Source organism: Burkholderia sp. 22088 (genome assembly GCF_052045915.1).
Lineage (GTDB): Bacteria > Pseudomonadota > Gammaproteobacteria > Burkholderiales > Burkholderiaceae > Burkholderia > Burkholderia cepacia.
The window spans coordinates 224,373-272,945 of sequence record NZ_JBQEPY010000013.1; the positions used below are offsets into that span (position 1 = coordinate 224,373).

A 48,573-nucleotide genomic window follows, 5' to 3' on the forward strand; every position below is an offset into this window, starting at 1 on the left:
CGGCGCGGCCGCGGCGGGCGCGGCTTCCGCCGGTGCGGCCGGCGCTGCGTCGCCCGACGCCGTCGCCGGCGCGCTGGTGCCGCCCGAACCGCCGCGGAAATCGGTGACATACCAACCCGAACCCTTCAGCTGGAAGCCCGCCGCAGTGACCTGCTTGCGAAATGCGTCCTTCCCGCATTCCGGACACTGCGACAGCGGCGCATCGCTCATCTTCTGGAGCACGTCCTTCGCGAAGCCACACGCTTCGCATCGATAGGCGTAGATCGGCATGATATTTTTCCCGCGGAAACTGGAAACGGCTTGCAAAACCTTGAATTATAGCTGAAACCCCGCCGCGCTCCGGCAATGGCCGCGACACCCGCGCATCAGCGGCGGCGCCACGTCAGCCAACGCTCGTGACCTTCGAACACGGGCAGCGAATCGGTCACGGGCAAATCCTCGATCAGTTCGAAGTGCGGCGTGAGCAGCGCATCGAGTTCGGCACGCTCGATTCCGAACGGCGGCCCCTTCGGTTTCGCCATCAGGAAGAAATAACCTGCCAGCAATCCGCCCACGGGCAGCAGCTCGGCCATGCGTGCCGCGTAGCCGGCGCGCATGGCCGGCGGCAGCGCGCACAGGAACGCGCGCTCGTACACCCACTGCACGTCGAACGGCGCCCGGTACGAAAAGAAATCGGCCTGCTCGACGACTTCCGCATGCGCGCCGAGCTGCGCTTTCGCAACTGCCACTGCCTGCGCGGAGAAATCGATCGCACGCACGGGCCAGCCGGCCTGCGCGAGCCACCCGGCCTCCTGCGCACTGCCGCAGCCTGGAATCAGAACCGCGCACGGCTCGAGCCGATGCGCGAACACGCGAAACCCGTCGGGCACGCCACCGAATTCCCACGGCGTCACGCCACGCGCGAAACGTTCGTCCCAGAACGATGCGTTGCCGGGATCGCTCGTCGTGAAATCGGCGGCCGCCGGTGTAGCCGGTTGCTTCGGATCGGACATCGCCCTGCTCCTTTCGGTCATGTGCCGTACGCGAGCGCGAGCAGCACGCGCGCGACAAGCGCCCCGACGCCGACGGCGAGACCGAAGATCAGCAACGCCTGCAGCAGCCGGTTCGTCCGCTTCTGCTCGACGAGAATCTGGCGCATCAGGTCCTCGCTCGCCGCGCGCGGCGCGTCGTGGCGCGCCGCCATCGCGTGATGGATCAGGCGCGGCAGTTGCGGCAGCGTCTTGCTCCACTGCGGCGCTTCGACCTTGAAGCGCTCGTACCAGCCGCGCAGGCCGATCTGCTCGGTCATCCAGCGCTCGAGGTACGGCTTCGCGGTCTTCCACAGGTCGAGCTCGGGGTCGAGCGAGCGGCCGAGCCCCTCGACGTTCAGCATCGTCTTCTGCAGCAGCACGAGCTGCGGCTGGATCTCGACGTTGAAGCGGCGCGACGTCGAGAACAGGCGCATCAGCACCTGGCCGAGCGAGATGTCCTTCAGCGCGCGATCGAAATACGGCTCGCACACCGCTCGGATCGCGCTTTCGAGCTCCTCGACACGCGTCTCGGGCGGCACCCAGCCGGATTCGAGGTGGAGCGTCGCGACGCGGTGGTAGTCGCGCTTGAAGAACGCGAGGAAGTTCTGCGCGAGGTAGTTCTTGTCGAAATCGGACAGCGCGCCGACGATCCCGAAATCGAGCGCGACGTAGCGGCCGAAGGTGTTCGGATCGAGGCTCACCTGGATGTTGCCCGGGTGCATGTCCGCATGGAAGAAGCCGTCGCGGAACACCTGCGTGAAGAAGATCTCGACGCCTTCGCGCGCAAGCTTCTTGATGTCGACACCGGCCGAACGCAGCGTCTCGACCTGGCTGATCGGCACGCCGGTCATGCGCTCCATCACGAGCACCTGCGACGTCGAGAAATCCCAGAACATCTCGGGCACGAGCAGCAGGTCGAGGCCCGCGAAGTTGCGGCGCAGCTGGCTGCCGTTGGCGGCCTCGCGCATCAGGTCGAGCTCGTCGTGCAGGTACTTGTCGAACTCGGCGACGACCTCGCGCGGCTTCAGGCGCCGGCCGTCGGCCCACATGCGCTCGGTCCAGATCGCGATGTCGCGCATCAGCGCGAGGTCGGAATCGATCACGGACAGCATGTTCGGGCGCAGCACCTTGACCGCGACGGCCTTGCCCGCGTGCTGGCCCTGCTTGAGCTTCGCGAAATGCACCTGCGCGATCGACGCGCTCGCGACCGGTTCGCGCTCGAATTCGTCGAACAGCTCGTCGACCGGCGCACCGAGCGACTTCTCGATGATTCCGATCGCGACCGCCGAATCGAACGGCGGCACCTGGTCCTGCAGCTTCGCGAGTTCGTTCGCGAAATCGACCGACAGCAGGTCGCGGCGCGTCGACAGCACCTGGCCGAACTTGACGAAGATCGGGCCGAGGCTTTCGAGCGCATGGCGCAGCCGCACCGCCGGCGGATCGGAATAACGGCGACCGATCGTCGTGATCCGCAGCAGCAGCTTCACGCGCCGGTCGTCGATCCGGGACAGCATCACTTCGTCGAGACCAAAGCGGATGACGGTGTAGACAATCTTGATGAAACGGAAAATGCGCATGCCCTGCGGCCCTCAGTGCGCGCCGCGCGGGCCGGAACCCGTGCGCGCGCCGATTTTTTGTTCGAGTCGCTCGACCCGCTTTTCGACCCGCGCGAGCGCATCGCGTGCGCGCGCCAGTTCGGCGTCGAAGCCGCCGAGCGATGCGCGCCGGACGACTTGCGGGTTCTCGTCGAGCCAGTATTCGGCAACGGAATCGAGCACGTTGCGGCCGGTACGTCGCGCGCGCACACCGGCGTCGCGCACGACCGTCGCGATCCGGTATGCCGCCGCGTCGCCGACCAGCTTCGCGAGATCTTCTTCAGGTTCCCAGCGCAGGTGCTCGGCCAGCTTCGCGATCTGCGTCGCGAACTCCGCATCGCCCTCGATCTTCACGTGCTTCATCACGGCCGCCTGGCCGCCCTGCAGGAACGCGGCGACCGTGTCGCCCGCGAGCGCGATCGACACGTCGACCTGTTGCGCATCGTGCGCGTCGACGGCCGACAGATAGCCGTCGGGCTGCACCAGCAGCGTGAGCGTAACGGGAGGCACGTCGATCCGGGCAGTCTTGCCCGCATACGGAATCAGGCGGTCGCGCGCCCACGATTCGCGGGCGAGCAGGTGATTGACAGCAGCAGCAAAAGGCTTGGCGGCAAAGGTCATCGGGCTGGGAAAGAAAAAACCCGCGCAGGCCGGGCGCCCACGCGGGTTTCTATTGTAACGTCGGATCGTCGGCAGGCCGTGCCTGACCGCACACCCGGGCGGCAAGCGGTCGCAGTGCGGCGGCCGTTGCCCGGGTGTCCGGCGGCGTGGCCGCCGGACACGCTCAGTGCGTGTTGATCTGCTGGATGCCCGCGAGCAGCCAGCCCTGACTGCCCGACTTCGACAGGTTCCACACCTCGTCGAACGGCGCGGCCGACGCATTCGCCGATTCGCGGATCAGCCCATGGAAACGCACGCTCGCCGACTGCTCGATGCCGCGATCCTCGATCGCGACCAGTTCCGCGTCGAGCTGCACGACGTCGGTCTGGTTCGACTCGTTGCCGCGCGAATCGAGGTCGATCTTGATCTCGGCGAACATTTCGGGCGTCGTGAACTCGCGGATGTCGGCCAGGTTGCCCTGGTCCCACGCGGCCTGCAGGCGCACGAAATAAACCTTCGAGCTGCGCAGGAACGCTTCGGTGTCGAAGCCGGCCGGCACCTGGAGCGGTGCTGCCGCCGCCGCTGCCGCGCCTGCGCCCGCGGCACCGCCGCCGAACACGCCTTGCGCTTCGTTCGCGTAGCTGCTGCCGCTACCCGCATAGTTGCTGCCGGTGCCGCCCTGCTGGAACGACGGGCTCTGCGAGTAGCCGCCCGACGACGACGCCGAGCCGCCGACCGAGTATGCCGGCTCCTGCGGACGACGGCGGTTCATGAACTTGCGGATCAGCCAGATGCCGACCATCGCGAGCAGCGCGATCACGATGACGTTCGCCATCATGCTCGCGAATGCGCCGCCCAGGCCGAAGTGCGACAGCAGCGCCGCGATGCCGAGACCGGCCGCGAGGCCGGCGATCGGCCCGAGCCAGCGCGAGCGGTTGGGCTGCGCGGCCGGCGCGGGCGCGGCCGGGTTCGCACGCTGCGCCTGCGACGGCGCGGCCTGCTGCATCGGCTGCTGCGCAGGCGGCGTGGCCTGACGCTGCGTGACGGTGGAATTCTGGCGGCCGATGCTGCGCCCGCCGCCCATGCGCTTGGCTTCAGCGTCGAGCGATGCGAACGTGCCGGCCGTGAGCAGGCCGACCATCAGCAGTGTGCCGACTCGTCGAGCCCACGGCTTCGACGGCTTGCTACGGTTGAACAACGAACGCGTTTCGGACATCAGCTTCTCCAGATGTAAGACAAATGTATGGAAAGAGCCCCTTAGTACTTGGCTCCCATGTGTAAAGCTACCACGCCACCTGACAAATTGTAATATTTGACGGCATCGAGGCCCGCTTGTTCCATCATCGTCTTCAGCGTGTCCTGATCGGGGTGCATTCGGATAGATTCAGCAAGATACCGGTAACTTTCAGCATCTTTCGCGAACTTGTCGCCAAGCCACGGTAATACTTTGAAAGAATACAGATCGTACGCCTTTTTCAGCGGATCCCAGACTTTCGAGAATTCCAGCACCATCACGCGGCCGCCCGGCTTCGTCACGCGACGCATCTCCGCCAGCGCGGCATCCTTGTGCGTCATGTTGCGCAGCCCGAACGCGACCGTGACCAGATCGAAGTAGTTGTCCGGAAAGGGGATTTTCTCCGCGTCGCACAGCAGCGACGGCGTCACGATGCCCTTGTCGAGCAGCCGGTCGCGACCGACGCGCAGCATCGATTCGTTGATGTCCGTGTGCCAGACCTCGCCCGTCGGCCCGGCTGCCTTCGCGAACGCCTTGGTCAGGTCGCCGGTGCCGGCCGCGATGTCGAGCACCTTGAAGCCGGGACGCACGTTCGCCTGCGCGATCGTGAACGCCTTCCACGCGCGGTGCATGCCCGCCGACATCAGGTCGTTCATCAGATCGTAGTTGCTCGCGACCGAATGGAACACACCCGCCACTTTCTTCGCTTTTTCGTTTTCCTCGACGCTTTCGAAGCCGAAGTGGGTTTTGCTCATCGCGTTGATCCTCAGTAAATGGCAAGACGGCGCCGAGCGGGCGCCGTCGAATTTCAGTGGCAGTGGCCGTGCGACGCGGAGGCCGCCTGCATCGGGGCGTCGCGCTCGACGCCCGCCGCCTTCAGTTTGTCGAAATAGTCGCGCCACAGCGCGTCCTGCTGCGTGGCCAGCTCGTACAGCAGGTCCCACGAGTAGATGCCGGTCGAATGGCCGTCGGAAAACGTCGGCTGCAGCGCGTAGTTGCCGACGCCCTCGAGCGCGGTGATCGTCACCTCGCGCTTGCCGGTCTGCAGCGTCTCCTGGCCGGGCCCGTGGCCGCGCACCTCGGCCGACGGCGAATACACGCGCATCAGCTCGAACGGAATCCGGTAGCTTTCACCGTTCGGGTACTGCAATTCGAGCACGCGCGATACCGCGTGCACGACAACGCCGGACGGAATCGGCGTCGTGGAAGTCAAACCGCTCATGGCTGCCTCGAATCGGTCATGCGTTGAATTTCCTCGCGCACCGCATTGTGCAGCAGCGAGGCCTGCGCCGCGCGCGTGCGCAGCAGCGCCTCGGACACGCTGCGCTGGCGCGGCGCCCAGACGGGCTGCGGGAAGTGGGCGTCGTTGGAAAAGCGCGGGATCACGTGCCAGTGCACGTGCGGCACCATGTTGCCGAGGCTCGCGAGATTCACCTTGTTCGGCTGCATCACGCGGCGCACGGCCCGCTCGACCGCGTAGACCACGCGCATCAGATGGGCCCGCTCGGGCTCGCCGAGATCGGAGAATTCCGCTACGTGCGTGCCCCAGATCACCCGGCAGAAGCCCGGATACTCGTGCTCGCCCGTCGCGAGGACGACGCGCAGCGCATCGTCCTGCCAGAGCACCTCGCCGCCGTCTTCACGGCAAAACACGCATTCCATCGTCGCTCCCATGTGGACGGGCGCCGGCATTGCCGCGCCGGCGCCCGCTCATCCCCAGCCCGGTCGGGCGGTCGTCATGCCCGCATTAGACCAGCACGCGCTCGATCCCGCCATTGTTCGCGCGTGCGACATAATCGGCCATCCAGTTCTCGCCGAGCACCTGGCGCGCGATTTCGACCACGATGTAGTCGGCTTCGAGGTTCGCATCCTCGCCGTAGCGCGACAGGCCCTGCAGGCACGACGGGCAGCTCGTCAGGATCTTCACGTCCGGGCCGTTCGCGGCCGCGGCGGCTGGCGCCGACGCAGCGCCGGCCACCACGGGAATCGCACGCAGCTTCGCGGCGCCCTTGCGGATCTCCTCTTCCTTGCGGAAACGCACCTGCGTGGAGATATCCGGCCGCGTGACCGCCAGCGTGCCCGACTCACCGCAGCAACGATCGTTCTTCTCGATCCTGTAGCCGTCCTTCTCCGAGCCCATCAGCTCGTTGACGAGCTTCACCGGGTCCATCGTCTTGATCGGCGTATGGCACGGGTCGTGATACATGTAGCGCGTGCCCGTCACGCCGTCGAGCTTCATCCCCTTCTCGAGCAGGAACTCGTGGATGTCGATGATCCGGCAGCCCGGGAAGATCTTGTCGAATTCGTAACCGGCGAGCTGGTCGTAGCAGGTGCCGCACGACACGACCACCGTCTTGATATCGAGGTAGTTCAGCGTGTTCGCGACCCGGTGGAACAGCACGCGGTTGTCGGTGACGATCTTCTCGGCCTTGTCGTACTGGCCCGAGCCGCGCTGCGGATAGCCGCAGCACAGGTAGCCCGGCGGCAGCACGGTCTGCACGCCCGCCTCCCACAGCATCGCCTGCGTCGCGAGGCCGACCTGCGAGAACAAACGCTCGGAGCCGCAGCCCGGGAAGTAGAACACCGCTTCCGAATCGACGGTCGTCGACTTCGGGTTGCGGATGATCGGCACGATCTTGTTGTCCTCGATGTCGAGCAGCGCGCGCGCCGTCTTCTTCGGCAGGTTGCCCGGCATCTTCTTGTTGACGAAGTGGATCACCTGCTCGACGACGGGCGGCTTGCCCACCGTCGCCGGCGGGTGCTGCGTCTGCTTCTTCACGACGTTCTTCAGCATGTCGTTCGCGAAGCGCTGCACCTTGTAGCCGACGCCCATCATCACGGTGCGCGCGGCATTGATCGTCTGCGGGTTGGTCGCGTTCAGGAAGAACATGCCCGCCGCATTGCCGGCGTTGAATTTCTTCTTGCCCATCTTGCGCAACAGGTTGCGCATGTTCATCGTGACGTCGCCGAAATCGATCTTCACCGGGCACGGCGTCGCGCACTTGTGGCACACCGTGCAGTGGTCGGCCACGTCGTTGAACTCGTCCCAGTGCTTGATCGACACGCCGCGGCGCGTCTGTTCCTCATACAGGAACGCCTCGACCAGCAGCGACGTCGCGAGGATCTTGTTACGCGGGCTGTACAGCAGGTTCGCGCGCGGCACGTGCGTCGCGCACACCGGCTTGCACTTGCCGCAGCGCAGGCAGTCCTTCACCGAATCGGCGATCGCGCCGATGTCGGACTGCTTCATGATCAGCGACTCGTATCCCATCAGCCCGAAGCTCGGCGTATAGGCGTTGCGCAGATCGGCGCCTTCGAGCAGCTTACCCTTGTTGAAACGGCCGTTCGGGTCGACGCGTTGCTTGTACGCGCGGAATTCGGCGATCTCGTCGTCGGTCAGGAACTCGAGCTTCGTGATGCCGATGCCGTGCTCGCCGGAAATCACGCCGTCGAGCGAACGCGCGAGCGTCATGATGCGCGCGACCGCCGCGTGGGCGTCCTGCAGCATCTCGTAGTTGTCGGAGTTGACCGGCAGGTTGGTGTGGACGTTGCCGTCGCCCGCGTGCATGTGCAGCGCGACGAACACGCGGCCGCGCAGCACCTGCTTGTGGATCGCCTGCGCTTCGTCGAGGATCTGCTTAAACGCGCCGCCGTTGAAGATCGCGCGCAGCTCCGCGCGGATCTCCTGCTTCCACGAGATGCGCACCGTGCGGTCCTGCGTGACGTGGAACACGGTCGCGCCCGGCTGCTCGTCCGCGCGGTCCGCGAACTTCTCGGCCAGCGCCTCGTAACCGAGTTGCACGAGGTAGTGCTGCGCCTCGCGCAGCGGCTGGTCGAGCCGGTCGCGCACGAACTCCCAGCGCGCGCGCACGCGCTTGAGCAGCTCCAGTGCCTGCTGGACGCGATCCTCGAGCAGTTCGGCGCTCGGGATCTCGTTCGCGTCGTCGGTCTTGCCGAGCGGCAGGTTGCCGCCGCGGAAGAACGCTTCCAGCGCGTCGACCAGTTGCAGCTTGTTCTTCAGCGACAGCTCGATGTTGATCCGCTCGATGCCGTCGGTGTACTCGCCCATCCGGTTCAACGGGATGACGACGTCTTCGTTGATCTTGAACGCGTTCGTGTGCTTCGCGATCGCGGCCGTGCGGCTGCGGTCGAGCCAGAAGCGCTTGCGCGCCTCCGCGCTGATCGCGACGAAGCCTTCGCCGCTCTTGCCGTTCGCCATCCGGATCACTTCGGACGTCGCGTGCGCGACCGCGTCGGCGTCATCGCCGACGATGTCGCCGATCAGCACCATCTTGGGAAATGCGTTGCGCTTGCTCTTGGTCGCGTAGCCGACCGCGCGCAGGTAGCGCTCGTCGAGGTGCTCGAGGCCCGCGAGGATCGCGCCGCCCTGCTTCGACGTCTCGAACAGGTAGTCCTTGATCTCGACGATGCTCGGGATCGCCTCGCGCGCCTGGCCGAAGAATTCCAGGCAGACGGTGCGGGTGTGCGCCGGCATCTTGTGCAGCACCCAGCGCGCGGACGTGATGAGCCCGTCGCAGCCTTCCTTCTGCACGCCCGGCAGGCCGGCCAGGAACTTGTCGGTCACGTCCTTGCCGAGGCCTTCCTTGCGGAACCGGCGGCCCTCGATCTCGAGCATCTCGCTCTTCAGCAGCTTCTCGCCCGGCGCATATGCGCCGTCGAACCACTTCAGCTCGAAACGCGCGACCGCGATGTCGTGGATCTTGCCCTGGTTGTGCTCGTGGCGCGTGACTTCGAGCCAGTTGCCGTCCGGGTCGACCATCCGCCACCAGGCCAGGTTGTCGAGCGCGGTGCCCCACAGCACGGCCTTCTTGCCGCCCGCGTTCATCGCGACGTTGCCGCCGATGCACGATGCGTCGAGCGAGGTCGGATCGACCGCGAACACGTAGCCGGCCGCTTCCGCGGCTTCCGTCACGCGGCGTGTGACGACGCCCGCGCCGGAGAAGATCGTCGGCACCTTGTGCGCGACGCCCGGCAGCTCGGTCAGCTCGACCGCGCCGAGCTGTTCGAGCTTCTCGGTGTTGATCACCGCGGAGAACGGCGTGAGCGGCACCGCGCCGCCCGTGTAGCCGGTGCCGCCGCCGCGCGGGATCACGGTCAGGCCGAGCTCGAAGCAGGCCTTGATCAGGCCGGCGATCTCGGCTTCGGTATCGGGGGTGAGCACGACGAACGGATATTCGACCCGCCAGTCGGTCGCGTCGGTCACGTGCGACACGCGCGACAGCCCGTCGAAACGGATGTTGTCCTTCTGCGTGCAGCGGCCGAGCGCCTTGGTCGCGCGGCGGCGCAGGTCGGCCATCTTCTCGAATTCGTCCGCGAACTCGTTGACCGCGCGCTGCGCGGCGGTTTCGAGCATCTCGACGCGCGATGCGCGTTCGCGGCCCGCGTCGTCGCGGTGCTCGGTGAGATCCGCGCTGCGGCGCTTGCCGATTTCGGTCAGCCGGTGGTTCAGCGCCTCGATCAACAGCGCGCGGCGCTTCGGGTTGTCGAGCAGGTCGTCCTGCAGGTACGGGTTGCGGCGCACGACCCAGATGTCGCCGAGCACTTCATACAGCATCCGTGCCGAGCGGCCCGTACGGCGCTCGGCGCGCAGCTCGTCGAGCACCGACCACGCCTCTTCGCCGAGCAGGCGGATCACGATCTCGCGATCCGAGAAGGACGTGTAGTTGTAGGGAATCTCGCGCAACCGGGGCGCGGGGTCGGCGGCGACGGCGGCTGCCGCGCCATGCGGATCGAAAACTTGTGGTGCGTTCATGTTCGGACGACTCGGAGGGCCGATACACCGTGCACGGGCGTCGGCAAGCGCGTGGGCGCAATCTTGGGGAAATCTGTTCTGTTACCAGGCGCGCGGCTGTCCTTCATGGGGCCGGAGCGGGCGGAGATTCGCCCCTCCTGGCCGGCGACAGGGCCTGGCGGCACTCGATCATCAGCACGATCGCGCGCGGCGCGCATGCCGTTCCGCCGCGGGGCTGGCTGCGCGCGGCGTCGGCTTCAACGGTGCGATCCGAGGGTGCCTCTGCATCTTCCGAATCCTTGATTCAAAACGGAATTCTAACCCATGATCGGGCCACGCGTGACACGTCGGACAGGTCGTGGGGCTATCGCCGCGAGCCGCGCCAGGCCTGGCTCGGCGCGATTTCACGCGGTCATTCGCCGTCCGTCCGGTCGGTAACCACGCGGTTAAGCCGGTAAAAAAGGCCGCGCAACGTCGCCGACGCATCGTCCGCACGGCCACGCGGGCGTGCGCCCGGCATGCCGCTTGCGTACAGGCGGACCCTTGGCGCTATCATTGATCCTTTACCGTCTGCTACCGCACTGCACGCGAGCGCCCATGGCATCCCACGATTACCTGAAGAAAATCCTCACCGCGCGCGTCTACGACGTCGCGATCGAGACGGAACTCGAATCCGCCCGCAACCTGTCCGCCCGGCTGCGCAACGCCGTCTACCTCAAGCGCGAGGACAACCAGCCGGTGTTCTCGTTCAAGCTGCGCGGCGCGTACAACAAGATGGCGCACATTCCGGCGGATGCGCTCGCGCGCGGCGTGATTACGGCATCGGCCGGCAACCACGCGCAGGGTGTCGCGTTCTCGGCGGCCCGGATGGGCGTCAAGGCCGTGATCGTCGTGCCCGTCACGACGCCGCAGGTGAAGGTCGATGCGGTGCGCGCGCACGGCGGCCCGAGCGTCGAGGTGATCCAGGCCGGGGAGTCGTACAGCGACGCGTATGCATACGCGGTCAAGGTGCAGGAAGAGCGCGGACTCACGTTCGTCCATCCGTTCGACGATCCGTACGTGATCGCCGGCCAGGGCACGATCGCGATGGAGATCCTGCGCCAGCACCAGGGCCCGATCCACGCGGTCTTCGTGCCGATCGGCGGCGGCGGGCTCGCGTCCGGCGTCGCGGCCTACGTGAAGGCGGTGCGACCGGAGATCAAGGTGATCGGCGTGCAGGCCGAGGATTCGTGCGCGATGGCGCAGTCGCTCGACGCGGGCAAGCGCGTCGAGCTGAGCGAGGTCGGCCTGTTCGCGGACGGTACCGCCGTGAAGCTGGTCGGCGAGGAAACCTTCCGGCTCTGCAGCGAATACCTCGACGGCGTCCTGACGGTGAACACCGACGCGCTGTGCGCGGCGATCAAGGACGTCTTCCAGGACACGCGCAGCGTGCTCGAGCCGTCCGGCGCGCTCGCGGTCGCGGGCGCGAAGCTCTACGCGGAACGCGAAGGCATCGAGAACCAGACGCTCGTCGCGGTCACGTCCGGCGCGAACATGAACTTCGACCGGATGCGCTTCGTCGCCGAGCGCGCGGAAGTGGGTGAGGCGCGCGAAGCCGTGTTCGCGGTCACGATCCCCGAGGAACGCGGCAGCTTCAAGCGGTTCTGCTCGCTCGTCGGCGACCGCAACGTCACCGAGTTCAACTACCGGATCGCCGATGCGCAGGCCGCGCACATCTTCGTCGGCGTGCAGATCAAGCGCCGCGGCGAATCGGCCGAGATCGCCGCGAACTTCGAATCGCACGGCTTCAAGTCCGTCGACCTGACGCACGACGAGCTGTCGAAGGAACACATCCGCTACATGGTGGGCGGCCGTTCGCCGCTCGCGCTCGACGAGCGCCTGTTCCGCTTCGAGTTCCCGGAACGGCCGGGCGCGCTGATGAAGTTCCTGTCGTCGATGGCGCCGGACTGGAACATCAGCCTGTTCCATTACCGCAACCAGGGCGCGGACTACAGCTCGATCCTCGTCGGGCTGCAGGTACCGCAGGCCGATCGCGCCGAATTCGAACGCTTCCTCGCGGCACTCGGCTATCCGTATGTCGAGGAGAGCGCCAATCCGGCTTACCGCCTCTTCCTGTCGTAAAGGCGTCACGCATGAATCCCGAACATTCCCCGCTCGGCAAGGCCACCGTCTACGCGGCCCAGTACGACGCGTCGCTGCTGTTCCCGATCCCGCGCGCCGGCGCGCGCGAGCAGCTCGGCATCGCGTCGGCGCTGCCGTTCTTCGGCACCGACATCTGGAACGCATACGAGCTGTCCTGGCTCAACGCGCGCGGCAAGCCGCAGATTGCGGTTGCGACCTTCTACGTACCGGCCGAATCGCCGAACATCGTCGAATCGAAGTCGTTCAAGCTGTATCTCGGCTCGTTCGCGCAGACGAAATTCGACTCGATCGACGCGGTGCGCGACACGCTGAAGCGCGACGTGTCGGCCGCGTGCGGGGCGAGCGTCGCCGTGCAGCTCGTGTCGCCGCACGATTTCGGCAAGCTCGAAATGGACGAACTCGACGGGCTGTCGCTCGACCGGCTCGACCTCGACACCGACGTGTACGAACCCGATCCGTCGCTGCTGTCGGCGGCCGTCGACGAAGCGCCGGTCGAGGAGACGCTCGTGTCCGACCTGCTGCGCTCGAACTGCCCGGTCACCGGCCAGCCCGACTGGGGCAGCGTGCAGATTCACTACGTCGGGCCGCAGATCGACCACGCGGGCCTGCTGCGCTACATCATCTCGTTCCGCAACCATACGGGCTTTCACGAGCAGTGCGTCGAGCGGATCTTCCTCGACATCCTGCACGCGTGCAAACCGGTGAAGCTCGCGGTGTATGCGCGCTATACGCGCCGCGGCGGGCTCGACATCAACCCGTTCCGCACGAACTACAACCAGCCGATGCCGGACAACGCGCGCAACGCGCGGCAGTGACGGCGGCGGGTGGCCGCCGCAGCTTGCCTTTTGCCGCCGGCGACGCGCGGCCGCCACCCCAAATACAACAGCCCGACCGGAATCAACCGGCCGGGCTGTTTTTCATTGTGCGGGAAGCACGTGAATGCGCCGGGCCCGTTCTGGAGCGGCTCGCCGTTGCGGCGTTACTTCGCCGGCGCCTTGTACGCGATGCAGTCGACCTCGACCTTGCAGTCGATGACCATGCTCGACTGCACGCACGCGCGTGCCGGCGGATGCTCGCCGAAGTACGACACGAACACCTTGTTGAACGACGCGAAATCGCGTGCGTCGTCGAGCCACACGCCGCAGCGCACGACGTGCTCGAGGCCGTAGCCGGCTTCCTTCAGGATCGCGATCACGTTCTCGATCGTCTGCTTCGACTGCGTGACGATCCCGCCTTCGACGACCTCGCCGTTCACCATCGGCGTCTGGCCCGACACGTACAGCCAGCCGTCGGCCTCGACCGCGCGTGCGAACGGCATCACCTGGCCGCCCGTCCCCTTCGCTTCGCCTACGCCATATCGCTTCATCGTTTCACTCCTTGTTTGTCGACCGCCTCGACGCTTCAGCGTCGGCGCCGGTCCCATGCAACGCACGGTTGCGGATGCGCGCACCGACGATGGCGCGCGCGGCAGATCGGAACGACAACCGCGTTCAGAACGCGGCGTCGGCACTCGCCGGCACACGCTCGCCGCGTGCGACGAAGCCGCCGGCGCGCTCGCCGGTCGGCTGGCCGTTTTCGTAGGTCAGCACGCCGTTCACCCACACGGCGTCGATTCCATGCGCGGGCTGCTGCGGCTTCTCGAACGTCGCGGCGTCGATCACGCGCGCCGGGTCGAACAGCACGAGGTCGGCGTGGTAGCCCACATGCACCTCGCCGCGCCGCGCGATGCCGTAGCGGCGCGCGGACAGCGACGTCATCTTGCGGATCGCCTCCTCGAGCGGCAGCAGGTTGGTGTCGCGCACGTAGTGGCCGAGCACGCGCGGAAACGCGCCCCACAGCCGCGGGTGCGGCAGCGGATCGTTCGGCAGGCCGTCGGAGCCCACCATCGTCGCCGGGTGCGACAGGATCCGGCGCACGTCGTCCTCGGACATGTTGTGGTACACGGCGCCCGCCGGGCGGATGCGCTGCGCGGCCTCCTGCTCGGTCACGCCCCAGTCGGCCGCGATCGCCTTCAGCAGCTTGCCCGCCACTTCCGGGTGCGGCTCCGACCAGGTGATCGTGATGTCGATGTCGCCCGTCACCTGCTTCAGGTCGAGCGTCGACGAGCTGCGGCTGTACGGATAGCAGTCGCAGCCGACCGGCTGGTAGCGGCGCGCGCCTTCGAGCGACGCGAGCACTTCGGTGCTGCGCCCCCAGTTCGACGGGCCCGCGCACTTCAGGTGCGAGATCACGACCGGCACGCGCGCATGGCGGCCGACCTGGTACGCCTCTTCCATCGCATCGAGGATCGCGTCGAATTCAGTGCGCATGTGCGTCGTGTACAACGCGCCGGCGTTCGCGAGCGGCTCGGCGAGCGCCATCACCTCTTCGGTCGGCGCCGCGAACGCGGAGCCGTACGCGAGGCCCGACGACAGGCCGAGCGCGCCGTTCGCGAGCGCCTCCTCGAGCTGCGCGCGCATCCCGGCGATCTCGCCGTCGGTCGCCGCGCGGTCGAGGCGGTCCATCTGGTTGTTGCGCAGCGCCGTGTGGCCGACGAGCGCCGCGACGTTCACGGCCGGACGCGCGTCGTTCACGGCCGCGACGTAGTCGGCGAAGGTCGGGTACTGGAACGCGCCGCGCTCGCCGAGCAGGTTCATCGGATCGGGCGGATCGCCCGCGAGCGTCACCGGCGACGCGCTGATCCCGCAGTTGCCGACGATCACGGTCGTCACGCCCTGCGAGATCTTCGGCACCATCTGCGGCGCGCGGATCACGTGCGTGTCGTCGTGCGTGTGCACGTCGACGAAGCCCGGCGCGAGCGCACGGCCGTTCGCATCGACGACGGTCTCGGCGAGCCAGTTCGACAGGTTGCCGATCGCCGCGATCACGCCGTTGCGGATCGCGACGTCGCGCGTGACGGGCGGCGCGCCGGTACCGTCGTAAAGCTGCGCGCCGACGATCAGCGTATCGGCGGCTTCGGGATGCGAATGCATGGTCAGTCTCCTACCGGTTGACGGTCTCCGCCGCCGCGGTGCGCATCGAGCGCGTGCTTGATGCGACGCAGCGATTCCCGGCCCGCATCGCCGAGCCGCAACGCGACTCCGGTGACGAGCACATCGATCGCCATCATCATCGCGTAGCGCGATGTCGACGGCTTGTAAATGAAATCGGTTTCGAACGCGACGACCGGGATCAGGTGGTCGGCCAGCTTCGCGAGCGGCGAGGCCGGCGCGGTGATCGCGATCAGCTTCGCGCCGTAGCGCTTCGCGAGCCGGCAGCTCTCGAGCAGCTCGGGCACGCGCCCGCTCACCGACAGCGCGACGACGACGGTGTCGCGCGACAGCGTCGCGGCCACCATCCGCTGCAGCAGGCTGTCCTGGTAGCTCGCGACCGGCCGGCCGAAGCGCACGAGCCGGAAACGCAGCTCGTCGGCGAGCGCGGTCGAGCCGCCGCCCTGCCCGTACACATAGGTCATCTTCGCGCCGGCGAGCAGGTCGGCCGCTTCCTCGAACGACGTATTGCGCAGCAACTGGTGGTTGTGCGCGAGCGCCACGCGGATCTCGTCGTAGACCATCGACGCGGGGCTCGTATCGTCGGCCGGCGCGTCGTCGGACGGCACGAGAAAGCGCTGGCCGACGGCCGCCGCCTGCGCGACCAGCACCTTCAGTTCGCGCACGTCGCGGCAGCCGACGGCCTTCGCGAAACGCGTGACCGTCGCGACGCTGACCTCCGCGTCGCGCGCGAGCGCGCCGATGCTCGCATGTGCGGCGCGCGCCAGATCGGCGAGGATGAACGCGGCGACCTTGCGCTCGGCTTCGCGCAGCTCGGGCGCGCATTCGGCGATCCGCGCGACGATGTCGAGGACCGGCGGGGCGGCCGGTGGCGGATAGGGCTCGGTCGCGTGCGGAGCGGACGGATTGGCGGGCGTATTCATCTGCTGAAAAGGGTGCGAAGCTCGATGTTACTAAATAACATCACCGCGCAGATGCTACTTTCTGTACCATCTGCGTGTCAACTTCAGTGCAATGCATAGTGATGATGGAGCGGGATGACATGAAAGTTACAAACTATCAGGAAGCGACGATCGATCCGTTCGGCAAGGGCCTAGGCAATCTGCCGAGCGCGAGCGTGCCGCTCGGCGACGCGGGCCGCCTCGAGTGGAACCTGCTCGCGGAAGACGTCAGCCTGCCGGCCGCCGTGCTTTACGAGGATCGCATCGAACACAACCTGAACTGGATGCAGGCATTCGTCCAGAAGTACGGCGTCAAGTTTGCGCCGCACGGCAAGACGACGATGGCGCCGCAACTGTTCCGCCGCCAGCTCGACGCCGGCGCGTGGGGCATCACGCTCGCGACCGCGCACCAGACGCAGGCCGCGTATCACGGCGGCGTGCGGCGCGTGCTGCTCGCGAACCAGCTGGTCGGCCGCCAGAACATGACGATCATCGCGGGGCTGCTGTCCGATCCCGACTTCGAATTCTTCTGCCTCGTCGATTCCGCGGAGAGCGTCGACCAGCTCGGCCGCTTCTTCGGCGCACTGAAGAAGCCGCTGAACGTGCTGCTCGAGCTCGGCGTGCCGGGCGGCCGCGCGGGCGTGCGCGATGCCGCGCAGCGCGAGGCCGTGCTCGCCGCGATCGCACGCTATCCGGACACGCTGAAGCTGGCCGGCATCGAACTCTACGAAGGCGTGCTGAAGGAGGAAGGCGAGATCCGCACGTTCCTGCAGGAAGCGGTCGCGCTCACGCGCGAACTGGCCGAGGCAGGCCGCTTCGCGCGTACGCCGGCGATCCTGTCCGGCGCCGGTTCGGCGTGGTACGACGTGGTCGCGGAAGAATTCGCGAAGGCGTCCGACGCGGGCTTCGCGGAAGTCGTGCTGCGTCCGGGCTGTTACCTGACGCACGATGTCGGCATCTACAAGAAGGCGCAGACCGACGTGTTCGCGCGCAACCCGATCGCACGCACGATGGGCGAAGGGCTGCTGCCCGCGCTGCAGTTGTGGGCCTACGTGCAGTCGGTGCCCGAGGCCGACCGTGCGATCGTCGCGCTCGGCAAGCGCGACGCGGCGTTCGACGCGGGGCTGCCGGAGCCGGCGCGCCACTTCCGCCCGGGCCGCGACACCGCCCCGCGCGACGTCGCCGCCGCCGAAGGCTGGGCCGTCACCGGGATGATGGACCAGCACGCGTACCTGCAGATCCCGCCGGGCGCGGACGTGAAGGTCGGCGACATGGTCGCGTTCGACATCTCGCACCCGTGCCTGACGTTCGACAAGTGGCGCCAGGTGCTCGTGCTCGATCCGCAGTTCCGCGTGACGGAAGTCGTCGAAACCTTCTTCTGACGCAGGTCGCGCGCACCGCCCCGCCGCGCGCGCGGGGCGGCCGTCACGCGCGCTTCAAGCGGCCGGAGTACACTGCGCTTTCGTCCTCGGGGCCCCGGGCGGGCATGGCATTCGTCATCCGCGGCGGGCCCTCAACGCAGCTCCACTGGAGAAAGCCATGGCCGCGAAGAAGATCCTGTTCCTGACCGGCGATTTCGCCGAAGACTACGAAACGATGGTGCCGTTCCAGGCGCTGCAGGCCGTCGGCCACCACGTCGATGCAGTGTGCCCGGGCAAACGCGCGGGCGACAAGATCAAGACCGCGATCCACGATTTCGAAGGCGACCAGACCTACACCGAGAAGCCCGGCCACCAGTTCACGCTGAACGCGGCATTCGACGACGTCGACGCCTCGCGCTACGACGCGCTCGCGATCGCGGGCGGCCGCGCCCCCGAATACCTGCGACTCGATCCGAAGGTGATCTCGCTCGTGCGCGAGTTCGCCGAAGCCGGCAAGCCGATCGCCGCGATCTGCCACGCGGCGCAACTGCTCGCGGCGGCCGACGTGATCCGCGGCAAGCGCATCTCGGCCTACCCGGCCTGCGCGCCCGAGGTGAAGCTCGCGGGCGGCGAATATGCGGACATCCCGGTCGACGCGGCCGTGACCGACGCGCCGTTCGTCACCGCGCCCGCGTGGCCCGCGCATCCGGCCTGGCTCGCGCAGTTCCTCGCGCTGCTGGGCACGCGCATCGAGCTTTGAACCCGCAGGGAATCGAGATGAGATGAAGTGCCGGGGCGGCGCGGCGTATTCACGCCGCCCTGCCCCGTGCTTCAACGCGCGGCCGGCGTCGAGCCGACGTCCGCGATCCGCGACTCCAGCATCGCCAGCGCGCCCGACAGCGCATTCAGCACGTCGTCCGGCAATTGCGCCATCGTCTGTTCGAGAAACGCCTTGCGGCGCGGCAGGCATGCGTCGAACGCGGCGCGGCCGGCGTCCGTCAGCGTCACGTTGGTCACGCGATTGTCGCGTGCGTCGGACTCGCGCTCGATCCAGCCGAGCGCGTCGAGCGATTTCAACTGGCGCGTGAGCGCGCCCGGATCGATGCGCAGCACTTCGACGAGCTTCTTCTGCGACGAATGCCCGCCCATCGTGTGCAACGCGACCATGATGCGCCAGCGCGGCATCGGTTGCCCGACGTGCGTCTCGAATGCGGTCATGAACGCGCGATACGTCCGTCCGAATTGCTGCAAGATCGCGACGCGGTCCTGTTCTTCCATGCGCTCAGTTCTACTCGTTCAATCGTTCAATCGGCCGCGACATGCGGTTCGATCTTGCGCCGCAGCGCGATCGGCGGCACGCGGCGGCACTGCCACACCGACACCACGGCGACGACGGCCGCCATCGCGACACCCACGTGAATCGCGCCGACGAGCGATTCGCGGGCCGCTTCCAGCAGCAGCGCGCCATTATGCCCGGCACGGGTCAGCTCCGCGACAAGGCCGCCCTGCGCGGCGCGATCGATCAGGATCTGCGGATCGGCGAGCTGCGCGTGCCACTGCATCGCGTGATCGGCCGACAGCGCATCGCGCACGCCGCCCGAGTACATCTGGTTGACGAGCGTGCCGGTCAGCGCGGTGCCGATCATCCCGCCGACCATCCGCAGCGACTGCAGCAGCGCCGTGGCGATGCCGAGGTGCTCGCGGCCGGCCGTCTGCTGCGCGAATACGGTGAGGTTCGGCAGCACGAAGCCGAGCCCGATGCCGCCCGCGACCATCAGCGCCATCAGCAGCCATTTCGGCGTCGTGTGGGTCGACACGACGACGCCCGCGCAGGTGATCGCGAACAGCACGAAGCCGACGTGCAGCATCGCATTCGGATTGCGGATGCGCGTGACGACACGGCCGTTCATGATGCTGCCGATCGTGATGAACACGACGAGCGGCGTGATCACGAGCCCCGCCTCCTTCGGCGACATCCCGAAGCCGCCCTGGAACAGCAGCGGCGCGTAGAACAGCAGCGAGAACATCGAGAAGCCGGCGAGGATCGCCAGCACGAAAAGCGCCGACAGCGCGCGGTTGCCGAACATGTCGAACGGCAAGATCGGCTGCGCGCAGCGCTTCTCCCAGTGCCACAGGCCGAAACCGGCCGCGACCGCGACGACTAGCAGCAGCGACGCCCAGCTCGCGACGCCGTACTTCGGCAGCCATTCGACGAACAGTTGCAGCGCGCCGAGCGACAGCGCGATCAGCAGCGCGCCCGGCCAGTCGAGCCGCATCTTGCGATCGTGCTCGACGTGGCGCAGGTGCGGCAGGTAACGCCACACGAACAGCAGCGACAGCAGGCCGATCGGCAGGTTCACGTAAAACACCGAGCGCCAGCCGAACGACTGGGTCAGCACGCCGCCGAGCGACGGGCCGACCGCGTTCGCGATGCCGAACGCGGAGCTCATCAGCACCTGCCAGCGCAACCGCACGACGGAATCGGGGAACAGGTCGGGAATGCACGCGAACGCGGTGCCGACCAGCATTCCGCCGCCGATCCCCTGCAGCCCGCGCGCGAGCACGAGCATCAGCATGTCGTTCGCCATCCCGCACAGCACGGACGCGCCGGTGAACACGACGATCGACACGATGACGAACGGCTTGCGCCCGTAATAGTCGCCGAGCCGGCCGAAGATCGGCACCGTGATCACGGAACTGAGCAGGTACGAGGTCGCGACCCACGCGTACAGGTCGAACCCCCGAAGCTCGGCGACGATGGTCGGCAACGCGGTGCCGACGACGGTCTGGTCGAGCGCGACGAGCATGGTGACGAACGAGATCCCGATCATCGCCAGCAGCGATTCGCGGAACGGCAGGACTTGCCCGCTCGAATGGTGGGCGGCGGTATGGACAGCCATTTTTTGTTGGCGCAACTTTTGACGAGTCAAACAATCTCAAAATTCTAGCATGCGGGAGTAATCTAGGCTGGCGACGGTCAAACCGGCCCAGACCGCCAAGGAGAAAGATGGAACCGATTTCAATTCCCCCCGCCACCATGCTGTCGCAGGACGATCGGGACGCGCTGTGGCGCGCGAAGCAGGTGCTGGAAAGCCCGTCGCTGACGATGAAGCTGACGGGCATGCTGGGCGCACCGGTCGAGAAAATGATCGCCCGGCTGCCGGATTTCGCGACCGGCAAGATCAACGACGCGACGCAGCTCGCGCTGCGCAAGTGCCTGAACATCGCGCTGCGCACGCTCGGCAAGCCGCCCGCGCCGGACGCCGAACCCGACAAGCCGAGCAACCTGCTGCACAAACTCGCGGTCGCGACGACCGGCGCGGCGGGCGGCGCGTTCGGCTTTCTCGCGCTGCCGGTCGAGCTGCCGGTGACGACGACGCTGATCTTCCGCTCCGTGTGCGACATCGCGCGCAGCGAGGGTGAAGACCTGGGCTCGGTCGATACGCAGCTGCAATGCCTGGCCGTGCTCGGCATGGGCGGCAACCCGGACAAGCAGGAAGAGGACGCCGATCTCGGTTATTTCGTGCTGCGCGGCGCGCTCGCGCAGGCGATCTCGAAGGCATCGTCCGACATCACGACGAAGGGCATCGCCGCGCACAGCTCGGCGGCCGTGTTCAAGCTCGTGCAGACGGTGGCGTCGCGTTTCTCGGTGCAGGTGACCGAGCAGATGGCCGCGAAGTCGATTCCGGCGATCGGCGCCGTGCTCGGCGCGACCGTCAATACGCTGTTCATCGACCACTTCCAGCAGATGGCGCACGGCCACTTCACCGTCCGCCGGCTCGAGCGCAAGTACGGCTCGGCGGCCGTCAAGGCCGCCTATCAGGCAATCGACGTCTCGCCGGCGCGCTGAACCGCGCGCTCGACCGCGACGCGGCGCAGGAACGCGGCCGCGCGGTCGAGCGCGTCGCGTGCTTCAGGCATCATCGGCGCGTACAGCTGCCACACGTGCGGCATGTCCGGCCACACCTCGATCTCCACCGCCACCCCGGCGGCCTTCGCCTTCTCGGCGACGCGGCGCGAATCGTCGAGCAGCACCTCGGTGCTGCCGACCTGGATATACAGCGGCGGCAGGCCCGCGAAATCCGCATAGAGCGGCGACGCGTACGGATTCGTCCCCGGCTCGTCGCCGAGGTACAGCTTCGCGGCCTTCGGCAGCGCCGCGCCCGCGAACATCGGATCGGCGCCGTCGTTCGTGCGCAGCGTGGCGCCGGTGGCGGCCAGGTCGGTCCATGGCGAGAACAGGATCGCGCCGGCCGGCAGCGGCTCGCCGCGATCGCGCAGCGCGACGAGCGTCGCGAGCGCGAGGCCGCCGCCCGCCGAATCGCCGCCGAGCACGATCGACTCGGGCGGCGTGCCGAGCGCCAGCAGCTGCCGGTACGCGGCCAGCGCGTCGTCGAGCGCGGCCGGGAAACGGTTTTCGGGCGCAAGCCGGTAGTCGAGCGAGAACGAGCGCACGCCCGCGCGCTTCGTCAGGCCGAACACCAGCGGCCGGTGGGTCTTCGTCGAACAGAAGTAATAGCCGCCGCCATGGAAGTACAGCAGCGTGCGGCCCGGCCCGCGCCCCGCGCCCGCGTCGGTGCGCTCGAGCCATTCGCCGCGCAGCGGCGCGTCGCCCGCGCCGTAGCACTGGCGCAACCGGTAACCCGACGGCACGCGGCGCGGCACCATGATCCGCAGGTCGGTAAAGCGCCGTGCGCGGGCGGGATCGAGCACCTCGCGCGTGGTCTCGGGACGGAACTGCCAGCGCAGCAGCCAGCAGGCGAACTTGCTTTGCCAACTCATCGGACGCACTCCGTATTCGCAGTGTGACGACGGTACGTGCGATCGTTCCCGCACCGCTCGACGGGTGCCGCCATATCAAACGCCGGCGCTCAGTTCGCCGGCATCACCTGGCCGCGGATCTCGCCGGCCGGGTGCTCCTTCGTATGGACGTTGAAATACCACTTGCCGCCCATCAGGTCGGTGACCTGCGCGTCGGTGAGTGCCTTCGAGCCCTTGATCGGGCTCGCCAGCTCGTCCTTTGGAATCGGCACCTGCACGCCCGCGTTCTGGCCGACCGGCGCGGGCCCGTGGAAATGCGCGGCGGTGGCCGGGCCGGTGAGGTGTTCGTAACGGACCGTCCACTGCAGCATGCGCGTTGCCGTGTCGTAGGTGGCCTCGACGTCGCCCGAGCCCTTGGTCGCCGTCGGCGGCACCTCGCTCGACGGCTGGAGATTGGCGGACAGGCGCACCGTTTCGGCGGCGGCGGTGCCGGCGACCAGCACACCCGCGAGTAACGCGACCTGGAGCAAACGCAGCTTGAGCATGGACTCTCCTTGTACGACGTTGTACGCCGACCGAACGGCGGCGCCACACATGATGGTAGTCGATCGCCGCCGATCCGGGAGCCCGTCGAACGGCCATGCCGCAAAACGCCGCAGCGCGCTCGGCAGGCCAGTCTGCCTCAGGCTGGAATGGACCTTTGCAGCCTGACGGCTGAATCCGCGTGCGGCCTTTCGCTACACTTCATCTCACAGTTGCTTGTTTCCTTCGTCCGAAGGAGTCTGCGAGTATTCACGCGGCCACCCGGCCGCGTTTTTTTTGCCCGCCGCCAGATTCTGGGCCTGCCGCATCGAGCACGACGAAGCGATCACGCCGCCCCGCGTCACGCCCGATAGCCGGGATCGATGCGATCGACGATACGCTGCAGCGCGTCGAACGCATCCTGCCCCGCGCCGTGCTTCGGATCGAAATTCAGCGAATCGCGCACGCACCCTTCGAGCACGGGCGGCGCGATCGGCAGTGCGTCGCCGATCGCGTGCGTGGCGACCTGCACCTCGCACGCGCGATTGAGCAGCCACATCAGCGAGAACGTCTGCGCGAGCGTCGCGCCGATCGTCACGGGCCCATGGTTGCGCAACAGCAGCACGGGCCGCCCGCCCGCGCTCTCGACGATGCGCCGTCCCTCTTCGAGATGCACGGTGATGCCCTCGAAGTCGTGATACGCGATCTTCCCGTACAGCTGCGCCGAATAAAAATTCGAGAACGACAGCCCGTCGCGCGAACAGCACACAGCCATCGTCGGCGTCGTGTGCACGTGCATCACGCAGTGCGCATCGGGCAGCGCCGCATGGATCGCGCTGTGGAACGTGAAGCCGGCCGGATTGATCGGCCAGTCGGAATGACCGATCACGTTGCCGTCGATGTCGATCTTCACGAGGTTCGACGCGCACACCTCGCTGTAATGGAGCCCGAACGGGTTGATCAGGAAATGCCCGTCCTCGCCCGGCACGCGCAGCGAGATATGGTTGTAGATCAGCTCGGTCCAGCCGAGATGGTCGAAGATGCGGTAAGCCGCCGCGAGCTGCACGCGCGCCTGCCATTCGGCTTCGGAGAAACGGGCGGGACGCGTGAACGGCTGGTTCGGGACACGTTGCATGGAGGAACTCCGGTTGCGGATGTGCGCGGCCGTGCGTGGCGCGGGCCGCCCGGCGGCGCCGTCCTGCGCGCCACACTCGTTGCGCGCACAACCATATCACCTTTGCCCGCGCACCGGAAACGCGGGTTTAGCCGGAGCGCTTCCGGCCCCTAAAGCTGGTCGTCGACCGGCAGCAGCATGAAGACGCCGGTCATCAGGTTGCGCAGCAGCCCCGCGTGCGGATCGACGTGATAGACGGCCGGCTTGCCGTCGTCCGTGCCCGTCCATTCGAGTGCGGGCGTGCCGCCGCCCGCCGGCGTCACGAGGCTCACGCGGTAGCTTTCGTCCGGCTGCGTCGCGCGCGCGAAGATCTGCGCGACCTGCTCGGCGAGCGCCGGGCCATGGATCACCAGCGCCAGTTCGGTGTTCAGGTGCGCGGAACGCGGATCGAGGTTCATCGAGCCGATCACGAGGATCTTCCGGTCGATCACGTACGCCTTCGCGTGCAGGCTCGCGCGCGAACGCGACCCGAACAGGCGCGGACGCTGGCGACCCGGCTGCGCCTTGAACTCGTACAGCTCGACGCCGTGCTGCAGCAGCGGCACGCGGTACGGCCCGTAGCCGGCCTGCACGGCGACCGCGTCGGTCGCCGCGAGCGAATTGGTCAGGATCGCGACACGCACGCCGCGCGCGGTCGTGTCGCCGAGGATCTTCACGCCCGCGTCGTGCGGCACGAAATACGGCGAGAACGCGAGGAATTCCCGCTGCGCGCCGCGCGTGAGTTCGACGAGGCGCTGCATCGGCGGGCTCACGTACGCGTCGGTCGGCTGCGCGACCTTGTCGGGCGCGTCGGCCGTGAACTCGGCCGGCGCCCACACGAGCCCGAGCTCGTCGCGCGCGATCTGCCGCGAGAGCGGCGTCGCGTTCAGCGGCTTCGCGTTGTACGGATCGGCATTCTTGCGCCAGTGGTCGCGCAGCTCGTCGCGCATCGCGTCGAGATCCTTCGTATCGAACGACTGATGATTCAGCACGCGCAGCGGATAGCTGCTCGCGCTCGACCAGTAGGTGTCGAAGCTCGCCGAGATGTCGTTCGTCACGGGGCCCGCGGCGAGCACGTCGAGATCGCGGAACTGCAGCGTCGGGCTCGCGCTGAAGTATTCGTCGCCGAGGTTGCGGCCGCCGACGATCGCGATCTGGTTGTCCGCGATCATCGCCTTGTTGTGCATCCGGCGCGTGAAGCTGTCGATGCGCGTGAAGAAGTTGGCCGTGCGCTCGACCATCCCCTGTGACGCGCCGAACGGGTTGAACACGCGGATCTCGACGTTCGGGTGCGTGTTCAGCGCGGCCATCACGCGATCGATGTCGCGGAAATTCAGGTCGTCGACCAGCATCCGCACGCGCACGCCGCGATCGGCCGCGTAGAGCGCCGCGGCGAGCAGCAGCTTGCCGGTCGTGTCCTCGGTCGCGATGTAGTACTGCATGTCGAGCGTCTTCGTCGCGGCGCGCGCGAGGGCGATGCGCATCTGCAACGCCTGCGCGCCGTCGGCCAGCAGCCGGAAACCCGACTGGCCCGGATGCGCGGCCTCGGGCGCGGCCAGCGCATCGCGCAACGGCGTCGCGGTATCGGGCGGCAACGCATGAGAGACCGGGCGATCGAGCGTGGTGGCGGGCGGATGCGTCGCGCACGCGGCGACGAGCGACAGGAGTACGCCGGCGGCCAGCGCGCGGGCCGGGCGGCATGCGGCGCGCCACGACAGCGCGGCCGGTGCGCGCCGGATCAGGGACGTGAACACGGAGACTTCCTCGACTGGCGGAACACAGGGCCCGCATGCGCCGCGGCGCGCGGCTGGCGCGCGGTTCCGGCCGATTCTAGTAGGCGCCCGATGAACCGGTCAATCGCGCGGGCGGCACCGACGGCCTCGAACCGCAGGCGCGTGCGCGCGTGCCGGGCATCGAGACCCGCCGCACAGGAAGTGCCCGCCGGGCGGGCCTCGCACCGAAGTAGTCCGACCAATCTCAGGCCTCGTCGCCGCTGCGCTCGAAATGGCTGCGCACGTAGTCGATATGGGTCTGCATCGCGGTGCGCGCCTCTTCGGGCCGCTGCGCGCAGATCGCGTCGCACACGACGCGATGCTGCAGCAGCAGGAGTTCGGATGCGTGCTCGTCGTGCGTCGTCATGCCCGCCACGTTGATCGAGATGTGCTCGCGCAGCATCCCGATCACGCTCGTATGCAGGTGCAGGAACATCGTGTTGTGCGACGCGAGCGCGATCGCCTCGTGCAGCTTCGCGTCGGTCGCGGCTTCGACGGCCGCCGCGCCGTTCGCGTGCGCGGTTTCGAGCTCGCGCAGCAGCGCACGGATCCGGCGCCGGTCGTGCGCGTCGGCGCGCAGCGCGGCGAAATACGCGGTCGCGCCTTCGAGCACGCGGCGGAATTCGAGGATGTCGTCGCGCAGCGCGGGGTGATCGGCGACCAGTTGCCCCCACGGCGACGCGATGCCGGCGCGCAACTGGTCCGTCACGTAGACGCCCGCGCCGCGCCGGCTCTGCAGCAGCCCGCGCGCGACGAGCCGCTGGGTCGCCTCGCGCACCGTATTGCGCGCAACCCCGTACTGCTGCGCGAGCACGCGCTCGGCCGGCAGGCGTGCACCGGCCGGCCACGTGCCGTCGAGCAGTGCCGTCTCGATCTTGCGCATCACCCCTTCGGTCCGGCCCCGTGCCGTCATCGCTGCCATCGTCGCGTCTCCCCGCTCAATGCGTGCCGCGCCGATTGGCCCAACCAATTTGAGCCGCAGCGCCGTCGCGGGAATTATGCAGCGAAATCGTCGTCCCGCATCCGCATGCCGGGCCGTCGCCACTGGAGCGAGACATGAACGAAAGGCAATACCCCGCCGCCGCCCCCGCGCACGTCTATCTGTTCGCGACCTGCCTGGTCGACCTGTTCGTCCCCGAAGCCGGGCTCGACGCGGTCCGCCTGCTGGAACGCGAAGGCCTGACCGTCCGCTATCCGCGCGGCCAGAGCTGCTGCGGGCAGCCGGCCTACAGCAGCGGCAATCCCGACGAAGCGCGCCGCGTCGCGGCCGCGCAGCTCGACCTGTTCGCGCAAGCGTGGCCCGTGATCGTGCCCTCCGGCTCGTGCGCGGGGATGATCCGCCACCATTGGCCGGCGCTGTTCGCCGACGATCCCGTGTACGGCCCGCAAGCCCGCGCGATCGCGGAGCGGACCTATGAACTCGCCGAATTCCTCGTCCACGTGCTCGACGTGCGGCTCGACGCGGCAACGGCCGGCGCCGGGCCCGACGAACGCGTCGTGCTGCACACGTCGTGCGCGGCGCGGCGCGAGATGGGCACGCGCGGGCACGGCGTCGCGCTCGTCGACGCACTGCCGGGCGTGACGCGCGTCGAACACGAACGCGAATCCGAATGCTGCGGCTTCGGCGGCACGTTCTCGCTGAAGCATCCCGACATCTCCGGCGCGATGGTGCGCGACAAGGTCGCGTCGGCCTGCGCGACGGGCTGCGACCGGCTCGTGTCCGCCGACTGCGGCTGCCTGCTGAACATCGGCCACGCGGCGGCCAAGGCCGGCGCGCCGCTGCCGGTCGAACACCTCGCCAGCTTCCTGTGGCGGCGCACCGCGAACGCCCCGTCGCTGCGCGGAGACCAGCGATGAGCGCGCGCGACTCGATCCTCGCGCGGCTGCGCGCCGCCGCGCCGGGCGTCGCCGCAACGTCCGGCCGCACGCTCGACGCACGCATCGACACGCATTACGACACGCGCCGCTCGCAGGCCGGGACCGCGCACGATCCGCACACGCTCGCCCGCACCATGCAGGCCGCGCTCGCCGCGTCGCACGCGGACGTCTGGTGCGCGACCGGCGACGCATGGTCCGCGCAGCTCGCCGCGCGGCTCGCCGAAGCCGGCGTGCGCCGGCTGCTGCTCGATCCGGCCCGCGCCGAATCCGCGGCGCTCGTCCGCGCGCTGCCCGACACGGTCGCGCCCGTGCCGTTCGACCGGCCGATCGACGCGTGGAAGGCCGACCTGTTCGACACGATCGATGCCGGCTTCACCGTTGCGCGTTCGGGCATCGCGGCCACCGGCACCGTCGTGCTCGCCCCCGATGCCGGCACGCCGCGCACGGTGTCGCTGGTGCCGCCGCTCCATGTCGCGCTCGTCCATGCGAGCACGCTGCATCCCGACGTGCACGCGGCCGTGCACGCGGAGCGCTGGCACGCCGGCATGCCGACCAACCTGGTGCTGGTGTCGGGCCCGTCGAAGACGTCCGACATCCAGCAGACGCTCGCCTATGGCGCACACGGCCCGCGCCGCCTGTGGGTCGTGATCGTCACCGATTCCGCCGCCCGGCCGGCTGCAACCGCCCGCGAGGACCTCCCGCAATGAGCGACCACACGCTGCACTTCGTCGCCCCCGGCGACTTCAAGGCCCGCGCGCGCGCCGCGCTCGACGATCCCGCATTGCGCCGGAGCTTTCGCGGCGCGATGGACTTCCTGCAGGGCAAGCGCGCGACGCAGTTCCCCGACGACACCGAGCTGCAGCAGCTGCGCGACCTCGGCGAAGCGGTGCGGCAACACGCGCTCGCGCAGTTGCCCGCGCTGCTCGAACGGCTGGAGACGAAGCTCACCGAGGCCGGCGTGCACGTGCACTGGGCCGAGACGGCCGCCGACGCGAACGCGATCGTGCTCGGCATCGCACAGGCGAAGAAGGCGCGCCGCGTGATCAAGGGCAAGTCGATGGCGAGCGAGGAAATCGAGCTGAACCATTACCTCGCGGAGCACGGCGTCGACTGCATCGAATCCGACATGGGCGAATTCATCGTGCAGCTCGCGGGCGAGAAGCCGTCGCATATCGTGATGCCGGCGATCCACAAGACGCGCGGCGACATCGCCGAACTGTTCGAGGCGCACATCCCCGGCACGCATTACACGGAAGACGTCGACGAACTGATCCAGACCGGCCGGCGCGCCCTGCGGCGCGCGTTCGCCGATGCGGACATCGGCCTGTCCGGCGTGAACTTCGCGGCGGCCGACACCGGCACGCTGTGGCTCGTCGAAAACGAAGGCAACGGCCGCCTGTCGACGACGGTGCCCGACACGCACGTCGCGATCATGGGGATCGAGAAGGTCGTCGAGAAACTCGAGCACATCGTGCCCTTGTCGAGCCTGCTCACGCGCTCGGCCACCGGCCAGGCGATCACGACCTACTTCAACCTGATCTCGGGCCCGCGCCGCGACGGCGAACGCGACGGCCCGCGCGAGCTGCATCTCGTGCTGCTCGACAACGGCCGCACGCAGGCCTATGCGGACGAACAGCTGCGCGCGACGCTGCAGTGCATCCGCTGCGGCGCGTGCATGAACCACTGCCCCGTCTACACGCGCATCGGCGGCCACGCGTACGGCACGACCTATCCGGGCCCGATCGGCAAGATCATCTCGCCGCACCTGCTCGGCCTCGACGCGACGGCCGACCTGCCGACCGCGTCGACGCTGTGCGGCGCATGCGGCGAGGTGTGCCCGGTGCGGATCCCGATCCCGCAACTGCTCGTGCGGCTGCGTACCGAGGCGAACCGCAAGCCCGACGAACCCGTCGCGCATCCGCTGCGCGGCCAGGGCGCGAACTACACCCGCGCGGAAGACCTCGTGTGGCGCTTCTGGTCGGGCGCGTTCGCGCATCCGCGCGCATACCGCGCGTTCCGCTGGACCGCGACGCGCCTGCGTGCGCTGACACCCGCGAAACAGATGGGCTGGACGCAGCACCGCACGCCGCTCGAACCGGCACCGCGCAGCCTGTCCGACCTGCTGCGCGCACGCGGCCAGCCCGAGTAGCCCCCGCTTTACCCACCCATACCCATAGATAGACAGACACAGATGGAGGAGACACCCATGCAGGTTTGGCACCAGATCTATACGCCGCTCGGCAGCCTCGGGCTGTCGGCGTTCGTCGCCGCAATCCCGATCATTTTCTTTTTCGTCGCGCTGGCCGCGCTGCGGCTCAAGGGGCACGTCGCCGCGGCGATCACGCTGCTGCTGTCGCTCGGCGTCGCGATCCTCGCATACGGGATGCCCGTGCCGCAGGCGCTCGCGGCGGCCGGTTTCGGCTTCGCATACGGCCTGTGGCCGATCGCGTGGATCATCGTCGCGGCCGTGTTCCTGTACAAGATCGTCGTGAAGACCGGCCAGTTCGACATCATCCGCGCGTCCGTGCTGTCGATCACCGACGACCAGCGCCTGCAGATGCTGCTGATCGGCTTCTCGTTCGGCGCGTTCCTCGAAGGCGCGGCCGGCTTCGGCGCGCCCGTCGCGATCACGGCCGCGCTGCTCGTCGGGCTCGGCTTCAAGCCGCTGCACGCGGCTGGACTGTGTCTGATTGCAAACACCGCGCCGGTCGCGTTCGGTGCGATGGGGATCCCCATCATTGTCGCCGGACAGGTGACGGGCATCGATCCGTTCCATATCGGCGCGATGGCCGGCCGCCAGTTGCCGCTGCTGTCGCTCGCGGTGCCGTTCTGGCTCGTGTTCATGATGGACGGGCTGCGCGGCGTGCGGCAGACCTGGCCGGCCGCGCTCGTCGCGGGCGGCAGCTTCGCGGTGACGCAATACTTCACGTCGAACCACATCGGGCCCGAGCTGCCGGACATCACGTCGTCGCTCGTCAGCCTCGTCGCGCTCGCCGCGTTCCTGAAGGTCTGGCAGCCGCGCACCGCGAAGCAGACGGCCGGCAGCGTCGTCACGTCGGGCGGCGGCGCCGCGCTCGCGGGCTTCGGCGGCGCGGGCTCGCGCAACGGCTTCAGCGCGGGCACCAGCCGGCAGGCATCGCCGTACACGCTCGCGCAGACCGTGCGCGCATGGTCGCCGTTCCTGATCCTGACGGCCGTCGTCACCGTGTGGAGCATCGCGCCGTTCAAGGCGCTGTTCGCCGCCCACGGCGCGCTCGCGTCGACCGTGCTGAAATTCCACGTGGCGGGGCTCGACCAGCTCGTCGTGAAGACCGCACCGATCGCCGCGACGCCGAAGGCGCTCGACGCCGTGCTGAAGATCGATCTCGTGTCGGCGGTAGGCAGCGCGATCCTCGTGACCGCGCTGATCTCGATGGTGCTGCTGCGGATGAAGCCGCGCGACGCGCTCGTCACGTTCGGCGAGACGCTGAAGGAACTGACCCGCCCGATCCTGTCGATCGGCCTCGTGCTCGCATTCGCGTTCGTCGCGAACTATTCGGGGATGTCGTCGACGCTCGCGCTGATGCTGGCCGCGACCGGCGCCGCGTTCCCGTTCTTCTCGCCGTTCCTCGGCTGGCTCGGGGTGTTCCTGACGGGCTCGGACACATCGTCGAATGCGCTGTTCTGCTCGCTGCAGCAGGCCACGGCCCATCAGCTCGGCGTACCCGAGACGCTCGCGGTGGCCGCGAACACGACGGGCGGCGTGACCGCGAAGATGATCTCGCCGCAGTCGATCGCGGTGGCGTGCGCGGCGACCGGCCTCGTCGGCAAGGAGTCGGAGCTGTTCCGCTTCACCGTGCGCCACAGCCTGCTGTTCGCGGTGATCGTCGGGTTGATCACGCTCGTGCAGGCGTACGTGTTGCCGGGGATGGTGCCGTAAGCAAGCGGCCGGCCGTTTTCCGGTCCCCCGAAAAACAAAAACCCCACGCCGCGAAGCGTGGGGTTTTTGTTCATCCAGGGCGCCGGACGGAGCCGGCGCATCGGGCGGCGATCAGCTGCCCTTCGCGATGCGATCCTGGATGTGCTGCGCCCGGCTCGACGACGACGGGTGCGAGCTCATCATCGAGCTCTTGCCGCCATCGAGCTGCGCGAGCTTCTGGAATGCGGTGACGAGACCCTTCTGGTTCATGTTCTTCTGCTTCATCAGGTCGAACGAGTAATCGTCGGCCGCGCTTTCCTGCGTCTGCGAGAACTGCGCGTTGATGAACTTCTCGGTGATGTCGCCGAGCTGCGAGCTCGTCAGCGCCGCCACGCCCGGCGATGCCGCGCCGGCCGCGGTGCGCGCCGCGCTGACCGCGTAGGCCGTCTGCATCGCCTTCTTCGAGTGACCCAGCGCAACGTGGCCCATTTCATGGCCGATCACGCCGCGCAGCTCGTCGTCGTTCATCATGTCCATCAGGCCGCTGTACACGCGCACGCAGCCGTTGCCCATCGCCCACGCGTTGACGTCCTTGGTCATGTAGACCTTGTAGTTGATCTTCTGGCCGTTCAGCGTCATGTCGCCGAAGCCCTTCATCACTTTCGTCAGACGCTTCGAGTACGCGCTGTTCGCCGGCGCGACCTTCGATTCCGCATCGCTCGACTTGCACGAATCGTTCGACAGCGCGGCGATGTCGGCATCCGACAACGTCGCTGCCTTGTACAGGCTCGTCCCCGCCGACGTCAGGCTGTTCGCGTCAAGGCTCTGTACCCCGCCGCACGCGCTCAACAGAAACGCCACGCCACACGCTGCCACCGCTTTCTTGAGTTGCATCCCGGATCCCTCGATAGTTTTATTTGGGAGCGGCGATTTTGCATAATCCGGCAGAAAATTACCAGATGTTTACATCGGATGACACGTTCATTACTCAGCGAACTGGAATGAAGCGGTGCGCCGGCGCGGGATTGACGACAAAAAACGGGGCAATCGCCGCGACCGGGCGACGATCGGCATCGAAATCGGGTGTACTCAGGCCGTCTGATCGTGGCGTCGCGCCAGCCGCCGCGCGACCAGCATCGGCAGCCGCACCACGAAGCCGGTGAAAAGACGCAGGTGCATCCACGCGAGCAGCGCGTTGTCGCGGCCGTAGTGGAAGTGCGAGACGCCGCCCTCGTGACGGCCGAAGTAGCGCACCGGCGCGTCGATGCGGATCGGACGCACGCCGGCCCAGCACAGCCGCACGGCCGCCTCGGGATCGAAGTCGAAGCCGCGCATCCACGGCTGGCGGCGCATGATCGCGGCCAGCGGCGCGACCGGGTACACGCGAAACCCGTACAGCGAATCGCCGATTCCGGCCCACAGCGTCTCGAGGTCGGCCCATGCGTTCGACAGCCGGCGGCCCTGCACGCGCAACTGCGGCGCGCTCGCATCGAACTTCGGCACGCCCAGCACCATCGCGTCGGGTGCGGCCTGCGACGCGGCCATGAACGCGGGAATCAGGTCGGCCGGATGCTGGCCGTCCGAATCCATCGTCAACACATGCGTGAAGCCGCTCGCGGCTGCCGCGTCGAGCCCGGCGAGCACCGCCGCGCCCTTGCCGCGGTTCTCGGGCAGCACGATCACGCGCAACCCCGGGTCGCGTTCGGCCATGGCCTGCAGCCGTTCGGCGCTGCCGTCGGTGCTGCCGTCGACGACGACCCACACCGGATTCCACTGCGCTCGCGCATTGCGCACGGTCGTGTCGACCTTGGTGCCCGGGTTGTAGCTCGGAATCAGGACGAGATGGGTGGACGAGGCGTGCAGCTTGGACATGGAAACGGCCGATTGCGAAGACGGGGGTCCTGACAAAAGTGTATGACTTGCCGGCGAACGCCGGCAGGCTTCGTCGACGCCGCCCGAATGCGGAGCCGGTTGCCGGATCGTGAGGCTCTCGCGCTTCATGACAGCCACGCCTCCTCATGACCCGCGCTGGCCTCGATCTCGACCAGCAGGTCGTCGCGACACACGTCTGCATGGACGACGAGCGGCCGCACGCCGGGGCCGGCCGCGTCGCGCAGCACCTGCCCGATCGCGGCCAGCGCCGCGGCATCGCCGGCGTCGCGCACGTAGACGCGATAGCTCAGGTCGGCGAGCGTGAACGGGCCGTGCCCCTGGCGCGCGGCCTGCTCGAGCACGGCCGCGAGGTTCGCGACCGTCTCGCGCGTTTGCGCGACGACGTCACCGAGATGCACGGTGCGATGCCCGACGATGCTCGCGGTGCCCGACACGAACAGCACCGGCGCGCCATCGCCCGCCGGCCATGCGGCTGCGCGCGCGAACGTCGGTGCCCGCGGGCCGTACTGAGCCGGATAGTGATACGCGCTGACCTGGCGCGGGTTCTCGACCGGATCGGCCGGCGTGCGGCTCGCGAGGAAATGGATCGCGAGCGGCGCGGCCGGCGATGCATCGCCCGCGACCGGCACGACCGAACCGAGCGCGCACGCGGCCGGCACGCCGCCCGTCAGCGCGCGGCGGCACGCGTCGAACGCATGCTGGCGGCCGATATTGAACTGACGATAGCGCTCGATCCCGAACTGCATCGCATTGATCGCCGGCACCGTATTCCAGATGCGCAGCGGATGCGGCATGCCGAGCGAATCGAGCACGTCGAACAGCGCACGGTACGCATCGTGCGTCGCGCGTTCGAGCGGCGTGCCGCCTTCGCGATGCGCGTCGGGCGTGTCGCGCTCGTGCACGACGACGCTGCCGAACACGAGACCCGCCGTTTCGCTGTAGCGATAGTGCAGCGCGCCGTGTCGTTCGCTGCGCAGGTCGCGCGCATGGCATTGCCAGATTTCGCAGACGGCGTCGTCCGGCGCGATGCCGGCGCCGAGCAGCGCCATCGGCACCGGCGCGACCGGCAGGTCGGGCACGACTTCGGCCAGCATCCGCGCCGCCGCGTCCGCGTGCGAGCCGGTTCGGGATGCGCGCTGCAGCTCGCCCGCGCCGATGCACACCGCGCCCAGTGCGCCGGGCAACACGTGGTCGAATCCGTCGCCACGGCCGCGTGCATCGTGCAGCAACGCGGCGAGCCCGGCATGGCTCATCCGGACGAGCCGCAGCGCGCGGCCCTCGTCGTGCGCGAGCGGCACGCCCGGTCGCGATGCGGCCGGCCCGGCCGCCGCCTGCCCGCGCGCGAACGGCGCAGCGGAGGACGACAGGGAACACGGGCGCCGTTCGGCGTCGACTGGATGCACGGACACTTCGATTTCCTCACTATGCGGCGCTGGCCGCGCAACCTCGCGGCATACGCTGCGTTGCGTCATGCCGCGTTGCATTACGTCACGTCGACGCCGCGCGCTTCGTCATGCGAGCCCGCCGTTGACGGACAGCACCTGCCCCGTCACATAGGCCGCGGCGTCGGACACCAGGTACGCGACCATCGCCGCGACTTCGTCGGGCCGGCCCGCGCGCTGCGCGGGCACGAGCTGCTTGATGCGTTCGACGGGAAACGCCTGTTCGGCCATCGGCGATTCGATGATGCCGGGCGCGACCGCGTTCACGGTGATGCCGCGCGACGCGAGCTCCAGCGACAGCGACTTCGTCGCGCCGATCAGCCCCGCCTTCGCGGCCGCGTAGTTGACCTGCCCGCGATTGCCGGTCACGCCGGCCACCGACGCGATGTTGACGATCCGTCCGCGCCGCGTGCGGATCATCGGCAGCAACAACGGCTGCGTGACGTTGAAGAAGCCGTTGAGCGTCACGTCGATCACGCTGTGCCACTGCCGGCGCGACATGCCGGCCATCGGCGCATCGTCGTGAATGCCCGCGTTGTTGACGAGGATCTGCACCGGCGCATCGTCGGCCAGCGGCGCCAGCGCGGCGAGCGTCGCATCGGCGTCGGTCACGTCGAACGCGATCGCGCGCGCGGTGCCGCCGGCCGCGACGATCTGCTGCGCGACCGCTTCCGCCTGCGCGAGATGGCGGTTCGCATGCACCCACACTTCATGGCCGGCCTGCGCGAGCGCCGTGCAGATCGCCTGCCCGAGTGCGCCGCTGCCGCCCGTCACGAGCGCCCGCATCGAATTGCTCCGTTCATCGCGTTTCACCTCGATCGACGCGGCCGCGTATCGTCTGCCGATCGCGGCCGCGTGCCGTCCTCATCTGCGCGCCGCGCCCGTGCGCGACGCCGTCACTTCGTGCGGTGCGCGGCGACGTACGCAGCCAGTGCACCGAGCGTCGCGAAGATCTTCTGGTTGTCCGGATTGTCCGAACGCAGCTCGAAGCCGAATTTCTTCGAGATCAGCAGCGCGATTTCCAGGATGTCGATGGAGTCGAGCCCGAAACCCTCGCCGTACAGCGGGGTGTCGGCCGTCACTGTTTCGAGCGGGACGTCTTCGAGATTCAGTTCGCCGATGATCAGCGTGGCGAGCTCTTGTTCCAGTGCGTTCATCATGCGTGCGGGCAGGCGGCCCGTGGCAGCGGAAGGCGCCCGGAAACGGCAATCGCCATGCACGCCCGGCGCGTGCGAATCTCCGTCCCTCCGGCGTCTGCCGGCTTCCCCGCCTGCGTTTTTTGGGGATCGTTTGTAAAAGTTACGCGGATTCTAGACGAACGGGTATCGGGCCGTATACCGCCAATGGTTACAGACTGGCGGGCCGGCGCCGCGCCCCGTTGCCGGACCCGAATGCACCAGATGCTTGAGCCGCTTTGGATGGAAATGGACCGACCCCGCGAAACCGTTCGTCCGGCGCCATACAATCGGTTACAAAACCCGTTCGCGCCCGCTCCGAACACGCGGTGCCGCGGCCCTAAAATGAGCGTGCCCGACCACCGGCCCGGACCCGTCCCGGCCGCCTTTCATCTGATGTTTGACGGCCCGACCCTCGCGTCCGGCCACGATCCGCCCGATGTCGCCAGTCATGCCGCGCCCGTCCTTCCGCTCCGTTCCGGTTCGCCCGTCCGCCCGCCGCCGCCCGGCCGCCGGTGACGGGTACCTGCGCCGTGCGCGCGGAGGCCGCCGATGAGCCGGCTGCTGCCTGTCGCACGCGGCATCGCCGCGGTCGTCGCCGTCGCGGCATATCAGGCCGGCGCGCACTACGCGGCCGCGACGCCCGGCGCGCACGGCCTCGGCCTCGCGATGGCGCTCGTGCCGCCGCTGCTGCTCGCGCTGGGCGCGGCGCTGCGCTCGCCGCATCGCATCGGGTTCGTGTCCGCATGGCTGCTTGCCGCCGCCGCGCCGTGGGCCGCGCGCGTGCCGCTCGCCCGGCACTTCGAATGGGGCCTGTACCTGGAACACGCGAGTTTCAACCTCGCGATGGCGCTGCTGTTCGGCCGTACGCTCGCGGCCGGCAAGGTGCCGCTGTGCACGCATTTCGCGACGATGATCCACGGCGCGATCACGCCGGCCGTCGCGCACTACACGCGGCAGATCACGCTCGCGTGGACGCTGTTCTTCGTCGCGATCGCCGCCGTGTCGACGCTGCTGTTCGCGACCGCGCCGATCGTCACGTGGTCGACGTTCGCGAACTACCTGTCGCTGCCGCTCGTCGCCGTGATGTTCGCGGCCGAGCATGCGTGCCGACGCTTCGCCCTGCCGCACGAACCGCGGCCGCGCATGGTCGACGCGGTGCGCGCGTATCGCGCGACGACACACGCGTCGCAGGCATCACGATGAATTCACGGCCGGCGCGGCGCCGCAACGCGGCCGCGCCGGCCTTCGCTCCTGTTTCGACCGATCTATGCCGACTCACCCGCTGGTTTTCCATTCGTCGCCCGACCAGACGATCGCCTGGCGCGACGGCGCGCCCGTCACCGTGCGCACGTTCGTCGCCGACGTCGCGCGCGTGGCCGCCGCGCTGCCCGCCGGCGCGCACGTGTTCAACGTGTGCCGCGACCGCTACCGCTTCGCGGTCAGCCTGTGCGCCGCGCTCGTTGCCGGCAAGGTCAGCCTGCTGCCGTCGACGCATACGCCGGAAATGGTCCGCCAGCTCGCGTCGTTCGCGCCCGACGCGTTCTGCCTGCACGACGCGCCCGACTGCACGATCGACCTGCCGCGCTTCGCGTATCCCGATGCCGCCCCCGGCGCGCTCGCGGACGATGCGCCGTTCGCCGTGCCGCAGATCGATGCGGCGCGGATCATGGCCTACGTGTTCACGTCCGGCTCGACCGGCGCGCCGGTGCCGCACCGCAAGACCTGGGGCTTCCTGGTCGGCTGCGTGCGCGCGGCGGCCGACCGCCTCGGGCTGCTCGACGGCCGCGCGGCCACGCTGATCGGCACGGTGCCCGCGCAGCACATGTACGGCTTCGAGTCGACGGTGCTGCTCGCGCTGATCGGCGGCCTCGCGTTCAGCAACCGCCAGCCGTTCTACCCGGTCGACATTCGCGACGAACTCGACGCGATCCCGCAACCGCGCGTGCTCGTCACGTCGCCGATCCACCTGCGTGCGCTGCTCGCGGCCGGCCATGCGCTGCCGCGCGCGGCGCTCGTGCTGTCGGCCACCGCGCCGCTGTCGGAAAAGCTCGCGTGCGAAGCCGAGGCCGCGCTCGACGCGCCGCTCGTCGAGATCTACGGCAGCACCGAGACCGGCCAGATCGCCACCCGCCGCACGTCGCAGGGCGCGGCATGGGAACTGTTCCCGGACATCCGCCTCGACGCGCGCGCCGAACCGGACGACGACGACAGCGGCCCGACCGTGTGGGTGTCGGGCGGACATGTGGAGGCACCCGTGCCGATGGGCGATGCACTCGAACTGCTCGGCGACGGCCGGTTCCTGCTGCACGGCCGCAAGGCCGACCTCGTCAACATCGCCGGCAAGCGCACGTCGCTCGCGTACCTGAACCATCAGCTCAACGCGATTCCGCAGGTGCTCGACGGCGTATTCTTCATGCCCGACGAAGCCGCGGCGGCACACGACGACACCCGCCTCGAGCCGGTTACGCGCCTCGTCGCGCTCGTCGTCGCGCCGACGCTTACGGCAGCCGGTCTGCAGCGCGCGCTGCGCGAGCGGATCGATCCCGCGTTCATGCCGCGCCCGCTCGTGTTCGTCGACGCGCTGCCGCGCAACGAAACCGGCAAGCTGCCGCGCGACGTACTCGCCGCACTCGTTGCGCAACATGCGCGCCCCGCGGCCGTGCCCGTGCCCGTGCCCGATCCGGCCGGCACGCCCGCACTCGGGTTCACGATCCCCGCCGATCACCCGGCACTGCCCGGCCACTTCCCCGGCCATCCGGTCGTGCCGGGCGTCGTGCTGCTCGATCACGCGATCCATGCGCTCGGCACCGCGCTGAACCGCCCGCTGCACGCGTGGCGGCTCGGGTCCGCGAAATTCCTGAGCCCGGTCGTGCCCGGCGAGCCGCTCGATCTCGCGTACGACGCCGCGGCCGGCGGTGCGATCCGCTTCACGCTGCGCGCCGGGGCGCGCGACGTCGCGAGCGGCGTGCTGTCCGCGCCGCCGGCCGGGCAGGACGGTGCGCAGCCATGAAGCGCACCGCGTGGGCCGAACGCCAGGAGCGCAGCAATGCGGGCTTGCTGCGCGCGATGACGTGGATCTCGCTGCGCTTCGGCCGGCAGCGCGCGCGCGTCGTGCTGCACCTGATCGCGACGTATTTCGTGCTGTTTTCGCCGGTCGCGTGCGCGGCGTCGCGCGACTACCTGCGCCGCGTGCTCGGCCGCCCCGCGCGCTGGCGCGACGTGTACCGGCACGTGTTCACGTTCGCGGCGACGATCCACGACCGCATCTACCTGATGAACGGGCGCTTCGACCTGTTCGACATCCGGCTGCACGGCGAGACGCTGGTAGACGAAGCGCTCGCGGGCGGACGCGGCGCGTTCCTGATGGGCGCGCATCTCGGCAGCTTCGAGGTCGTGCGCGCGATCGGCCGCACGCACCCGGACCTGCGCGTCGTCGTGACGATGTACGAGAAGAACGCACGCAAGATCAACGCGACGCTCGCCGCGGTGAATCCCGCCGCGCAGCCGGAAGTGATTCCGCTCGGGCAAGTCGACTCGATGCTGAAGGTGCGCGAGCGCCTCGACGCGAACTGCATGGTCGGCATGCTCGCCGACCGCACGCTGCTCGACGACGCGGCCGCGTCGCTGCGGCGGCTGCCGCTGCTCGGCGCGCCGGCCGCGTTCCCGCTCGGGCCGCTCTACATGGCCGCGATGCTGCGACGGCCGGTGATCTTCATGACGGGCCTCTATCGCGACGGCAACCGCTACGACGTGCACTTCGAGACGCTCGCCGATTTCTCCGACGTGCGGCGCGACGCGCGCGCGGCGGCGGTCGACGCGGCACTCGCGCGCTACGTCGCGCTGCTCGACAGGTACTGTCGCTCGGCACCGTACAACTGGTTCAACTATTTCGACTTCTGGCACGGCGGCGATCCCGCGACCGCGGTCGCGCGCGGCGACGCCGCGTGCGCCGGTGCCGGCCTGTCCGCCACGAGGGATTCCGACGCATGACCGCCGTTCGCCGCCTGCCCACGCTCACGCCCGCCCTGCGTCGCGCCGTCCGCACGCTGGCCGCCGCCATCGCCGTCGCCGCAAGCACCGCCGCGATCGCGCTGGCCGCCGCGCCCGCGCGGGCGGCCGACGCGGCGCCGGCGTGGACCCTCGACCGGCTGATGTCGACGCTCGCGCAGCACAAGTCGGGGCGTGCGACGTTCACCGAGACGAAGTACCTGTCGATCGCGACGCAGCCGGTCGAATCGTCCGGCGAACTCGTGTTCGTCGCGCCGGACCATCTCGAGAAGCACACGCTGAGCCCGAAGCCCGAACACCTCGTCGTCGACGGCGACATGCTCACCGTCGAGCGCAACAGCCGCAAGTACACGCTCGCGCTCGCGCGCTATCCGGAACTCGGCGCGTTCATCGACAGCATCCGCGCGACGCTCGCCGGCAACCGCTTCGCGCTCGAACAGGTCTACAAGGTCGCACTCGCCGGGCGCGGCGACGACTGGACGCTGACGCTCACGCCGCTCGACTCGCGGATGCTGAAGGTCGTCAGCACGATCACGCTCGACGGTACGCGCGACCTGTTGCGCAGCGTCGCGATCCGGCAGGCCGACGGCGACCGTTCGGTGATGCGCCTGCAACCCGTTCCGGCGAACCCGAACTGATGGACGAACGCACCCGGCCCCCGTCTTCGCCGGTCGCCCGCCGCCTGCACGCGCTGCGGCAGCGCGCGGTGCTCGTGTGGCTGCTCGCGCTCGTCGCGTGCGGCATCGCGATCGGGCGCGCGCACTTCACGGCCGACCTGTCCGCGTTCCTGCCGAGTTCGCCGAGCGCCGGGCAGCGCGTGCTCGTCGACCAGTTGCGCGACGGCATCGTGTCGCGGCTGATCCTCGTCGCGATCGAAGGCGGCGATGCAGCCACGCGCGCCGCGCTGTCGCGCCGCGTGGCCGGCACGCTGCGCGCCGATCCGCAGTTCGCGGCGGTTCACAACGGCGAAGCCGCGAACGACGCGCGCGACCGGCAGTTCATCTTCGATCACCGCTACCTGCTGAGCCCGGCCGTCACGCCGCAGCGCTTCAGCGCCGACGGCCTGCACCAGGCGCTCGGCGACAGCCTCGACCTGCTGAGCTCGTCGGCCGGCCTCGTGGCCAAGGCGCTGCTGCCGCGCGACCCGACCGGCGAAGTCGCCGCGCTCGTCGACCAGCTCGACGGCGCGGCGGAACCGGCGAGCCGCGACGGCGTGTGGGCGTCGCGCGACGGCACCCGCGCGGTACTCGTCGTGCAGACGGCCGCCGCCGGTTCCGATACCGACGCCCAGGCCCGCGCGATCGACGCGGTGCGCCGCGCGTTCGCCGCCGCAAAGCAGGCCTCGAAGCAGGCCATGCCGAACGCCGCCGCCGCCACGCTCGCGATGACGGGCCCCGGCGTGTTCTCGGTCGACACGCGCGACACGATCCGGCACGACGTCGAACGGCTGTCGACGGCGAGCGTCGTGCTGATCGTCGCGTTGCTGCTGACGCTGTACCGTTCGCCGCGCACGCTCGCGCTCGGCTTGCTGCCGGTGCTGACGGGCGTCGCGGCGGGAATCGCGGCGGTCAGCGTCGCGTTCGGCACCGTCCACGGGCTGACGCTCGGTTTCGGTACGACGCTGATCGGCGAAGCCGTCGACTATTCGATCTACCTGTTCGTGCAATCGGCGCAGGCCGGCACACGCGGCGCGGCGCGCCCGGCCGACGCGACGCGCGCCTGGGTCGCCGCGTACTGGCCGACGATCCGGCTCGGCGTGCTGACGTCCGTGTGCGGTTTCGCGTCGATGCTGTTCTCCGGGTTCCCCGGCCTCGTGCAGCTCGGGCTGTATTCGATCGTCGGGCTGACGGCCGCCGCGCTCGTCACGCGCTTCGTGCTGCCGCACCTGCGCGGCGAGCATGTCGCGATCCGCGACGTGTCGCGCATCGGCGCCGTGCTCGCGCGCGCGGCCGACGCCGCGCCGCGGCTGCGCTGGCCGCTCGCCATGCTGGTGATCGCCGCGGGCGCGACGCTCGTGCTGCATCGCGACGGCCTGTGGAGCCGCGAACTCGCCGCGCTGAGCCCCGTGCCCGCGCAAGCGCAGGCGCTCGACGCACGGCTGCGCGCCGATGTCGGCGCGCCCGACGTGCGCTACCTCGTCGTGATTGCCGCGCCGACCGAACAGGCCGCGCTCGAACGCGCGGAACGGGTCGCCGCGCAGTTGCAGCCGCTCGTCGACCGGGGCGCGCTCGCGGGTTTCGAAACCCCCGCGCGCTTCCTGCCGAGCGACGCCGCGCAGCGCGCGCGCCTCGCGAGCCTGCCGGATGCCGATGTGCTCGCCGCGCGGATGCGCGACGCCGTCGCGAACCAGCCGATCGCGGTCAGGCCCGACCTGTTCGCGCCGTTCATCGCCGACGTCGAAGCCGCGCGCCACGCGCGGCTGCTGACGCGCGCGGACCTGCGCGGCACGTCGATGGCGCTCGCCGTCGATGCGCTGCTGACCGAACGCGACGGCCGCTGGAGCGCGATGCTGCCGCTGCGCGCGCCGGACGCCGCCCGCACCGCGCAACCGGCATCGAGTCTCGATGCGACACCGATCCGCGCGGCCGTCGCGCGCGCGGGCGTGCCCGATGCGCTGTTCGTCGACATGAAAGCCGAAGCCGATCGCCTGTACGTGAGCTACGTGCACGAGGACATCCGGCTGTCGCTCGCGGGTTTCGCCGCGATCGCCGTGCTGCTGCTGATCGCACTGCGCTCGCCGCGCCGTGTCGTATGCGCACTCGCCCCGCTCGTCGCGGCCGTGCTGGTCGTGACGGCCGGCTTCGCGCTCGCCGGCGTGCCGCTGACGATCCTGCACCTCGTCGGGATGCTGCTGATCGTCGCGGTCGGCTCGAACTACGCGCTGTTCTTCTGCAAGCGCGACGACGCGCAGCCCGTCACGCCCCACACGCTCGTATCGCTGCTGATCGCGAACCTCGCGACGGTCGCCGGCTTCGGGCTGCTGGCGCTGTCGCGCGTGCCGCTGCTCGAAACCTTCGGGCTGACCGTCGGCCCGGGCGCGATGCTCGCGCTCGCGTTCGCGGCGATCCTCGCGCCGCGCGCGGCCGCGGCCGGCAACCGCCATCAAGGAAGCCGCGCATGAATGCACCGTCGTCCGTTCCGCACCGACAGCCCGGCGATGCGCGCCGCTGGCAGCCCACGCCGCTGATCGCGGGCACCGCCGCGCTGCACGCGGGCGCGGCAGCCGCCGTCGTCGCGCAGCCGGCCGTGTGGCCGTGGGCGGTCGGCGGCGTGGTCGCGTCGCATCTCGCGCTGACCGCCGCCGGCCTGTGGCCGCGCAGCGCACTGCTCGGGCCGAACTGGACGCGCCTGCCGCCCGGCGCCGGCCGCCGCATCGCATTGACGATCGACGACGGCCCGGACCCCGACGTCACGCCGCGCGTGCTCGACCTGCTCGACCGTTACGACGCGCGCGCGACGTTCTTCTGCATCGGCGATCTCGCGCGCCGTCATCCGCGCTGGATCGAGGCGATCGTCGCGCGCGGTCACGCGATCGAGAACCACAGCCAGCGGCACCGGCATACGTTCTCGCTGTCGGGGCCCGCCGCGTTGCGGCGCGAGATCGCCGCCGCGCAACGGACGCTGACCGAGATCGCCGGTACGCGCCCGCTGTTCTTCCGCGCGCCGGCCGGCCTGCGCAATCCGTTCCTCGAACCGGTGCTGTGCGAGCTCGGCCTGCAGCTGGCGAGCTGGACGCGGCGCGGTTTCGACACGCGCGCGCACGATGCCGCGACCGTCACGCGCCGCCTGCTGCACGGTCTCGCGCCGCGCGACATCCTGCTCGTGCACGACGGCCACGCGGCGCGCGACGCGCGCGGCGAACCGGTCGTGCTCGACGTGCTGCAAACGGTGCTGCGCGCGGCCGCCGACGCGCAGCTGCACTGGGTCACGCTGCGCGCGGCGCTCGCGCCCGAACCGCCGGCCGGGCCACGCGAGCCGGCCGGTTCGGCCCCCCCGTTTGATAAAATCTGACCTCGAGCGGCGCGCCTGCCAGCCCTGCTGCGGCGCCCGTTCCGGCCACCGGATGCGACCCTCGTGAAACCTCTCCTGCTCTCGCACTTCACCGCCACCAGCTGCATCGGCCGCGGCCTCGACGCGACCCTCGATGCACTGCGCCACGCGCGCGGCGGGCTCACGCCCTGCGACTTCGAGCGTGCGGATCTCGACACGTGGATCGGCGCGGTGGACGGCGTCGATGCGCAGCCCGTGCGCGCCGACCTCGCCGACTTCGAGTGCCGCAACAACCGCCTCGCGCAGCTCGGCCTCATGCAGGACGGCTTCGACGCACGCGTCGCGGCGGCCGTCGCGCGCCATGGCGCGGCGCGCGTCGGCGTGTTCGTCGGCACGAGCACGGCCGGCATCCTCGAGACCGAGCATGCATACCAGCGCCGCGATCCGGCGAGCGGCGCACTGCCCGCCGACTTCCGCTACGCCCACACGCACAACCCGTATTCGCCGGCCGCGTTCGTGCGCGCGTTTTTCGCGCTGCGCGGGCCGGCGATGGCGATCTCGTCCGCATGCTCGTCCGGCGCGAAAGTGTTCGGCTCCGCGCGCCGCATGATCGAGGCGGGATTGATCGATGCGGCCGTCGTCGGCGGCGTCGATTCGCTGTGCCTGACGACGCTGTACGGCTTCAATTCGCTCGAACTGCTGTCGCGCCGGCCGTGCCGTCCGTTCGACGTCGCGCGCGACGGCATCTCGATCGGCGAGGCCGCCGCGTTCGCGCTCGTCGAACGCGTGCCCGACCCGCCCGCCCCGCTCGACGCCGATGCGATCCTGCTGCTCGGCATCGGCGAATCGAGCGACGCGCATCACATGTCGTCGCCGCATCCGGAGGGGCTCGGCGCGCGCGTCGCCATCGAGCAGGCGCTTGCATCCGCCGGCCTCGGCGCGAACGACATCGACTACGTGAACCTGCACGGCACCGCGACGCCGAGCAACGACGCGGCCGAAAGCCGCGCGATCGGCGCGCTGTTCGCCGGCACGCCGTGCAGCTCGACGAAGGGCGCGACCGGCCATACGCTCGGCGCGGCGGGCGCGCTCGAGGCGGTCGTCGCCGCGCTCGCGCTGCGCGAACAGTTCGTGCCGGCCGGCGTCAACACGACGCAGCCCGACCCGACACTCGTCGCCGACTACGTGCTCGCGAGCCGCGATGCGCGCGTGCGCGCCGTCCTCTCCAATTCGTTCGGCTTCGGCGGCACGAATTGCAGCCTGATCCTCGGCCGCGCCGACCACGTACGCCGTTGAGGCCCGCCATGACACTGACCGCCTTCATCGAAAGCATCGGCCTCGTCGGCCCGGGATTGAATGGCTGGCCGCACGCGGCCGACGTGCTCGCGGGCCGCGCGCCGTATGCGCCCGCCCGCACCGAGCTGCCGCCGCCGGCCGGCCTGCCGTCGGCCGAGCGGCGCCGCACGGGCCCCGTCGTGCGCACGGCGCTCGCGGCCGGCCACGAAGCGGTGGCCGCGAGCGCACGCGACGCCACGACGCTCGCGACCGTGTTCAGCGCGTCGGGCGGCGACGGCCAGAACTGCCACGCGATCTGCGAAACCCTCGCCGGCGACGATCGCCAGTTGTCGCCGACCCGCTTCCACAACTCCGTGCACAACGCGCCGGCCGGCTACTGGAGCATCGCGACCCGCGCGATGGCGACGTCGAACGTGCTGTGCGCGCACGACGGCAGCTTTGCCGCCGGGCTGCTCGAGAGCCTGTGCCAGGTCGTCGTCGATCGCGTGCCCACGCTGCTGATCGCGTACGACACCGACTATCCGGAACCGCTGCGCGCGGTGCGGCCGATCGACGATGCGTTCGGCGTCGCGCTCGTGCTCGCGCCGGACGCGAGCGAACACGCGCTCGCCCGCATCGACGTGCAACTCACCGACACCCCCGCCACGACGCTCGCGCACGCCGGGCTCGACGCGCTGCGCGCCGGCAATCCGGCCGCGCGCGTGCTGCCGCTGCTCGAGGCGCTCGCCGCGCGGCGTTCGACACGCGTCGTGCTCGACTACCTGGCCGATACACGCGTGCAGGTCGATGTCGCGATGCCGGATACGTTCGCGGAGCGTGCGTGATGACCGCGACGATCCCGCTCGCGCCGCCGCTCGACCACGCGTGGATCGCCGCGCACATTCCGCACGACGGCGCGATGTGCGTGCTCGATACGGTCGATGCGTGGGATGCCGCCCGCATCCGCTGCACCGCGACGAGCCACCGCGATCCGCACAACCCGCTGCGCGCGCACGGCCGGCTCGCCTCCGTCTGCGGCATCGAATACGCGGCGCAGGCGATGGCCGTGCACGGCGCGTTGCTCGGTGCGCACGAAGCGCGCCCGCGCGTCGGTTATCTGGCGAGCGTGCGCAACGTCGACGCGTTCGTCGACCGGCTCGACACGTTCGCGCAGCCGCTCGTCGTCGAAGCGGAACGCGTGAGCGGCGACGACCGCTCGGTGCTGTACGGCTTCGCGCTGCGCTGCGGCGAGCGCGTGCTGCTGTCCGGCCGCGCCGCGGTGATGCTCGACGCATCGGCGGCCGGCGTGTTTCGCCCGGCGCCCGCCGGCGATGCGAATCCTCGCTGAAGAGGCTTGTTCAACGGAAGGAAACCAGGTCGTGAAAGTTCGTCAGTTCATTGGTACCGCGCTCGTTCTGGCGCTGATCAGCCCGATCGCGCACGCGGACATGTCGGAAGTGAAGCAGGACATCAAGCGCGATTCGAAGGAAGCCGCGCACAAGACCGGCGAGGCGGCCCGCAGCTTCGGCCACGCGACCGCGAGTGCGGCGAAGGCGGTCGGGCACGGCGTCGCGCATGCGTCGCGCGAAGGGTGGGACGCCACCAAGCGCACGACGAAGCGGATCTTCCACAAGAACGGCTCCGGCGAGTCGGGTGGAAAGAGCGAAAAGAGCGATTGAGCGATTGACGACGGGCATCGCGCGCACCGCCTTGCGGCATGCACGCGATGCGTGGCCGCGCGTCGACGGTGACGCATGACTGCCGCCATGCCGCTGCCGTCAACGCGCGCCGCGCATGCGGCGTGCCGGCCTGGCCCGCACGCGCGCGAAACACTTGCCGTAAGCGACGAGCCAGCAATCGCGATGATCGAAGTTCCGCAGCAGCCGCGCGCGGCGCCGCTCGAGCCAGAAGAGCGAGATCGCCATCGCCAGCGCGACGGCCAGTGCCGCGCAGCCGATCGCGAGTCCCATCCAGGTGTCGCTCATGCCTTCTCCGGAATGCGGGGCCGCACCGGCACACCTGTGCCGCTGCGGCACTGGAACCAGCGGAACACGGCCCGGCACGGGCTGTACGCCGTCCGGGCCGCCGTGCGTCAGTGCATGTGCTGGCCGCCGTTGATCGCGATGTTGGAGCCCGTCACGAAGCCGGCCTCCTCCGAGCACAGGTAAGCGACCAGCGCCGCGACTTCCTCGGGCTTGCCGAGCCGGCCCGCCGGAATCTGCGGGAGGATCTTCGAGTCGAGGATGTCCTGCGGGATCGCCGTGACCATCTTCGTCGCGAGGTAGCCCGGCGACACGGTGTTCACCGTCACGCCCTTGCGCGCGATCTCGAGCGCGAGCGATTTCGTGAAGCCGTGCATGCCGGCCTTCGCGGCCGCGTAGTTGGTCTGGCCGACCGAACCCTTCGAGCCGTTCACCGACGAGATGTTGACGATACGGCCCCAGCCGCGCTCGACCATGCTTTCGCAGACCGGCTTCGTCATGTTGAACACGGAATCGAGGTTCGTGCGGATCACCGCGTCCCAGTTGACCTTGTCGAGCTTGCGCAGCGTCATGTCGCGCGTGATGCCCGCGTTGTTCACGAGAATGTCGACCGGGCCGACGTCCCGGGCGATCTTCTCGATGCATTGCTGGCACGAATCGTGGTCGGCCACGTCCACCGGATACGCGAGGAACTCGCGGCCAGCCGCATGCATCTCGGTCAGCCAGCGGTCCGCGCCGGTGTTGCTCGGCGAATACGTGACGACTACCCGGTGGCCCGCGTCGTTCAACCTGATGCTGACCGCTTCGCCGAGGCCGCCCATTCCACCAGTCACAACTGCAATTCGCTTAGTCATCCTGTAAATTACCGACAAAAAAGTAATCGATGAAAGCGGGGCGACGGCATCGCACATGCTGCCGCCCCACCGCTTCGATGCGCAGCCGCCCGCGTCGCGGGCACGGCACGCACCGGCACCTCGCGCTTGTTGTTGGCCACTTGTCGTGCGCGAAAACCGCTTCACCCGCGTGCGGCGCTCACCGGCGCCGCAGCGGGACGAATCGTCAGGCCCCGCTCAGGCCCGCTCGACCGCGAGCGCAACGCCCATCCCGCCGCCGATGCACAGCGACGCCAGCCCGCGCTTCGCGTCGCGCTTGGCCATCTCGTGCAGCAGCGTCACCAGGATCCGGCAGCCCGACGC

Annotated in this window: 45 protein-coding genes and 1 pseudogene (1 of these 46 cut by a window edge); 19 read left to right on the plus strand and 27 right to left on the minus strand. The window is 69.2% G+C overall.

The window, feature by feature from the left end; translation table 11 throughout:
• From ACTJLD_RS25025 to ACTJLD_RS25065, 9 genes are all read right to left on the minus strand, one after another.
• Positions 1-270 carry the 5' portion of an FmdB family zinc ribbon protein gene (locus tag ACTJLD_RS25025; protein ID WP_027789154.1) on the minus strand. 78 nt of this gene lie to the left of the window's left edge, so the window shows 270 of its 348 coding nt (coding positions 1-270); the start codon lies at positions 268-270; its stop codon lies off the left edge, out of view.
• Positions 271-365: 95 nt separating this feature from the next.
• Positions 366-992 (minus strand): methyltransferase domain-containing protein, encoded by a 627-nt coding sequence (locus tag ACTJLD_RS25030; RefSeq protein WP_440659844.1) that lies wholly within the window; start codon positions 990-992, stop codon positions 366-368.
• Positions 993-1,009: 17 nt separating this feature from the next.
• Positions 1,010-2,587 carry a ubiquinone biosynthesis regulatory protein kinase UbiB gene (gene ubiB / locus ACTJLD_RS25035; RefSeq protein WP_027789152.1) on the minus strand — a complete coding sequence of 526 codons (1,578 nt, stop codon included), beginning with the start codon at positions 2,585-2,587 and terminating at the stop codon, positions 1,010-1,012.
• A 12-nt stretch (positions 2,588-2,599) separates the two neighbouring features.
• The gene (locus ACTJLD_RS25040) at positions 2,600-3,226 is read right to left on the minus strand and encodes a ubiquinone biosynthesis accessory factor UbiJ (RefSeq protein WP_226181368.1); all 627 of its coding nucleotides are present in this window, start codon (positions 3,224-3,226) and stop codon (positions 2,600-2,602) included.
• Between the two features lie 163 nt (positions 3,227-3,389).
• Positions 3,390-4,421 carry a Tim44 domain-containing protein gene (locus ACTJLD_RS25045; protein ID WP_027789151.1) on the minus strand — a complete coding sequence of 344 codons (1,032 nt, stop codon included), beginning with the start codon at positions 4,419-4,421 and terminating at the stop codon, positions 3,390-3,392.
• Between the two features lie 41 nt (positions 4,422-4,462).
• Positions 4,463-5,194, minus strand: a complete 732-nt coding sequence (gene ubiE, locus ACTJLD_RS25050; RefSeq protein WP_027789150.1) for a bifunctional demethylmenaquinone methyltransferase/2-methoxy-6-polyprenyl-1,4-benzoquinol methylase UbiE — start codon at positions 5,192-5,194, stop codon at positions 4,463-4,465.
• Positions 5,195-5,247: 53 nt separating this feature from the next.
• Positions 5,248-5,661: a gamma-butyrobetaine hydroxylase-like domain-containing protein gene (locus ACTJLD_RS25055; protein ID WP_021161323.1), complete on the minus strand. Its 414-nt coding sequence runs from the start codon at positions 5,659-5,661 to the stop codon at positions 5,248-5,250.
• Entirely contained in the window at positions 5,658-6,101 is a 444-nt protein-coding gene (locus tag ACTJLD_RS25060; RefSeq protein ID WP_021161324.1) for an HIT family protein, read from the minus strand. The genes ACTJLD_RS25055 and ACTJLD_RS25060 overlap by 4 nt, the downstream gene beginning before the upstream one ends.
• A gap of 85 nt (positions 6,102-6,186) precedes the next feature.
• Positions 6,187-10,212, minus strand: coding sequence for a DUF3683 domain-containing protein (locus ACTJLD_RS25065; RefSeq protein WP_226181367.1), 4,026 nt, complete (start codon positions 10,210-10,212; stop codon positions 6,187-6,189).
• 576 nt (positions 10,213-10,788) lie between these two features.
• On the opposite strand from ACTJLD_RS25065, the gene ilvA reads away from it, so the two are divergent.
• Entirely contained in the window at positions 10,789-12,312 is a 1,524-nt protein-coding gene (ilvA, locus tag ACTJLD_RS25070) for a threonine ammonia-lyase, biosynthetic (protein ID WP_321844200.1), read from the plus strand.
• Between the two features lie 11 nt (positions 12,313-12,323).
• Entirely contained in the window at positions 12,324-13,148 is an 825-nt protein-coding gene (gene queF / locus ACTJLD_RS25075; protein ID WP_027789146.1) for an NADPH-dependent 7-cyano-7-deazaguanine reductase QueF, read from the plus strand.
• Between the two features lie 164 nt (positions 13,149-13,312).
• Here the strand turns inward: queF and ACTJLD_RS25080 are convergent, their stop codons facing one another.
• From ACTJLD_RS25080 to ACTJLD_RS25090, 3 genes are all read right to left on the minus strand, one after another.
• On the minus strand, positions 13,313-13,699 hold the full coding sequence (locus ACTJLD_RS25080) for a RidA family protein (RefSeq protein WP_006751946.1): 387 nt from the start codon (positions 13,697-13,699) through the stop codon (positions 13,313-13,315).
• Between the two features lie 124 nt (positions 13,700-13,823).
• A complete protein-coding gene (locus ACTJLD_RS25085) occupies positions 13,824-15,305 on the minus strand; it encodes an N-acyl-D-amino-acid deacylase family protein (protein ID WP_027789144.1) in 1,482 nt (493 codons plus the stop codon).
• Positions 15,306-15,307: 2 nt separating this feature from the next.
• On the minus strand, positions 15,308-16,246 hold the full coding sequence (locus ACTJLD_RS25090) for a MurR/RpiR family transcriptional regulator (RefSeq protein ID WP_440659848.1): 939 nt from the start codon (positions 16,244-16,246) through the stop codon (positions 15,308-15,310).
• Between the two features lie 119 nt (positions 16,247-16,365).
• Between ACTJLD_RS25090 and ACTJLD_RS25095 the strand changes: the two genes are divergently transcribed.
• Together ACTJLD_RS25095 and ACTJLD_RS25100 are read left to right on the plus strand one after the other, a co-directional pair.
• Positions 16,366-17,646, plus strand: a complete 1,281-nt coding sequence (locus ACTJLD_RS25095) for an amino acid deaminase (RefSeq protein WP_048023194.1) — start codon at positions 16,366-16,368, stop codon at positions 17,644-17,646.
• A 157-nt stretch (positions 17,647-17,803) separates the two neighbouring features.
• Positions 17,804-18,385 (plus strand): DJ-1/PfpI family protein, encoded by a 582-nt coding sequence (locus tag ACTJLD_RS25100; protein WP_021161332.1) that lies wholly within the window; start codon positions 17,804-17,806, stop codon positions 18,383-18,385.
• A gap of 71 nt (positions 18,386-18,456) precedes the next feature.
• Here ACTJLD_RS25100 and ACTJLD_RS25105 read toward each other — a convergent pair whose 3' ends face one another.
• The gene (locus ACTJLD_RS25105; RefSeq protein ID WP_021161333.1) at positions 18,457-18,903 is read right to left on the minus strand and encodes a MarR family winged helix-turn-helix transcriptional regulator; all 447 of its coding nucleotides are present in this window, start codon (positions 18,901-18,903) and stop codon (positions 18,457-18,459) included.
• A 26-nt stretch (positions 18,904-18,929) separates the two neighbouring features.
• Positions 18,930-20,525 (minus strand): MDR family MFS transporter, encoded by a 1,596-nt coding sequence (locus tag ACTJLD_RS25110; RefSeq protein WP_021161334.1) that lies wholly within the window; start codon positions 20,523-20,525, stop codon positions 18,930-18,932.
• Between the two features lie 107 nt (positions 20,526-20,632).
• On the opposite strand from ACTJLD_RS25110, the gene ACTJLD_RS25115 reads away from it, so the two are divergent.
• On the plus strand, positions 20,633-21,475 hold the full coding sequence (locus ACTJLD_RS25115) for an EcsC family protein (protein ID WP_027789140.1): 843 nt from the start codon (positions 20,633-20,635) through the stop codon (positions 21,473-21,475).
• On the opposite strand, the gene ACTJLD_RS25120 is transcribed toward ACTJLD_RS25115, so the two are convergent.
• The 5 genes from ACTJLD_RS25120 to ACTJLD_RS25140 all read right to left on the minus strand — a co-directional run bounded on the left by ACTJLD_RS25120 (position 21,445) and on the right by ACTJLD_RS25140 (position 26,755).
• Entirely contained in the window at positions 21,445-22,407 is a 963-nt protein-coding gene (locus ACTJLD_RS25120; RefSeq protein ID WP_060313514.1) for an alpha/beta hydrolase, read from the minus strand. The two genes, ACTJLD_RS25115 and ACTJLD_RS25120, sit on opposite strands and share 31 nt — an antisense overlap.
• 89 nt (positions 22,408-22,496) lie before the next feature.
• A complete protein-coding gene (locus ACTJLD_RS25125) occupies positions 22,497-22,931 on the minus strand; it encodes a CHRD domain-containing protein (RefSeq protein ID WP_440659851.1) in 435 nt (144 codons plus the stop codon).
• A gap of 338 nt (positions 22,932-23,269) precedes the next feature.
• Positions 23,270-24,043, minus strand: coding sequence for a class II aldolase/adducin family protein (locus ACTJLD_RS25130; protein WP_301827014.1), 774 nt, complete (start codon positions 24,041-24,043; stop codon positions 23,270-23,272).
• A 149-nt stretch (positions 24,044-24,192) separates the two neighbouring features.
• Positions 24,193-25,815, minus strand: a complete 1,623-nt coding sequence (locus ACTJLD_RS25135; RefSeq protein ID WP_440659853.1) for a phospholipase D family protein — start codon at positions 25,813-25,815, stop codon at positions 24,193-24,195.
• A 223-nt stretch (positions 25,816-26,038) separates the two neighbouring features.
• Positions 26,039-26,755 carry a FadR/GntR family transcriptional regulator gene (locus tag ACTJLD_RS25140; RefSeq protein ID WP_027789137.1) on the minus strand — a complete coding sequence of 239 codons (717 nt, stop codon included), beginning with the start codon at positions 26,753-26,755 and terminating at the stop codon, positions 26,039-26,041.
• A gap of 134 nt (positions 26,756-26,889) precedes the next feature.
• Here ACTJLD_RS25140 and ACTJLD_RS25145 point away from each other — a divergent pair, with 134 nt between their 5' ends.
• The 4 genes from ACTJLD_RS25145 to ACTJLD_RS25160 are packed head-to-tail and all read left to right on the plus strand — an operon-like array spanning position 26,890 to position 31,630.
• On the plus strand, positions 26,890-27,690 hold the full coding sequence (locus ACTJLD_RS25145) for a (Fe-S)-binding protein (protein ID WP_440659856.1): 801 nt from the start codon (positions 26,890-26,892) through the stop codon (positions 27,688-27,690).
• The gene (locus ACTJLD_RS25150) at positions 27,687-28,418 is read left to right on the plus strand and encodes a LutC/YkgG family protein (RefSeq protein WP_440659858.1); all 732 of its coding nucleotides are present in this window, start codon (positions 27,687-27,689) and stop codon (positions 28,416-28,418) included. Before ACTJLD_RS25145 ends, ACTJLD_RS25150 begins: the two co-directional genes overlap by 4 nt.
• Complete coding sequence (locus ACTJLD_RS25155; RefSeq protein ID WP_440659860.1) at positions 28,415-29,860, plus strand: LutB/LldF family L-lactate oxidation iron-sulfur protein; 1,446 nt, start codon at positions 28,415-28,417, stop codon at positions 29,858-29,860. The genes ACTJLD_RS25150 and ACTJLD_RS25155 overlap by 4 nt, the downstream gene beginning before the upstream one ends.
• Positions 29,861-29,917: 57 nt before the next feature.
• The gene (locus ACTJLD_RS25160) at positions 29,918-31,630 is read left to right on the plus strand and encodes a lactate permease LctP family transporter (protein ID WP_060174875.1); all 1,713 of its coding nucleotides are present in this window, start codon (positions 29,918-29,920) and stop codon (positions 31,628-31,630) included.
• Positions 31,631-31,741: 111 nt separating this feature from the next.
• Here ACTJLD_RS25160 and ACTJLD_RS25165 read toward each other — a convergent pair whose 3' ends face one another.
• The 5 genes from ACTJLD_RS25165 to ACTJLD_RS25185 all read right to left on the minus strand — a co-directional run bounded on the left by ACTJLD_RS25165 (position 31,742) and on the right by ACTJLD_RS25185 (position 36,101).
• Complete coding sequence (locus ACTJLD_RS25165) at positions 31,742-32,503, minus strand: M48 family metalloprotease (RefSeq protein ID WP_021160648.1); 762 nt, start codon at positions 32,501-32,503, stop codon at positions 31,742-31,744.
• A 195-nt stretch (positions 32,504-32,698) separates the two neighbouring features.
• Positions 32,699-33,481 (minus strand): glycosyltransferase family 2 protein, encoded by a 783-nt coding sequence (locus ACTJLD_RS25170; RefSeq protein WP_134257273.1) that lies wholly within the window; start codon positions 33,479-33,481, stop codon positions 32,699-32,701.
• A 125-nt stretch (positions 33,482-33,606) separates the two neighbouring features.
• A complete protein-coding gene (locus ACTJLD_RS25175) occupies positions 33,607-34,911 on the minus strand; it encodes an endoribonuclease L-PSP (protein WP_440659863.1) in 1,305 nt (434 codons plus the stop codon).
• A 102-nt stretch (positions 34,912-35,013) separates the two neighbouring features.
• Positions 35,014-35,730 (minus strand): 3-oxoacyl-ACP reductase FabG, encoded by a 717-nt coding sequence (fabG, locus tag ACTJLD_RS25180; protein ID WP_059699991.1) that lies wholly within the window; start codon positions 35,728-35,730, stop codon positions 35,014-35,016.
• Positions 35,731-35,840: 110 nt separating this feature from the next.
• On the minus strand, positions 35,841-36,101 hold the full coding sequence (locus ACTJLD_RS25185) for a phosphopantetheine-binding protein (RefSeq protein ID WP_027789129.1): 261 nt from the start codon (positions 36,099-36,101) through the stop codon (positions 35,841-35,843).
• A 570-nt stretch (positions 36,102-36,671) separates the two neighbouring features.
• Here ACTJLD_RS25185 and ACTJLD_RS25190 point away from each other — a divergent pair.
• The 10 genes from ACTJLD_RS25190 (at position 36,672) to ACTJLD_RS25235 (ending at position 47,074) form a co-directional block, all read left to right on the plus strand.
• Positions 36,672-37,325 (plus strand): hypothetical protein, encoded by a 654-nt coding sequence (locus tag ACTJLD_RS25190; protein WP_440659865.1) that lies wholly within the window; start codon positions 36,672-36,674, stop codon positions 37,323-37,325.
• A gap of 64 nt (positions 37,326-37,389) precedes the next feature.
• Positions 37,390-39,132, plus strand: coding sequence for an AMP-binding protein (locus ACTJLD_RS25195; protein ID WP_440659866.1), 1,743 nt, complete (start codon positions 37,390-37,392; stop codon positions 39,130-39,132).
• The gene (locus ACTJLD_RS25200) at positions 39,129-40,112 is read left to right on the plus strand and encodes an LpxL/LpxP family acyltransferase (protein WP_060174872.1); all 984 of its coding nucleotides are present in this window, start codon (positions 39,129-39,131) and stop codon (positions 40,110-40,112) included. Before ACTJLD_RS25195 ends, ACTJLD_RS25200 begins: the two co-directional genes overlap by 4 nt.
• Complete coding sequence (locus ACTJLD_RS25205) at positions 40,109-40,768, plus strand: outer membrane lipoprotein carrier protein LolA (protein WP_027789125.1); 660 nt, start codon at positions 40,109-40,111, stop codon at positions 40,766-40,768. The genes ACTJLD_RS25200 and ACTJLD_RS25205 overlap by 4 nt, the downstream gene beginning before the upstream one ends.
• The gene (locus ACTJLD_RS25210) at positions 40,768-43,251 is read left to right on the plus strand and encodes an MMPL family transporter (protein WP_440659868.1); all 2,484 of its coding nucleotides are present in this window, start codon (positions 40,768-40,770) and stop codon (positions 43,249-43,251) included. Before ACTJLD_RS25205 ends, ACTJLD_RS25210 begins: the two co-directional genes overlap by 1 nt.
• Complete coding sequence (locus ACTJLD_RS25215) at positions 43,248-44,141, plus strand: polysaccharide deacetylase family protein (protein WP_440659869.1); 894 nt, start codon at positions 43,248-43,250, stop codon at positions 44,139-44,141. Before ACTJLD_RS25210 ends, ACTJLD_RS25215 begins: the two co-directional genes overlap by 4 nt.
• A gap of 63 nt (positions 44,142-44,204) precedes the next feature.
• Complete coding sequence (locus ACTJLD_RS25220; RefSeq protein ID WP_060083120.1) at positions 44,205-45,416, plus strand: beta-ketoacyl-[acyl-carrier-protein] synthase family protein; 1,212 nt, start codon at positions 44,205-44,207, stop codon at positions 45,414-45,416.
• Between the two features lie 8 nt (positions 45,417-45,424).
• Positions 45,425-46,240, plus strand: coding sequence for a beta-ketoacyl synthase chain length factor (locus ACTJLD_RS25225; protein ID WP_440659870.1), 816 nt, complete (start codon positions 45,425-45,427; stop codon positions 46,238-46,240).
• A complete protein-coding gene (locus tag ACTJLD_RS25230; protein WP_176099540.1) occupies positions 46,240-46,743 on the plus strand; it encodes a hotdog family protein in 504 nt (167 codons plus the stop codon). Before ACTJLD_RS25225 ends, ACTJLD_RS25230 begins: the two co-directional genes overlap by 1 nt.
• Entirely contained in the window at positions 46,727-47,074 is a 348-nt protein-coding gene (locus ACTJLD_RS25235; protein ID WP_049096912.1) for a hypothetical protein, read from the plus strand. The genes ACTJLD_RS25230 and ACTJLD_RS25235 overlap by 17 nt, the downstream gene beginning before the upstream one ends.
• Positions 47,075-47,173: 99 nt before the next feature.
• On the opposite strand, the gene ACTJLD_RS25240 is transcribed toward ACTJLD_RS25235, so the two are convergent.
• From ACTJLD_RS25240 to ACTJLD_RS25250, 3 genes and pseudogenes are all read right to left on the minus strand, one after another.
• Positions 47,174-47,380 (minus strand): hypothetical protein, encoded by a 207-nt coding sequence (locus ACTJLD_RS25240; RefSeq protein WP_059699863.1) that lies wholly within the window; start codon positions 47,378-47,380, stop codon positions 47,174-47,176.
• Between the two features lie 107 nt (positions 47,381-47,487).
• The gene (gene phbB, locus ACTJLD_RS25245; RefSeq protein ID WP_027789117.1) at positions 47,488-48,231 is read right to left on the minus strand and encodes an acetoacetyl-CoA reductase; all 744 of its coding nucleotides are present in this window, start codon (positions 48,229-48,231) and stop codon (positions 47,488-47,490) included.
• Between the two features lie 216 nt (positions 48,232-48,447).
• Positions 48,448-48,573: pseudogene (locus ACTJLD_RS25250) on the minus strand (acetyl-CoA C-acetyltransferase); the annotation flags it as partial.

Excerpts from the sequence above, each read along its gene's own strand:
- ACTJLD_RS25030 (WP_440659844.1), bottom strand. The coding sequence starts at position 992 with ATGTCCGATCCGAAGCAACCGGCTACACCGGCGGCCGCCGATTTCACG.
- ubiB (WP_027789152.1), bottom strand. The coding sequence starts at position 2,587 with ATGCGCATTTTCCGTTTCATCAAGATTGTCTACACCGTCATCCGCTTT.
- ACTJLD_RS25040 (WP_226181368.1), bottom strand. The coding sequence starts at position 3,226 with ATGACCTTTGCCGCCAAGCCTTTTGCTGCTGCTGTCAATCACCTGCTC.
- ACTJLD_RS25045 (WP_027789151.1), bottom strand. The coding sequence starts at position 4,421 with ATGTCCGAAACGCGTTCGTTGTTCAACCGTAGCAAGCCGTCGAAGCCG.
- ubiE (WP_027789150.1), bottom strand. The coding sequence starts at position 5,194 with ATGAGCAAAACCCACTTCGGCTTCGAAAGCGTCGAGGAAAACGAAAAA.
- ACTJLD_RS25055 (WP_021161323.1), bottom strand. The coding sequence starts at position 5,661 with ATGAGCGGTTTGACTTCCACGACGCCGATTCCGTCCGGCGTTGTCGTG.
- ACTJLD_RS25060 (WP_021161324.1), bottom strand. The coding sequence starts at position 6,101 with ATGGAATGCGTGTTTTGCCGTGAAGACGGCGGCGAGGTGCTCTGGCAG.
- ACTJLD_RS25065 (WP_226181367.1), bottom strand. The coding sequence starts at position 10,212 with ATGAACGCACCACAAGTTTTCGATCCGCATGGCGCGGCAGCCGCCGTC.
- ilvA (WP_321844200.1), top strand. The coding sequence starts at position 10,789 with ATGGCATCCCACGATTACCTGAAGAAAATCCTCACCGCGCGCGTCTAC.
- queF (WP_027789146.1), top strand. The coding sequence starts at position 12,324 with ATGAATCCCGAACATTCCCCGCTCGGCAAGGCCACCGTCTACGCGGCC.
- ACTJLD_RS25080 (WP_006751946.1), bottom strand. The coding sequence starts at position 13,699 with ATGAAGCGATATGGCGTAGGCGAAGCGAAGGGGACGGGCGGCCAGGTG.
- ACTJLD_RS25085 (WP_027789144.1), bottom strand. The coding sequence starts at position 15,305 with ATGCATTCGCATCCCGAAGCCGCCGATACGCTGATCGTCGGCGCGCAG.
- ACTJLD_RS25090 (WP_440659848.1), bottom strand. The coding sequence starts at position 16,246 with ATGAATACGCCCGCCAATCCGTCCGCTCCGCACGCGACCGAGCCCTAT.
- ACTJLD_RS25095 (WP_048023194.1), top strand. The coding sequence starts at position 16,366 with ATGAAAGTTACAAACTATCAGGAAGCGACGATCGATCCGTTCGGCAAG.
- ACTJLD_RS25100 (WP_021161332.1), top strand. The coding sequence starts at position 17,804 with ATGGCCGCGAAGAAGATCCTGTTCCTGACCGGCGATTTCGCCGAAGAC.
- ACTJLD_RS25105 (WP_021161333.1), bottom strand. The coding sequence starts at position 18,903 with ATGGAAGAACAGGACCGCGTCGCGATCTTGCAGCAATTCGGACGGACG.
- ACTJLD_RS25110 (WP_021161334.1), bottom strand. The coding sequence starts at position 20,525 with ATGGCTGTCCATACCGCCGCCCACCATTCGAGCGGGCAAGTCCTGCCG.
- ACTJLD_RS25115 (WP_027789140.1), top strand. The coding sequence starts at position 20,633 with ATGGAACCGATTTCAATTCCCCCCGCCACCATGCTGTCGCAGGACGAT.
- ACTJLD_RS25120 (WP_060313514.1), bottom strand. The coding sequence starts at position 22,407 with ATGAGTTGGCAAAGCAAGTTCGCCTGCTGGCTGCTGCGCTGGCAGTTC.
- ACTJLD_RS25125 (WP_440659851.1), bottom strand. The coding sequence starts at position 22,931 with ATGCTCAAGCTGCGTTTGCTCCAGGTCGCGTTACTCGCGGGTGTGCTG.
- ACTJLD_RS25130 (WP_301827014.1), bottom strand. The coding sequence starts at position 24,043 with ATGCAACGTGTCCCGAACCAGCCGTTCACGCGTCCCGCCCGTTTCTCC.
- ACTJLD_RS25140 (WP_027789137.1), bottom strand. The coding sequence starts at position 26,755 with ATGGCAGCGATGACGGCACGGGGCCGGACCGAAGGGGTGATGCGCAAG.
- ACTJLD_RS25145 (WP_440659856.1), top strand. The coding sequence starts at position 26,890 with ATGAACGAAAGGCAATACCCCGCCGCCGCCCCCGCGCACGTCTATCTG.
- ACTJLD_RS25150 (WP_440659858.1), top strand. The coding sequence starts at position 27,687 with ATGAGCGCGCGCGACTCGATCCTCGCGCGGCTGCGCGCCGCCGCGCCG.
- ACTJLD_RS25155 (WP_440659860.1), top strand. The coding sequence starts at position 28,415 with ATGAGCGACCACACGCTGCACTTCGTCGCCCCCGGCGACTTCAAGGCC.
- ACTJLD_RS25160 (WP_060174875.1), top strand. The coding sequence starts at position 29,918 with ATGCAGGTTTGGCACCAGATCTATACGCCGCTCGGCAGCCTCGGGCTG.
- ACTJLD_RS25165 (WP_021160648.1), bottom strand. The coding sequence starts at position 32,503 with ATGCAACTCAAGAAAGCGGTGGCAGCGTGTGGCGTGGCGTTTCTGTTG.
- ACTJLD_RS25170 (WP_134257273.1), bottom strand. The coding sequence starts at position 33,481 with ATGTCCAAGCTGCACGCCTCGTCCACCCATCTCGTCCTGATTCCGAGC.
- fabG (WP_059699991.1), bottom strand. The coding sequence starts at position 35,730 with ATGCGGGCGCTCGTGACGGGCGGCAGCGGCGCACTCGGGCAGGCGATC.
- ACTJLD_RS25185 (WP_027789129.1), bottom strand. The coding sequence starts at position 36,101 with ATGAACGCACTGGAACAAGAGCTCGCCACGCTGATCATCGGCGAACTG.
- ACTJLD_RS25190 (WP_440659865.1), top strand. The coding sequence starts at position 36,672 with ATGAGCCGGCTGCTGCCTGTCGCACGCGGCATCGCCGCGGTCGTCGCC.
- ACTJLD_RS25195 (WP_440659866.1), top strand. The coding sequence starts at position 37,390 with ATGCCGACTCACCCGCTGGTTTTCCATTCGTCGCCCGACCAGACGATC.
- ACTJLD_RS25200 (WP_060174872.1), top strand. The coding sequence starts at position 39,129 with ATGAAGCGCACCGCGTGGGCCGAACGCCAGGAGCGCAGCAATGCGGGC.
- ACTJLD_RS25205 (WP_027789125.1), top strand. The coding sequence starts at position 40,109 with ATGACCGCCGTTCGCCGCCTGCCCACGCTCACGCCCGCCCTGCGTCGC.
- ACTJLD_RS25210 (WP_440659868.1), top strand. The coding sequence starts at position 40,768 with ATGGACGAACGCACCCGGCCCCCGTCTTCGCCGGTCGCCCGCCGCCTG.
- ACTJLD_RS25215 (WP_440659869.1), top strand. The coding sequence starts at position 43,248 with ATGAATGCACCGTCGTCCGTTCCGCACCGACAGCCCGGCGATGCGCGC.
- ACTJLD_RS25225 (WP_440659870.1), top strand. The coding sequence starts at position 45,425 with ATGACACTGACCGCCTTCATCGAAAGCATCGGCCTCGTCGGCCCGGGA.
- ACTJLD_RS25230 (WP_176099540.1), top strand. The coding sequence starts at position 46,240 with ATGACCGCGACGATCCCGCTCGCGCCGCCGCTCGACCACGCGTGGATC.
- ACTJLD_RS25235 (WP_049096912.1), top strand. The coding sequence starts at position 46,727 with ATGCGAATCCTCGCTGAAGAGGCTTGTTCAACGGAAGGAAACCAGGTC.
- ACTJLD_RS25240 (WP_059699863.1), bottom strand. The coding sequence starts at position 47,380 with ATGAGCGACACCTGGATGGGACTCGCGATCGGCTGCGCGGCACTGGCC.
- phbB (WP_027789117.1), bottom strand. The coding sequence starts at position 48,231 with ATGACTAAGCGAATTGCAGTTGTGACTGGTGGAATGGGCGGCCTCGGC.